The sequence below is a fragment of the Nesterenkonia halophila genome, from assembly GCF_009467795.1.
GTDB classification, from domain to species: domain Bacteria; phylum Actinomycetota; class Actinomycetes; order Actinomycetales; family Micrococcaceae; genus Nesterenkonia; species Nesterenkonia halobia.
This window is the reverse complement of the sequence record NZ_WIAX01000017.1, coordinates 1-56,737: the sequence shown is the minus strand read 5'-3', so window position 1 is coordinate 56,737 and position 56,737 is coordinate 1. Positions and strand designations below refer to the sequence as shown.

Here is a 56,737-nt window from a genome sequence, read left to right as displayed (position 1 = left end):
GGCGTCCCTAGAGATCCCGAGTTCTCGCAGGATCACCGCGCTGTATCACGGTGATCCTGCGAGAACTCGGGGATCTCGGCCCCTCACGAACGGCGTGGGGCGAGGGCGTCGTCGCGCAGGGCGGGGCACAGGCCGCGCCGCGTTGACCCGCGGGGCCGTCCGCGCGCACGATCAAGCATGAGCTGTGCCGCCGGATCGAGGAGGACGACGCCGTGGCGGAGCCCGGCCTGACCCGTCCCGCGGCCGCGCTGATCGGCTGCGCCGCCGCGCTGACCGCCCTCGGCACGGCGGAGCTGCTGGCCGGCCTGCTGATCCCGGACGGATCGCCGCTGCTGGCTCTGGGAGCCGTGGTCATCGACGCAAGCCCCGCCTGGTTGAAGGACGCGGCGATCACCCTCTTTGGCACCGCCGACAAGATCGCACTCTTCGTGGTCATGGGTGTCGTCGCCACGGCGCTCGCCGCCGCGCTCGGGCTGCTCGCCCGCACCCGTCGCGTGATCGCCCGGCTCCTCGTGCTCGGCGTCGGCCTGGGACTCGCCGCCGCCGTCGTCTCCCGGCCGGAGGTCGGGCTCGTCGGGATCGGCTGGCTTCCGGCGGTGCTGCCGACCGTCGGCGGGATCGTCCTCGGACTGCTCGTGCTGGAGGGCCTGGTGCGCCGCGGAGCCCGCGTTGCGGGGGCGCAGCCGGGTTCGCCGCCGTCATCGCCGTCGCCGCCCTCCCCGGCCGTGTCCTCGGCATCGGCTCCGCGCCGCCGCAGCGTGATCGGGCTGGCCGCGACCGCCGGAGTGCTCGGCGCGGCCGGGATCGTCGCCGGCCGACTCGGCGCCTCGGTCCTGCATGCCGGACGGCGGCTGCGCGAGACGATCACGCTGCCGCGGCCGGCGCGCCGCGCTCCGCGCCCGTCCGGAGTGGGCGCCGGCGTCGCGGGCATGCCGGGCTGGGCCACGCCGAACGAGACCTTCTACCGCATCGACACCGCACTCGCCCCGCCCGACGTCGACCCGCGGAGCTGGCGGCTGCGCATCCACGGACTCGTCGAGCGCGAGGTCACCCTCGACTTCGACGAGCTGCTCGAGCGCGACCTGGTCGAGGCCTGGGTGACGCTGGCCTGCGTCTCCAACGAGATCGGCGGCGATCTGGTGGGCAACGCGAAGTGGCTGGGGCTTCCGGTGCGGATGCTGCTGGCCGAGGCCGGGCCGCGGAACGAAGCGGACATGGTGCTCTCCCGCTCGACGGACGGCTTCACCGCCTCCACCCCGCTGGCCGCGCTGACCGATGAGCGCGACGCGCTGCTGGCCGTCGGGATGAACGACGAGCCGCTGCCGACGGAGCACGGCTTCCCGGCCCGGCTGGTGGTGCCGGGGCTCTACGGGTACGTCTCGGCCACCAAATGGGTCGTCGAGCTGGAGGTCACCCGCTTCGCCGACGCCACGGCCTATTGGACCGATCGGGGCTGGTCGGCGCGCGGTCCGATCAAGACCGCCTCACGGATCGACGTCCCGCGCGACGACGCTCGGGTCTCGCCAGGGCAGGTCACCGTCGGTGGCACCGCCTGGGCCCAGCATCGCGGCATCGCCGCCGTGGAGGTCCAGCTCGACGACGGCGAGTGGCGGACCGCCGAGCTCGCCGCCGCCGGCGGGATCGACACCTGGCGGCAGTTCTCCCTGGTGCTCGACGACGTCGCCGCCGGCCAGCACCGGCTGCGGGTCCGGGCCACCGACGGCGACGGCGTCACCCAGACCGAGGAGGTCAGCGGAACGGTCCCGGACGGCGCCACCGGGTGGCACGAGGTGGGGTTCACCGCCGGGGGCTGAACACAGTGTCGGCGCGACCGGTGTCAGCGCCCGGCATCGCCACCGCGATCCGCCCCTGGCCGGCGGCGTGGACGACCTTCTCGTCGGGAGTCAGATAGACGGCCTGGCCCGGTGCGAGGGACGTGGTCTCGTGCTGCCCGCTCAGCCGTGGTGCGCCGGACAAGCCGAGGGCGATCGCGGGGCCGGTCAACTCGACGCCGGCCCCCTGGCCCGTCGACGGAGCCAGCACGGCGAGCTGGAAGTCCGTCTCGCGCGGGCGGTAGACCGCGACTCCATGTGCAGGAACATCCGGATCGTGGACGGGCTGAGGCGACTCGTGGAATCGCGCGATGTGTCGGAGCGCCGGGACATCGACATGCTTGCTCGTCAGGCCGCCGCGCACCACGTTGTCCGAGGCCGCCATCACCTCGACGGCGAGGCCGTGGAGATACGCATGGACGTCCCCGGGCGCGACATAGACGGCCTGGTCCTGTTCCAGGGTGATCCGGTTCAGCAGCAGGACGACGAGCAGCCCCGGGTCGCCGGGTCGCCTTCGGGCGATCTCGGCGAGAGTGTTGATCTCCGGCCCCCAGTCGCCCGACCCTCCTGGCGTCGTGACGGCGTCGGTCACCGCGTCGAGGAGTGGAGGCGCCGCCCGCTCGTCGAAGAACCGATCCATGAGGCGTCGCAGCACGGGTTCCGGGGGGCCGGCCAGCTGAGCCTCCAGCTCGACGAGCTCGCGCCGGGCTTCGGGGCGACGGGTCGACCGGCGGATGAGCTCCTGCAGCAGCAGGCGGGTCCGGTCCAGAGGGCGGAATCCGGCGAGCGCGTCGAACGGCGCGTCGACGGCGAGCGCGATCTCGGGTTTATGCCGGGAGTCCTTGTAGGTGCGCTCAGGTCGGTCGAGGGGGATGCCCCGGGCGTTCTCAGCCTCGTAACCCTCGCGAGCCTGTTCCTCGTCCGGATGGACCTGGATCGACAGGGGTTCCTCGGCCGCCAGCAGCTTCATGAGGAAGGGCAGTTCGTCCGAGCTCCGTTCCACTCCGAGGGTGCGATCCGGATCGGCCGCGATCCAGGTGTCGAGGCGTTCGTGGCCGCCGGTCGACGAGGGATCGAGGATGCGACTCGGGCTTTGGGGATGCGCCCCGAGCCAGACCTCGGCCTCAGGGTGTCCGCTGGGTTCGCGTCCGAGGAACTCGGCGAGGCGGGTGCGGGACCCCCAAACGTAGGGTCGGGGAGCGTTCGTGATTCCGACGAACATCAGCAGCCCGTCCTCGCGGTGCCGCGGACGGAGGCCTTCACCGTGGCATGCTCGCCCTCGCCGAGAGGGCGGATCCGGTAAGCGCCGACGTCGGCCGGAACGATGAAGGTCTCCGCATAGTGCACGATGAAGGGGGCGAAAGCCCGGCCGGGGCTCTCGACGACCGCCTCGGTGCCCTGGACGAGGTTCAGCACGTTGACGGTGCCGCAGGTGTCATGGTCTACCGTCTCGGTGAACCAATGGCGCCGGACTTCGATGAACTCGAGCTCGTGCAGTCCGGTGCGCTCCTCGCGCCAGCCGGGCCCTTCGGCCAATGGCTCGACCGGATTGACCAGCTGGCTCCGCGTCCACTCCGTGGTCCGGTCCCACTGGACGTTGGCCAGCGCATGATCGAGATGGATCGGCCGGGGGGCGCCGTCCAGTCCCACGCGGCCCCAGTCCCACATCTTGAAGGTGAAGATGTACGGCGTCGCGGAGATCTCCAGCACCATGGAACCGGCTCCTGAGGCGTGCACCGTCCCCGCGGGGATCGCGAAGTGGTCGTGGGCCCGGGCGGCGAAGGCATTGACGAATCGCTCCGCAGGGAACGTCGTCTCTCCCGTCTCGGCGAGGCGCAGCTCCTCCTCCACCTCCTGCGGGTCGATGCCGTCCCTGAGCCCCAGATAGACCGTCGCATCATCCGTCGCGTCGAGCAGGTAGTAGCTCTCGTCCTGGGTGTAGCTCATGCCGAAGCGCTGCTTGATGTACTCCGTCAACGGATGAACCTGCAGCGACAGATTCCCGCCCTCGACGGTGTCGAGGAAATCGAATCGGATCGGGAACTCCGCGCCGAAACGGGCGAAGGTGCGCTGGCCGAGAAGCTCGCGCGGGCGGCTGATCACCGCGTTCAGAGCCGGGACCTCGAGCACTTCATCTCCGACGCCGAGTAGCAGGCTGTTCTCCTCCGGCACGCAGTCGAAGCACCATGCGTAGTTCGGGGCCTCGCGGTCCAGTCCGCAGACCTCCTTCATCCACTGTCCGCCCCAGACGCCGGGGTCGAAGAAGGGGACGACGCGGAACGGCCGCGAGACCACCGCGTCGAGCCCTGCGCGGAAGGCGTCCCCCGTGACCGCCTTGACCTCGTCGACTGAGCCGTTCGTGTCGAGGAGGAAGTCCAGTCGGTCGAAGAGCGTGAGCTTGTGCCGGTCGGCCGTGCGCCACTCGACAAAGTATCCGCGTTTGAACTTCCGCAGCGCATCCTCCTCGCCGTTGTCGGCGCGCCAGTTCCCGGCCCCTCGGCGGAACCGCTGTTGGATCTCCCACCGTGCGAGGTCGGCCAGGACCAGCGTCGCCGGTCCGACCGGGACCAGAGCTGCCCCCCAGCCGATGAGCACGTGCTGGCGGGGGGCGGCGGAGACCTGGGCGGCCAGTGCTCGGAGCCGCGCGGGATCGTAGAAATCCTCGAGCCGATGATGGGACATGACCCCGAAGACGCGGTCCTCGGTGAGGTCGCCGTCGACGAGGGCGGAGATCTCCTTCGGAGGAAGCGCGGCGTCCTCTTCGACGTCGATGACGACAGCCTCGGGAAGCGCCGTGCGAGCGGCGTCGAGGAGGGCAGGCATGTCGCTGCCGGGGTAGGAGTCGATGACGATCGTGCCGCCGTCGGCGTGCTCTGCGAGCGCCGACCAGGCCGCGGGGCCGCTCCAAGCGGCATGGTCCCCCGGGACATCGATCACGGGCTGCTTGTCGTAGTTCCGTGCGGCGGCGCTGGCTGGGATCCGCATGTCGCTCCTGATCGTGTTCTTGGTATCGTTACCACGAGGATGCCACAGCCGTCGCGGCCCAGTCCACCATGTCGATGGTCCGCCCGGCGCATGACTACGGAAGGATGGAATCATGCCCTTCGAACCGCGCGCATCGGGCCCTGTCGCCGCCGTCGACATCGGGGGGACTCATGTGTCGAGCGCCCTCGTCGATTCCGTCGGGATCCGCGGTGAGCGGCGCGAGTCGATCGACGCCGACGCCGACGCCGGGGACCTGCTGGACCGTATTGCCCGGTGCGGTCGCGAGCACATCCGGCGTGCCGGGCGCGTGGCGCTGGCCGTTCCGGGGCCGTTCGACTACCTCCGCGGCGTGGGCGACTTCCGAGGTGTCGCGAAGTTTGCTCGGCTGCGCGGAGTGGATGTGCGGGCTGGGCTCGCCGCGCGATGGGGGTGGGACCCGGCGAAGTTGCGATTCATCAACGATGCCGAAGCCTTCGGTCTCGGGGAATGGCGGTCAGGCGCGGGGGCGCGCGCCGGACGCTGTGTCGCGGTGACGCTCGGGACCGGGATTGGCAGCGCCTTCGTCGACAGGGGGCGCTGCGTCACCGAAGGAGCGGAAGTTCCTGATGGCGGAGAACTGCATCGCACCGACGTCGACGGCGCGCCCCTCGAGGAGCTGGTCTCGCGGCGGGCGCTGCGGCGCGCGTACCGCGAGCGCACGGGGCGGTCCGCCGACGTCGCCGAGATCGCCGACCGCGCGCGTGTCGGCGAGCCGGAGGCCGCCGAGTCTCTCGTCGGCGGCATGCAGGTGCTCGGTCGGGCTCTCGCGCCCTGGCTGTCGATGTTCGAGGCGGATCGTCTCGTCGTGGGCGGGGCCATGGCGGCCTCCGAAGACCTGCTGTTTCCCCCTCTGCGCCGCCAGCTCGCGGCCTCCATGGGGGCGACGGAGCAGGTGCCGGACGTGGTGCGCGGAGCCCTGCCCGCCGAGCAGGCAAGCATGATCGGAGCGGTCTTGGGGACGTCCTCGGAGGTTGGTTCGACGAATGAGTAGGTATCGATACCAAAACGTGGATGTCGGAGCTGGATTCTCCTGCCAGCGATCGAGGCGATCAATCGCGGTGATCTCGATGATCAGGCGGATGTGTCGCACAATTTTTCGTGAGCTATTGCACATTAGCTGATGGTAACGTTACCTTCGTGACACCGAATCGACGCGGAAGTCGTTCCCCGCCCCGTCGAGGGCCACGAGAGTTAGGAGCTCCGATGTCAGCCACGGCTCGGATCACCACGCCGGTCAGCAGGCGCACCCTGCTGGGCACCGCGGGAACGGCCGGTGCCGCGGTGTTGCTTGCCGGATGCGCCCGCGGCACGCTCACCAGGGCGGCTCCCGGACCCGACGTGACGCTGAGCAACGACAACCCGACGTGGGCGCCCGGGCTCACCGATGCTGGAGACTTGCTCCGCGAGCACACGGGTCACGGCATCTCCGTGCGTGCCACGCCGGACGTCAGCAGCTATCAGCAGATCGTGCGCACCTCGGCTCGCACCGACTCCACGACCGACCTGGTGAAGTGGTGGAACGGGTACCGGCTGCGCGACGTGGCCCGCAGCGGCATCTTCGCCGACCTATCGACCATCTGGGACGAGGCCGAGGCTCAGCAGTGGGTCGATCCCACGATGCGGGAGACCTTCAGCGCGGAGGGGACGCCCTACGCCATTCCGCTGCATCAGTCCTACTATGCGATGTTCTACTCTCGGCCGGTCTTCGAGAAGCTGGGGCTGGAGCCTCCTGCGACCTGGGATGACTTCCTTGCCGTCGCCGAGGAGCTCAAGGCCGACGGCGTCACCCCGATCGCGAGCGGCGGGACCAGCACCTGGGAGGCGATCATCTGGTTCCAGCAGCTTGTCAACGGCATCGATCCCGACTTCTACACCGATCTCACCGAAGGACGGGCCTCCTACCTGGACGACGTCGCCGTCGAAGCGATGGAGGTCTGGGGCCGACTGTACGAGCGCGGCTTCTTCTCCCCACCGGACTTCTCCGTCCCCGAAGCGCCGGGACGTTTCGACGAGGGAACGGTCGGGATGAACCTGTACGGCACATGGAACGCCAACACGTATGTCCAGGCCGGCTTGGGCGACATCTTCGGGCTGTACATGGTCCCGCCTGTGGAACCGTCGGCGCCGCCGACGATCGTCACCGAGAGCGGAGCGATCGCCGTGGCGGACAATGCCCACAAACGTGACGAGGCCCTGGAGGTCCTGGCCTCCTGGCTCCGCACCGACGTCCAGCAGATCTGGGTCGACTTCCTCAACGATCTCTCGGCGAACCCGGACGCCCTTCCGTCCGTCCCCGCCGTCCAGGACCTGGCCGCCGCCGTCGCCGAGACCGAGCCGCGCCTCGCCACCCGCTACTGGGAGGCCTCCCCTCCGGTGATGGTCGAGGGCAACGTCAAGGAGCTGGGCGCCTTCATGGCCTCGCCGTCGACGCGGACCGCGAGGGCAACGTTGCGGCGAATGCAGAAGCGCGCCGAGGACGAGTGGAAGAAGTGGAACCTGTGATGACGACCTCGACAGTCACCCCGCGCACCGACGCCTCTTCCCGGAATGCCGCACCTCGCGGCGCCGACGCCGGACGTCGCACCGGCAAGCGACGGAGAGCGGCCACGCGCGGCTGGCTCGCCCTGTTCCTCGCTCCGGCCGTCGCCCTGGTGAGCCTCGTGCTCTTCCTCCCGTTCATCGCCACGGTGTACCGCAGCTTCTTCAGCGACAACGGCCTCAGCCGTACCTGGGTCGGCCTGCAGAACTACATGACGCTGATGGACGACCCGAACTTCGACCGCTCGCTGCTGAACACCGCGATCTGGACCGTCGGGACGCTGCTGCTGCCGGTGCTGCTCGGTCTCCTCATCGCGGTCGGGACCAACAACGTCGGTTGGGGGCGTGTCGCCCGGTTCGCCGTCATCCTGCCCTACGCGCTCTCCGGAGCGACGACGGCGATCCTGTGGAACTTCATGCTCGCCACCGACGGCGCGATCAACGACATGTTCGGAACGTTCGGGCTCGACACGCTGCAGCAGGAATGGCTGCTCGAGTGGCCGATGAACACCATCGTGATGATCATCGCGACCACCTGGCAGGCGACCGGCGCGGCGATGATCCTCTTCCTCGTGGGACTCCAGTCGATCCCCTCCGAGACCATCGAGGCCGGCCGGCTGGACGGCGCCACCGGGCTGCGCATGCTCGTCAGCGTCATCCTCCCGCAGCTGCGACCGATCACCGTCGTGGTGGTCGGAATGTCCCTGGTGGCCAGTCTGAAGACTTTCGACATCGTGTGGCTGCTGACCAAGGGAGGCCCCGGGACGGAGTCCGAGACTCTGGCCCTGACGATGTACCGCGAGACTTTCACGCTCAGTCGCTACGGCTACGGCGCGGCAGTTGCCGTCATCCTCACGATCATCGTGCTCACCGCCTCCTGGATCTACCTGCGCCGCCAGCTGCGGACGACCACCTGAGGAAAGGACCCCGGAATGCTCCGACGTCTGCATGGCTCACTGCTGATCGCTGTCGCGGCGATCTGGCTGGTCCCCTCCTACCTGGTGGTGGTGAACTCCTTCACCGCACCGGACGACTATTCCGGCCCGAGCTGGTGGTTCGAGTCCTTCGAGTTCCTCAGCAACCTGCAGGTGGCCTTCGAGACGGCCGCCATCGGTCAGGCCATGTGGAACAGCTTCCTCTATTCCGCCGGAGCCGGCGCGCTTGCCGTGTTGATCGCCGCGATGGCGTCCTTCGCGGTGGTGATCATGCCGGTGAAGCATCCGGCCCTGTGGTTCTGGGCGATCTACGCCGGGACCCTGTTGCCGCTTCAGGTGTTCCTCTCGCCCTTGTTCAACGGCTACGCCGCGTCATCGCTGTACGACACCCAGTACGGGATGCTGCTGATCTACACGACCATCGCCATCCCCTTCGCCTTCTTCGTGATCCGCAACTATATGACCACGGCGCCGAAGGAGATGATGGAGGCCGCCCAGCTGGACGGAGCCGGCTGGATCATGATGTTCCTTCGGATCCATCTGCCGCTGGCCCGCGGCGCCCTGATCGCCGCGTTCCTCTTCCAGTTCCTGGCCACCTGGAACGACCTGCTCTTCGGGATCACGCTTTCCACCAGTCCCAACGTGCGGCCGCTGATGGCCGCGCTCGGGGAGCTGAACGGCCAGTACGCCGGCCTCGGTCCGCCGGTCATCCTGGCGGCCGGAATCGTCGCCTCGCTGCCGACGGTGATCCTCTTCCTGTCCTTCCAGCGGTTCTTCGTCGGCGCCCTGCGCCTGGCGCCCTGATCCGTCCTCCCGCCCCACCCCCACGACGATTGGTCCATTCGATGACAACTGCACTGATCGCAGATCAGCCCTGGTCCCTCGACCGTGCCCGCGCCGGACTCGTCGACCGTGCTGCGGCGGCCGTCGCCGACGTCGGCGGCCGCCGACTCCGCGTCGTCCCCGAGCCCCTGCTGCGTCGGGTCGATGACGGCATGCACCAGTCGGTCCGGTTGATGGGCGACGACGCCGGCGACATCGGTCGGGTCCACCTGGACGAGCAGCGCTCCGGGGGAGGATCCTCGGCCCCCGTGCGGACCATGACCGGACCGTCGGGCAGCATCCGCGTGCTCGTGCCCGCCGTCGAGGAGGCGACGCAGCTCACTCTGGAGTTCCCCGACCTCGGTCCGGACGCGAGCGTCACCTTCGTCCAGGAACCTGTGCGCGAATGGTCCATCCATCTCGTCCAGCATTCGCACTACGACATCGGGTACACGGACGCCCAGGGCATCGTGCGGCGGGAGCAGCTGAACTTCTTCGACTCCTGCGTGGAGTTCGCCCGGGCGTCCCGCGACCTTCCCGAAGAGGCTCGGTTCCGGTGGACTGTGGAGGCGCTCGAGCCGCTCGCCGCGTGGATCGAATCACGACCGAGGGCGCACGTCGAAGCGTTCATGGATCTGGTGCGTTCCGGTCAGATCGAGCTGACCGCCATGCCCTACAACCTGCATATGGACACCTGCTCCACCGACGAGCTGCACGAGCTGCTCCGCATCCGACGTGATCTGCGACGTGAGCACGACGTCGAGATCCGTGCGGCGATGCAGACCGATGTTCCCGGTCAGCCGGCGGGGCTTCCGGCGGCCTTGGCTCAGCAGGGCGTCTCCTACCTGTCGGTGGCGCACAACTGGGCCGGGCGTTCGGTGCCCCACCTGGTCGGCGGACAGCATCTGCCGCGACTGTTCCGGTGGCGCGCCCCGTCGGGGGAGAGCGTGCTGGTGTGGATGACGGACTCTCCGCACGGGCTGGCCTATATGGAAGGAGCGAACCTCGGATTCTCCAGCGACTACGAGACCGTCGAGGAGTATCTGCCGACGTATCTGACGTCGCTGTCCACTCACGGGTATCCCTACGGTCCAGGAGCGTTCGGCTGGCACGGACCGGCCGTGGAGGACCGTGAGCCGTATCCGCATGACATTCTGCACCTGCGCGTGCTGGGGAGGCACAGCGACAATGCTCCGCCGACCCTCCTGCAGTCCCGCATCGTCCAGCAGTGGAACGAGACCTGGGATTACCCGCAGCTCCGGATGTCGACCCACACCGACTTCTTCCGCGCCGCCGAGGAGCGTGTGGGGGAGGAGATACCGACAATCACCGGGGACTGGGGCGATTGGTGGGTCGAGGGCATCGGCAGCGGAGCGCGCCCGCAGGCCATGGTCCGACGTGCACAGTCGCTGCTGACCGATGCGCAGTTGGTCAGCGCAGTGGGCGAAGGGCTCGGCGGCGAGCCGATCCCCCGGGAGCCTGGACGGGCCCGGCGGCTGCACGAGGAGATCTCCCTGTTCAACGAGCACACCTGGGGCGCCTCTGACCCCTGGACCACTGCCGACGTCGGCCGCGACGCCGGCGAGGAGCAGTGGCACTGGAAGTTCGCCCGGGCGCTGGAAGCCCGCGACGATGCCGAGCTTCTGCTGGACACGGCCGTCGCCCATGCCGGCGTCGGGCTCCCCGAGGAGCTTGGTGCTGTGGCGACGTTCTCCGCGATCAACCCCACCGGTCTGGAACAGTCTGGGACCGCCTCTCTGTTCATCAGTGAGGCCCGTTCCCCGCTGGACGCGCCGCTGAGGGTGCGGGATGCACGCAGCGGCGAGATACTCCCCAGCGAAGCGGTGCCGCAGATCAACCCGGAGAACCGCGCTGCCGGGCATTTCGTGCGGGTGAGGGTGCCGGACGTGCCCGCGACTGGGGCCGTCCGACTGACCGTCGAGTCCGCGGGCCTCGCATCTTCCGCGGCGGCTTCCGACGTCTCCGTCTCGCCGCAGGCGTCCCGGTCGACCCGGGGAGTCGTGCTGGAGAACGAGCACCTGCGCGTCGAGGTCGACCTCGACCGTAGCTGCCTCGCCTCGATCGCCGACCACGCCTCGGGGCGGGAGCTCGTCGACCAGGAGGCGGTGGTGGGGATGAACGCTTACCTCTACGACACGTACACCTCCGCCCCCGGGTATAACCACCAGGCGAACAAGACCTCCTCCTCCGAGGAGCTCGAGCTGCTCGGCAGCCGCAGCCTCGCGAAGCCCGCCGTGCTGCAGGAATTCGTCAGCACTGCCGTCGAACAACGTGCGATCTACGAGTTCCCGGCCGACGGTGCGGACTGGGTGCGGGTGACAGTGCGTCTGCCGCATGACGCCGCCCACGTGGAGCTCGAGAACCGGCTGGCCAAGCCCGCCACGATGACGAAGGAGAGCGCCTACTTCGCCTTCCCCTTCGCCGTCGACGGCCCGCGGACGCGTTATGAGATCACCGGCGGCGTCACCGGCCCGGATCTGCCCGAGGTGCCTGGGGCCCCTCAGCACATGAAGGCGATCCGGGACTGGGCGACGTTCGAGGACGAGACGACGGCGATCGCCTGGGCCACGGCCGACGCCCCGTTGATCCACCCGGAGGTGGTCGCCCTGCCGTACGCGCCGTTTCCGGAGAGCATGGCACCCCGGCGGCCCGGAACCGTCTACTCATGGGTCCACAACAACCTCTGGGACACCAACTTCCCCGTGGAACAGGCCTTCGAGACGACCTTCCGCTATGCGATCGGCGTGCGCCGGGCGGGTGAGGACGTCTCCGTCCCCGCGCTGGCGCACCGGACGGCCGCGCAGCTGACCCATCCGTTGGTGGGCGTCCTCGCCACCGGCGGAGAGGGCGTCGCGACGGACGTTCCGGACCAGTGGTCGCTGCTGGAGCTGGACGACGACCGAGTGCGACTCGTCGGGGTGACTCCGGCCGACTCTCCTGGGGAACTGCTGGTGCGGCTCCAGTCCTACGCGGAGGAGCCCGTCGTCTTGCGTCTCCGGACCGCCGACCCGGTCGTCGGCGCGGCCCGGGCGACTTACCTGGGCGATCCCTTGGGCGAGCTGTCCGCGCACGAGGACGGGATCGTCGTGCACCTTGCACCGCTGGAGATGACCTCGGTGCTTCTGACGAGGAGGAACTCATGAGCACATTCCGTCGACCGTCTCGCCGTTCACTGATCCTCGGGGGCGGAGCCGCGGGGCTCGCGGCGACGCTGCCCTGGGCCGCGGCGACGCCCGCCTCCGCCACACCGGCACGTGGGCGTTGGCGTCATCGGGCCGAGGACACGTTCGCCGCCATGCAGCGCCACATGTATCTGCCCGAGGTGGGCCTCCACCTAGAGGAGCAGGGTGATGCCGGCGATCCCTACGCCTTCGTGTGGAGCGCCCGAGAGGCCACGGCGGCGACGGCCGACATCGGGGCGAGCCTCTCGGACGGTTTCGCCGCCCTGGAGAAGTACTGGGATGACCGCCGGGGCGCCTACGCCTCGTACCCCATGCCCCCGTTCGGCGAGGGCGGGGACGCCTACTTCGACGACAACGCGGTGATCGGCCTCGAGCAGGTCCGTCGCTTCCGGATGACCGGCGAGCCCGAGGCCCTCGCCGCCGCGGTGCGGATCTTCGAGTTCCTCCCGCGCGCCTGGGACACCGACGAGTCCCTGGAGCATCCCGGCGGGATGCACTGGGTCGACGCCGAGTGGAACCCGCACCGCGGCGCCACGAACGTCACGTCTCTGACGTCGGAGCTCGCCGCGCATCTGTATGAGCTGACCGGCGAGCAGCAGTACCTCGACTGGGCCCGCCGCACGTGGTCCTGGGTGTACCGGGCTCTGCGTCGAGGCCCAGGCCTGTACGCCAATTCCATCGACGTCGACGAGACGGTGAACGAGACGCTGTGGTCGTACAACTCCGGTGCGATGGTCGGGGCGGCGGTGCTGCTGCATCGGGTCACGGGCGAGGAATCGTATCTCGAGGTCGCCGCCGAGGATGTGCGAGGCGCCCTGGACCATTGGGGCCGGATGCAGAATCTCTATCCGCAGCCGGTCATCTTCAACGCGATCCTCTTCGCGAATCTGCTGCTGTGCAGTACCGCGAAGCCGGAGGTGCTCTCGGAGGTCCACGACGTCATGGAGCGTTATGCCCGGCGGGTCTGGGAGCGGAACCGTGATGACTCGACCGGACTGTTCTCCTTCCAGAGCGGCGGGGGCGGCGCGCCGGACCCCTCGGCGACGCCGCAGACGCTCCACCAGGCCGGCGCCGTCCAGGTGTTCTCACTGCTGACCTGGCACCCGAAGGACTTTCGGCACGTGACCTGATCGGGGTCGGGTGGTCGGCGCCGCCATGGGCGGCCTGGTCTCAGTCCGACGTCGTCGGCCCGCGGCGCCGGGTGCGGATGCTGGTGGGGAGTTCGATGGTCCGCGTCGGCCGATCCGTGCGCTTGCCCTGCAGTCGCATGAGGAGCAGCTCGGCCGCGGTGCGGCCGAGCTCGCGGGCATCGTGGGTGACGATCGAGATGTCGCCCGGCACGAGCTCCTCCAGATCGAAATCGTCGAAGCCGGCCAGGCGCACCTGGGCGAACAGATCGAGTCCCTGTTCGGCGCCACGGGCGTGGAGCGCCTTGACCACTCCCACCATGTTGCGGTTGTTCGCGCTGAAGATCGCCGTCGGCGGCTCGTCGAGATCGAGGAGCTCGCCCGCGGCGGTTTCCGCGTCCCGGACGTCCTGCTGCGCCCGTCGCACGAGCTCGGGCTGCACCGACACGCCGACGGCCCGGTGCGCCTGCTCGAACCCTTCGAACCGACGGCGTCCGGTGAACACGGAGAGCGCGTTCCCCATGAAGGCGATGCGACGGTGCCCCTCGGACAACAGCTGCGCGGTGACCTCCTCGGCTCCGCGTACGTCGTCGACCAGCACGGAGTCGACGTCCACGCCGTCCTGGCGTCGGGAGGCGAGCACCAGCGGCACCTCGAGGCGCTCCTCGGGCTCGAGGTGCTCCGTCGGACCGCCGGCAGGAACCACGATGAGCCCTTCGGCGCGTCGTCCCACGAAGTCGGCGACCAGCGTCGCCTCCTCTTCGACGTCCTCGTGGGAGGTGCCGACCAGCACCCGGCGATCCTCCTCCGCGAGGATCTCGCCGATCCCGTCGAGCACCTCCGCATAGTACGGGTTCGACAGGTTGGTGATCACCACGCCCACGAGCCCGCTGCGATGGCCGGGGCGCAGACTGCGGGCGTTCTCATTGCGGCGGTAGCCCAGGGCGCGCGCCGACTCCTCCACCTTCCGACGCATCGAGGCACTCACGTTTCCGCTGCCCGACAGCGCACGGGAGACGGTCATCGGGCTGACGCCGGCATGGCGTGCGACGTCGCGGATCCTGGGGTGCGGCCGCGGAGAAACCATGAGATCACCCTATGACACCGTCGCGCCCCCGGGCGGCGCGCGTCGTCCGGCGTCCGCGTCCCGCCCTCACGCCGCCGTCGGCGCTGCGGCCAGGACCTTCTCGATCGACGAGCGGCAGGTCCCGCAGCCGGTGCCCGCCCGGCAGGCCGCGCCGACCTCGTCCACTGTCGAGCAGGTCTCGGCGGCTTCGGAGACCATGCCGGCCGTCGCCCCGGAGCAGCGGCAGAGGACATCGTCGTCGCCCAAATCCTGCTCGGCGGTGGCGTGCTGGGCGGCGACCAGCGCGGTGCGGTCGGCCACCGGCAGAGTGCCGCGGGTCGCGTGCATCGCCAGCTCGGCGGCGGCGCGCGCCATGCCCACCGAGACGAAGCCCAGCAGCCGCTCGCCCTCGGTCACGATGCGCAGATACTGCCCGGCCTGCGGATCCGACCAGGTCGAGACCGTCGGCGCCTCCGGCGCCCAGGGGTCCACCTGGGTGGTGCCGGCGCAGGCGACCGACAGCGTCTTCGACTTCATCAGGATGACCTCCAGACGCGGGTCGTCGACCGCCCCCTTGGCCTCTTCGACGTCGTCCGGGCGGGTCAGGTCCACCGGACGCCCGGCGGCGTCGCGCTCGACGTCGGCGGCCATCCCCAGATCGCGGCGCAGCGCCCCGGCGGCGAGCTCGGCCTGCTCCCAGCCCGGGCCGATGAGACCCGACGGGTCGCGACCCTCGTGGGACGCGCAGTCGCCGATCGCGAAGACGTGCTCGTCGCCGAGGCTGCGGCAGTCGCGGTCGACGTGCACGCCCCACTTGGTGGGCAACCCGGCGTCGAAGGCCAGCTCGTGCCGCGGACGCACGCCGCAGCAGGCGACCAGCAGCCGGGCGGGCAGCTTCTCGTCGCGCGAGGTGCGCACGGCGGCCAGTCTCCCGTCGTCGGAGACGACAGTGTGGATGTCGGTGGAGGAGCGCACGTCGACGCCGGCGGCGACCAGCTCGCGGCGCAGCAGCTGGCCGGAGTCGGCGTCGACCTGCCGGCCCATCGGTGCGGTGCCGCGGTGGACCAGCGTCACCGGCGATCCCACTTCGGCGACGGCGAGCGCGGCCTCGACGCCGAGCACACCGCCGCCGAGAACCACCACCGGCTCGCCGGCGGCGACGGCGGCGCGGAGGGTGGTCGCATCCTCCATGGTGCGCAGCGCCATGACGCCGTCGGGGAAGCGGTCGCCCGGGTCGCCGCCGGCCTCGGCCGCGCGGCGGGCGCGCATGCTCAGCTCGGCGTCGATCGCGCCGTTGCGGCGCCTCTCCACCTGCATATGCGGCATGATCGCCTCCGCGCCGGTGGCCAGCACCAGCCGGTCGTAGTGCAGCGCCGAGCCGTCGCTGAGCGTGAGCACGCGGGTCGCGGCGTGGACCGCCGTCGCGGTGACCCCGCAGCGGACGTCGACGTCGAGGCCGACCAGCTCGGCGTCGTCGGCCAGCGCGAGGTCCTCCGGGGCGGTGCGGCCGACGGAGACGTCGCCGAGGCGGATGCGTTGGTAGGCCGGCTGCGGCTCGGCGCCGAGGATGGTCAGCCGCAGCGCGCCGTCGGCGACGGCGTCGTGCAGCTCGTCGAGCAGGCGGGCGGCCACCGGGCCGAAGCCGACGACGACCACATGCGGGACGGCCGCGCCGTCGATGCCGTCGGAGGCGGGCACCGGGCACTGCGGAGCGGGGGAGGAGGGCGGAGCGGTCATCGGGGCATCTCCTCAGTCGTCGCGACGGCCAGGGGATCGCGCGTCTCCGCGGGCCGGATGCTCACCGGGGTGTTCTTGAACTCCGGCATCTTCGACTGCGGATCGGTCAGTCCCCGGGTGATGCGATTGGCCGTGCCCGCGCCGGAGAAGTGGAAGGGGGCGAAGACGGTGTCAGTGCGCAGCCTGTAGTCGAGGACCACGAGCCCGGTCATCTCGCCCTGGTCGCTGGTGACGGTCGCCGGCTCGCCCTCGGCCAGCCCGAACTGCGCGGCGACGGCAGGGTGCAGCTGCAGCGTGGGCGCGGGATGCGCGGCGTGCAGCTCCTGGACCCGGCGGGTCTGCGCGCCGGACTGGTAATGCTCCATCAGCCGGCCGGTGGTGAAGACCAGCTGCCGGCCGGCCGGTGCGACGCCGCGGCCGGCGCGGATGTCGGTCAGCCTCGCCCGGCCGTCGGGATGGGCGAATCGCTCGCGGAACATCCGTGCGGTGCCGGCGATCGGCTCGTCGGTGGTGGTGCGTTCGCCGGCCTCCTCCGCACCGACCGACGCGGCGGTCCGTGCGGTCGACGACGCCGGCTCGGCCGGCAGCGGCCAGTAGGCGGCCTGGCCGTCGTCGAGGGCGGCGTAGTCCAGCCCCGAGTAGTCGGCCGTCGCCCCGCGCGTGGCCCGTCCGATCTCGGCGAAGACTGCGGCCGGCTCGGTGGGGACGTCCACCTGCGAGCCCAGTCGGCGGGCGAGCTCGGCGAGGATCTCCAGCTCCGAGCGTGGTCCGGCCGGCGGCTCGACGGCGCGCCGGCGGCGCAGCACCCGGCCCTCGAGGCTGGTCATGGTGCCCTCCTCCTCGGCCCACTGCAGCACCGGCAGCACGACGTCGGCCTCCGCGGCGGTCTCGGAGAGGAAGAAATCGGCGACCACCAGCAGATCCAGCTCGCGCAGGTTCTCCAGCACCCGGTCGGCGTCGGGTGCGGAGATCGCCACATTGGAGCCGTGGACCAGCAGTCCGCGCACGCCGTCTCCGGTGCCCATCGTGTGCAGCAGCTGGGCGGCCGACCGGCCGACGCCGGGGATCGCGGCCTCGTCGACGCCCCAGACCTCGGCCATATGGGCGCGGTCGGTCGGGTCGAGGATCGAGCGCGCCCCGGGCAGCTGGTCGTTCTTCTGGCCCATCTCGCGGCCGCCCTGGCCGTTGCCCTGGCCGGTCAGCGTGCCATAGCCGCCGGCGTCGGTGCCCGGCAGTCCCAGGAGCAGCGCCAGGCTGATCGCCGCCCGTGCGGTGTCGGTGCCGTCGCGGTGCTGCTCGACGCCGCGGCCGGTGAGGATGAACACCGGGTCGCCGCCGGCCCGGGCCCGGGCGGCGGCGTGGCCCAGCCGGCGGGCCAGCTGGCGGATCATGTCTGCCCCGACGCCGGTGACCGTCTGGGACTGCTCGGGCCACCAGCGCATCGCCGCGCGTCGGAAGGCGGCCAGCCCGTCGACCCGCTCAGCCAGGTAGTCCTCGGCGGCGAAGCCCTCGTCGAGGATCACCTGGGCGACGGCGAGCAGCAGCACCAGATCGCCGCCGGGGGAGGGAGCGATGTGGAAGCCGGCCTCGCCCTCGGTCAGCGCGGCGGTGTTCGAGCGCCGCGGGTCGACGACGATCAGCCCGCCCTTCTCCCGCGCGCCCTGAAGGTGCTGGACGAAGGGCGGCATGGTGTCGGCGACGTTCGAGCCGAGCAGCAGGATGGTCGCCGCGCCGTCGAGGTCGGTCAGCGGGAAGGGCATCCCGCGGTCCAGGCCGAAGGCCAGCGTGGAGGCCTTCGACGCCGAGGACATGCAGAACCGGCCGTTGTAGTCGATCTGCGCGGTGCCCAGCACGGTGCGGGCGAACGTGCCCAGCGCGTAGGCCTTCTCATTGGTGAGTGCGCCGGAGCCGAACACTCCGACGGCGTCGCGGCCGTGCGCGTCCTGCAGCGCGGCGACCCGCGAGGCGACGTGGGCCAGGGCGCTGTCCCAGTCGGTCTCGCGGAGCTCGCCGTCGGCGTCGCGCAGCAGCGGGGCGGTCAGCCGGTCACCGCGGGTGAGCAGATCCGCCGCCGTCGCCCCCTTGCGGCAGAGCCGTCCGCGATTGGTGGGGAACTCCGCGCCGGCGACGGCATAGTCGTCGCCGGCGTCGGGCCGCGAGGTGACCGTCAGCGTCATCGCGCACTGCAGCGCGCAGTACGGGCAGTGGGTCTGCACGCTGCGCGTCTGCGGCGCCTCGGAGCTGGGGCCGGGGTCCGGACCGGCCGGCGTCGTCGGGGTGGTCTCGGTCATCGGCGCCTCAGACGTTCGCCCGGGAGAAGACCGTGCCCGGCCGCATGTAGACCGCCCAGGTCAGCACGGCGAATCCGACGTAGGCGGCGGAAAAGCCCCAGAAGGCGACGTCGAAGGCGCCGGTGGAGCTGTGCGAGGCGTTGAGGATCTGCGGGATGGCGAAGCCGCCGCAGCCGCCCATCGCGCCGATCAGTCCCAGCGCGGCCGAGGCCTTGCGCTCATGGCCGACGCGGTCGTCCGCGCGGACCGAGAGCTTGAAGACGATCGGGATCATCCGGTAGCTGGAGCCGTTGGCGATGCCGGTCAGAGTGAACAGCCCCATGAACAGCGTCAGGTAGAGCCAGAAGTTCTCCAGCGGCAGGGTCAGCACCACCAGCGCGGTGATCGCGGCCATGATCAGGAAGGTCGCCACAGTGATCCGGGCGCCGCCGGAGCGGTCGGCCAGCCGGCCGCCCCAGGGGCGGGAGAGCGAGCCCACCAGCGGGCCCAGGAAGGCCAGCGAGAGCGCGGCGCCGAGCACCTGGAAGGAGGAGAACTCCGGGAAGGTCATGGTGATCAGCGTCGGGAAGACCGAGCCGAAGCCCATGAAGGATCCGAAGGTGCCGATGTAGATCAGCCCGATCACCCAGAGGTGCTTCTCCCGCAGCGTCGACAGCGAACCGGCGATGTCGTTCCTCGCGTGCGAGAGGTTGTGCATGTACCGCCTCGCGCCCCAGATCGCGACCAGGATGAACGGGATCCAGAACAGCCCGGCCATCGGCAGGTTCGGCTGCAGTGCGTCGAAGGCGGCGGCGCTGACGACGATCGGCACCAGCAGCTGCGAGACGGCGACGCCGAGGTTGCCGCCGGCGGCGTTGATCCCCAGCGCCGCGCCCTTCTCGCGGGCGGGGTAGAAGAAGGTGATGTGGGACATCGAGGAGGCGAAGTTGCCGCCGCCGAAGCCCGCCGCCGCGGCGATGAGGAAGAGCACCCAGATCGGGGTGTCCGGGCTGCCCAGGGTCAGCGTGATCGCCAGCGTCGGGATCAGGAGCAGCGCCGCGGAGATGATCGTCCAGTTCCGCCCGCCGAAGAGGGCGACGGTGAAGCTGTAGGGGATGCGCAGCGTCGCGCCGACGAGCGGCGGCAGCGAGACCAGCCAGAACTGCTGGCCGGTGGTCAGCGAGAAGCCGACCTCGGGCAGGAAGATGACCGTCACCGACCAGAGCTGCCAGACCGCGAAGCCGAGGAACTCGCAGAAGACCGACCAGATCAGGTTCTGCCGCGCCGTCGGGCGTCCCGGCCCCTCCCAGAAGTCCCGGTCCTCGGCCTGCCAGTTGGTGATCCAGCGGCCGCGCTCGACGACGAGCCGATCGGTCGGGCCGGCCGGGGCCTCAGTGCGCGCGCCGCCGCCGACTGTGCCGCCGTCGATCGTGCCGTCGTCGACGCTCGAGGGCGCGGGGCTCACCTGCTGCTCGGCCAGCGGTCCGGAGGGGTGGGGAGTGGGGCTCATCGTGCAGTCCTGCCTTCCGCCGTCGGGTGTCCTCCTCCTCGGGCCGGCCGGACGGGCCGGTCCCGGTGGAGGTGATGACGATGGCGCCCACCCTTCCAAGAGGGTGTTTCACCCGTGGCATCGGGCTGTTTCCGGCAGGAAAAACGAGACTCATCAGGGACGCGGCGGCGGGTGAGTCCTGCGGCGAGGCGGCCCGGCGCGCGGGCATGATCGCCCTCCGGCCCCTCCAGCGGGCGGTGCGGGGCCGGCGGCTCAGCCGGTCGGGGCGAAGGCCCGACGCCGGGCCAGCAGCAGGACGCCCAGCAGCACCCCGGGGATGATCCAGCCGGACCAGCCCTGCAGCGTCGCCGCCCGGTAGTCGAACTGCGGGTCGGCGCCGGCGAACCAGAAGTGCAGGATCGTCGCGGCGGTGATCATCGACTGGGCGAATGCCGCCGGCCAGATCGAGCCCGAGCGCATCCGCATCCAGGCCAGCAGGCCGCCGATCACCACGCAGTAGCCGCACATCAGCAGCACTGCCAGTGGAAGCGGGGTGGCCGTGTAGTGGAAGCCGACGGCGAGCAGCGGCGTGTGCCAGACTCCGGTGAGCACGCCGGTGGCCAGCACCGCCGCCGTCGGGCCCATGCGGCGCTGCAACCGCGGGAAGAACCAGCCGCGCCAGCCCATCTCGGCCGTGGCATGCAGCGGCATCGTCGCGATCGCCGAGACGACGATGACGCCGATTTCGACCAGCAGGCCGCTGGCCAGGAACTGGCCGCCGTCCTGCTCGCCCAGCCTGCGGGCCAGGTCCTGGGTGAACAGCGGCATCGAGAGGTCCAGCGGGTAGACGCCGAACAGCGCGCCGACGCCGAGCGCGGCCAGCGTCAGGGCGAGGAAGAGCAGCAGCGCCAGCACGCACCAGCTGATCAGCCGTGAGACCGGGCGCAGCGGAGTCAGGCCCAGCGCATCGGCCAGGTGCTGGCGGCGCAGCGGGGAGGTGACGCCGTTCTGCGAGATCTCCTCGCCGGCGGCATCCGCGGCATCAGCGTCGCTCGCCTCGCTCGCGCCGCGGGATCCCGCCGTCACGCCGTGGAGCACGGCCAGGGGCTGGCGGCGCTCGACGAACCAGGCGACGATCGCGCCGACCAGCGGGCTCAGCAGGAAGAGGTTCTGGTGCAGCTCCAGCGGAGCATCGGCGCGCTCGGCCGGGGACTGCACCACCAGCGGCAGGGTGACTGCCCAGGCCAGGACCAGCGTCACCAGCACATAGGTGCTCATCACGATCCACGGAGTGCGCGGCGTCGGGGCGGGGTGGAGCGGCATGGGACCTCGCTGATCGGGACGTGCGGGGCGTGCCGGGCCGGGCGGGCCGGCCCGGAGGGGTCGGCCCGGCGCAGGCGTCCGGGCGCCGTCGATCATACGCGTCCGACCTCGACGCCGCCGTCGGCCGCGTCGGGCCGGCTGGGCGCCGGGCCCGCCCGGGTCACTCCTGCGGGCGGCGGGCGATGAGGAACAGCCGGCGGAACGGCAGGATCGTGCCCAGCGCCGTCCTCGGGTAGGCCTCGCGCAGCGCGGCCTTGTACTCGGCGACGAACGCGGAGAGCTCCGGCTCCGGCAGCGCCTGCAGCACCGGCCGCGCCGCGGCCGAGGAGATCCACTCGAAGACCGGGTCCTCGCCGGTCAGCACGTGGTGGTACCGGGTCTCCCAGCCCTCGATCTGCCAGCCGGGCCGGGCGACGTCGAGCATGTAGTCGGCCACCTCTGCAGTCGGCTGCAGCAGCGATCCGGCGTCGACGTGGGCCGCGTAGGGCTCGCGCCCGGCGAGCTCGGCGAGCAGCCGGTGGCTGGGGGCGCCGAAGTTGCCCGGCACCTGCACTGCGAGCGTGCCGCCGGGGGCGACGAGGTCCATCAGGCGCGGCAGCAGGTCGCGATGGTCGGGCAGCCACTGCAGGGCGGCATTGGAGACCACGAGGTCGGCCGGCTCGTCGAGGGTGACCTCGCGGATGTCGGAGCGCCGGTAGCTGATCCGGGCGTCGTCGGTGGCCTCGCGGGCGCGGTCGAGCATCTCGGCGCTGGAGTCGACGCCGGTGATCCGCGCATGCGGCCACATGCCGCGCAGCACCGGCATCCCGTTGCCGGGGCCGCATCCGAGGTCGAGGATCGAGGTCGCCTGCGGCGCGCGCACGCGCTGCAGCAGATCGATGAACGGCTGGGTCCGCTCCGAGGCGTAGGTCAGATAGGCCCCGGGGTTCCACTGGGTGCTGGGCATGTCCGCCAGTCTATGGAGCCGCCAGGGCTCAGCGGCGGCCCGCGGACACAAAGCGACACCTGGGCGGCCCAGCTCTCCGGCGAAGGGAGAATGAGAATGATTTGCAACACGTCCCCGGATTGGTGAGAATGGTTCGCATGAAACGACATCACTCCGCCTCCCTGTCCCTGCTGCTCGTCTCCGCCGTCGCCCTGGCCGGCTGTGCTGACGGGGCCGCGGGTGCGTCCGACGACGAGCCGGAGGGCTCGTCCTCCGCCTCCGAGTCCGTCGACCCCGCCGAGCGCGAGGCGCAGGAGGCCGCCGGCCCGACGACGCGCCTGGCGGTGACCCACGACGGCGGCGTCGCCGTGCTCGACGGCGCCACGCTGGAGACGCTCGGCGACTTCGACGCCGAGGGCTTCCTGCGGGTGAATCCGGCCGGCGACGGACGCCATGTCTTCCTCAGCGAGGGCGGCGGCTTCCGTCTGCTGGACGTCGGCACCTGGGGCGAGCCGCATGGCGCGCACAATCACTACTACACGACCGACCCGGTGCTCACCGATGTCACCGTCGACGGGGACCACCCCGGCCACGTGGTGCCCCATCACGGCACCGGCGCGCTCTTCTTCGACGGCACCGGGGAGATCCGCACCCACGACCTCGCCGACCTGTCGACGCTGGCCGAGGAGGGCTACGCCGAGGAGCTGCCCACTGAGGCCGCCGAGACCGCCGAGGCCCACCACGGCGTCGCCGTCGTGCTCGAGGACGGCTCGCGGCTGGAGACTCTCGGCGACGAGGAGCAGCGCAGCGGCGCCCACGTCGTCGACGCCGACGGCGAAGAGATCGCCCGCAGCGAGGACTGTCCGGAGGTGCACGGCGAGGCCGCGCTCTCCGACGGCACCATCGCACTGGGCTGCGAGGACGGCGCCCTGCTCTACGACGGCGAGAGCTTCACCAAGATCGACGCCGAGCCGGACTACGCGCGCAGCGGCAACCTCTTCCCGGCCGAGGGCTCGCCGGTGCTGCTGGGCGACTACAACACCGACGAGGACGCCGAGGAGCCGATGACCGAGATCGCGCTGATCGACTCCGAGTCCGAGGAGATCACCCGCGCCGACGTCGGGGCCGCCTACAACTTCCGGTCGCTGGCGCGCGGTCCCGAGGGGGAGGCGCTGGTGCTCGCCGAGGACGGGGTGCTGCACACCTTCGACGAGGAGACCGGCGAGGAGCTCGAGACGCTGGAGATTATGGATTCCTGGACCGAGCCGGAGGAGTGGCAGGAGCCGCGGCCGGCGATCCGCGTCGTCGACGACATCGCCTACATCACCGAGCCCGACGCCGAGCAGATCCACATGGTCGACCTGGCCGCCGGCGAGGTCCTCAACACTGTCGACGTCGGCTTCACCCCGAACGAGATCACCGCCGCCGACGGCGAGGTGGTCGAGGGTGTCTCCGCGGGGAGCGACGCCGAGCACGGCGAGGGCGGCGACGAGGGCGGCGAGGAGAAGGGTGCCGAGCACGGCGAGGAGAGCGGTGCCGAGGAGGGCGGCGACTCCCACGATCACTGAGCCGACGGCTCAGCACTGGCCCGGGCGGTCCTGGCCGGCCGGGCCGCGGTGCTCGCCGCGAGTCCGCGGGGAATCAGGCGGGGTGCGACAGGTGTGACACGGCGGCGGTCCGGGTCCGGGGCGAGACCTCGGGGCCGGGCCGCCGTCGTGTCACGTCCTCACCGGGATGTCACGTCTCTGTTCGGGCGTGACGACCGGGTGCGGACGTGGCATCAGGATCGGCGCCGGCCGCTCGGCGGCGGGCGTGCCGGTGCGAGGCCTGGGCGGCCCACCAGGCCCCGCCGATGATCGCCGCGCAGCCGAGCAGCTGGGCCGGCGTCGGCGTCTCCCGCAGCAGCACGGCGCTGAGCGCCAGCGCGAAGACGCCGGGCAGGAGCAGCAGCGTGCTCGTCGTCGTCTCCGAGACCCCGGTCATGCCGACGTTGAGGCACCAGAAGACCACCACCTGGCCGAGGAGCGCGAGGGCGAGCAGCTGCCCCCAGGCCAGCGGCTCGGCGGGGATCTCGAAGCCGCCGGTGACCAGGCTCGCCATCGCCGCCGCCAGCCCGGCGGCCAGGCAGACCAGCCCCAGCACGGTGAACGAGGCCGGTCGCGTCGTCGCCGGGGCGGTGCGGCGGATCACGGCCAGATAGATCGCATAGGCGGTGCCGGCTGCCAGCCCGGCGAGCACTCCGCCGAGGCGCAGCTGCGCGAGGTCGACGTCGAGCACGCCGGCGGTCAGCGCGACGCCGACCAGCATCAGCGGGATGATCAGCGCCAGCTGGCGCATCGGCCGGGTGCCCTCGGAGAGCCAGGCGATCAGCGGCAGCATCACCAGCTGGATGTTCAGCAGCACAGTGGCGATGCCCGGGCCGACGGCGCCGATCGAGGTGTTCCAGAAGCTGTAGTCCACCCCCAGCGCCAGCCCGGCCAGCAGCGCGCCGAGGACGGTGCGGCGAGGCAGCGAGGCGCGTCGGTCGACGCGGCGCAGCTCCCAGAGGATCATCGGCAGCAGCATCGGCACCGCCAGCAGGCAGCGCAGGGCGGCGATCACGATCGGGTCGGCGGCGATCGAGGAGATCAGCAGCGAGGTGCCTCCGAGGGCGGCGGTGCCGCCGACGAGCAGCAGCGTGCCGCGCAGGGGTGTGACCATGGCGCCAGTCTAGGAGCTGCCAGACCCGTCGCAGGGGCGGGAGGGTGTCGACGTCGGCCGCGCGCCCGGCAGGCCGGATCCCGCGGCCCGTCTCAGAACTCCATGGGGGCGGGGCTTCGCGCGTCAGGACTTCACGAGTCGGCGGATCGCGGCCTGGGCCTCCTGCAGCTTCTCCTCGGCCTCGTCGCCGCCGTTCTGCACGGCATGGGCCACGCAGTGCTTCAGGTGGTCGTCCAGCAGCGCGAGCCCCACGTTCTCCAGTGCGGAGGTCATCGCGCTGATCTGGGTGAGGATGTCGATGCAGTAGGTGTCGTCCTCGATCATCCGGTGGATGCCGCGCGCCTGACCCTCGATGCGGCGCACGCGCGAGAGGTACTTCTCCTTCTCGGACATGTATCCGTGCCCGGCGGGCTTCTCGGGGGAGTGCTCGTCGTGCGGCAGGCCAGGGTGCTCGGCCTGGGCGATGACCTGGTCTGCAGAGTGCACCAGGTCGGTCTCCGGGGTCGTCATGGGGTCTCCTCGTCTCGGATCGACTATGCTCCACGATACCCGACAGGGGTATACATGTGTACCCCTCAGGGGTATATTGGTGGCGAGACGAGGCGGCGGTCCGGTGAACCCGGCCGCCGCCGACGCCCCGAGTCCAGGAGGTTCCCATGCCCGCCGTCCAGAATTACACCGTCACCGGCATGTCCTGCGGTCACTGCGAGTCCGCGGTGCGCGAGGAGGTCGGCGCGCTCGAGGGCGTGACCGTCGAATCGGTCAGCGCCTCCGAGGGTGCGCTGCGGATCAGCGTCGACGACGGCGCCGCAGTCTCCGAGGAGGCCGTCGTCGCCGCCGTGGACGAGGCCGGCTACCAGGCGGCCCGCGCGGCATGACGACGCATCCGGAGCAGACCCGGTCCGCGGAGCGCGACCCCGCCGATCCCGCCGCGCTCGAGTCCGTCGAGCTCAAGATCGGCGGGATGACCTGCGCCTCCTGCGCGAGCCGGATCGAGAAGAAGCTCAATCGCCTCGACGGCGTCACCGCCTGGGTCAACTATGCCACCGAGAAGGCCCGCGTCGAGGCGGCGTCCCCGGGCGACCGGGAGGCGCTCGTCGAGCGCCTCGTCGACACGGTGGAGAAGACCGGCTACCAGGCCGAGCCGTCGGCCCCGCCGGCGCAGGCCGAGGCCGGCGACGGCGCCGAGGCCCGCACCGACCGCGAGCTGCGCGGGCTGCGTCGCCGGCTCGTCGTCGCGGCCGTGCTCACCGTGCCGATCGTCGCCTGGGCCATGGTGCCGGCGCTGCAGTTCGACCACTGGGGCTGGGCCTCGCTGGTGCTCAGCCTGCCCGTGGTCGGCTGGGCCGGCTGGCCGTTCCACCGTGCGGCGGCGGTCAACGCCCGGCACGGCGCGGCCACGATGGACACGCTCATCTCGCTGGGCACGCTGGCGGCCTTCGGCTGGTCGCTCTACGCGCTGGTCCTCGGCTCCGCCGGCGAGGCCTCCATGCGGCACGCCTTCACCTTCTTCCCCGCCGAGTCGGAGGCCACCTCGGCGGTCTACTTCGAGGTCGCCTCCGCGGTGACCACCTTCCTGCTGCTCGGACGCTGGTTCGAGAAGCGCTCCAAGCGTCGCGCGGGTTCGGCGCTGCGCGACCTGCTGCAGATGGGGGCGAAGGACGTCGCCGTGCTGCGCGGCGACGAGGAGGTTCGTCTCACCGTCGAGCAGCTGGCCGTCGGCGACCGCTTCGTCGTCCGCCCGGGGGAGAAGATCGCCGTCGACGGCGTCGTCGTCGCCGGAGTCTCCGGAGTGGACATGTCCATGCTCACCGGCGAATCGCTGCCGGTGGACGTCGCGCCCGGCAGCCTGGTCTCCGGAGCGACGGTCAACACCTCCGGACGGCTGGTCGTCCGGGCCACGCGCGTCGGCGCCGACACGCAGCTGGCGCAGATGGCCCGGCTCGTCGAGCAGGCCCAGTCCGGCAAAGCCGAGGTGCAGCGGCTCGCCGACCGCATCGCCGGAGTCTTCGTGCCGGTGGTGCTGGCCGTCGCCGTGCTGACCCTGGGCGCCTGGCTGCTCATCGGCGCGGCGCCGGAGGAGGCCTTCACCGCCGCGGTGGCGGTGCTGATCATCGCCTGCCCCTGCGCGCTGGGTCTGGCCACTCCCACTGCGCTGCTGGTGGGCACCGGTCGCGGCGCCCAGCTGGGCATCCTCATCCGCGGGCCCGAGGTGCTCGAGGCCTCCCGCGGCATCGATGCCGTCGTGCTGGACAAGACCGGCACCGTCACCGCCGGCACTATGGGCCTGACCGCGGTCCACTCCGCCCATGACGAGCTCGGCGAGCGGGAGCTGCTGCGGCTGGCCGGCGCCTTGGAGTCCGGCTCCGAGCACCCCATCGCCCGGGCGGTGACCTCGGCCGCGGCCGACGCGCTCGGCACTCGTATCGGCGCGCTGCCGGCGGTCGAGGACTTCGCCAACCACGAAGGCCGCGGCGTGACCGGCGTCGTGGAGTCCCGGGAGGTCGCCGTCGGACGCCGGGCCTTCCTGACCGACCGGCAGGTCGGGGTCCCGGAGGACGTCGAAGCGATGCTGACCGACGTCGAGTCCCGCGGCCGGACGGCGGTGCTGGTCGCCGTCGACGGCGCCTTCGCCGGGGTGCTGATCCTGGCCGATGCGGTGAAGGACAGCTCGGCGGCCGCCGTCGCCGAGCTGCGCGCGCTCGGGCTCGCCCCGACGCTGCTCACCGGCGACAATGCCGGCACCGCCCGGCGGGTCGCGGCGGAGATCGGCGTCGACGACGTCGTCGCCGAGGCGCTGCCCGAGGACAAGGTGGCCGCCGTGGCCGAGCTGCAGCGGCAGGGTCGGACGGTGGCGATGGTCGGCGATGGGGTCAACGACGCCGCCGCCCTGGCCCAGGCCGATCTGGGTCTGGCGATGGGCACCGGCACCGACGTCGCCATCGACGCCGCCGACATCACCCTGATGCGTGGGGACCTGCGCAGCGTCGGCGATGCGGTGCGGCTGTCGCGGCGGACGCTGAGCACCATCCGGTCCAACCTCTTCTGGGCCTTCCTCTACAACACGGTCGCGATCCCGCTGGCCGCCCTCGGGCTGCTCAACCCGATGCTCGCCGGGGCGGCGATGGTGCTCTCCTCGCTCTCGGTGGTGGCCAACAGTCTGCGGCTGCGTCGCTTCCGGGCCCGCTCGGAGTGATCCGGCCCGGGGAGGCGAGGTCATCGCTCAGATTTAGATGATTGCGCCATGCCCTAAATGGAGCTAGTTTGGTGAGGCGTCCCTGACCCGACCGGGTGAGACCGGTGTTGCGGTTCGGGGCGCCTCGCCGCGGCGGATCCGCCGTCGCGGCCTCCGGCGAGCACGCCGCACAGATCGGATCGGCCGCACTGTGCGGGGGAAGGGGCCCGATGAGCGCACAGCCTGTCGAGGAGACGACCCGCGAGGAGTCCGCACGGCCCGACGCCGAGCGGCGGCTGCAGGCGGTGCCCGAGGCCCGCACCGGCCGTCGCACCCGCGCCGACGCCGCCCGCCCCGCCGCGCGTCCGGCCTGCACCGCCTTCGACACCACGGTCTCGGCAGTGCAGGTGCTCAGCCCGCACTTCGTGCGCGTCACGCTGGCCGACGAGTCGCTGGTGCACTTCGGCACCGGCGGGCTCGATCAGCGCATCAAGCTCTTCCTGCCGCGGGCCGACGGCAGCTTCCCCGACGTCGGGCTCTTCGCCGAGCCGGCGCCGTCGATGATGGAGTGGTACACCCGCTGGCGCGAGCTCGACGAGGACGAGCGCAATCCCATCCGCACCTACACCGTCCGCGCGATCCGCCCCGAGGCCCGCGAGATCGACGTGGACTTCGTCTGCCACGGCACCGAAGGGCCGGCCTCGGCCTGGGCGAGCGGGGTCGCGGTCGGCGACCGGCTGATCGTCATCGGCCCCGACGGCCGCTCCGAGGAGCCCGGCGGCGGCATCGAGTGGAACCCCGGCACCGCGCAGGACGTGCTGCTCGCCGGCGACGAGACGGCAGTGCCGGCGATCTGCGCGATCCTCGAACAGCTGCCCGCCGGCATCCACGGCGAGGCCCACCTGGAGGTGCCCAGCAGCGACGACGCGCTGGAGGTCGCCGCCCGCTGCGGCGTGCAGGTGCACTGGCACGGCCGCGACGGCGCCGAGCCCGGCGAGCTGCTCGCCGCCGCCGTGCAGGACTGGGGCCGCCGCCGGACCGAGATCTTCGCCGAGCGCGCCGCGGCCTGCCGCCCGGCCCGCGACGCTGTCGGCGCGCCGGAGACCGGCGAGCTGCCGACCGTCGACGACGACGCGGTGCTCTGGGAGGTCGCCGAGCCGGAGGGCTTCCGCGAGTACGCCTGGCTGGCCGGCGAAGCCGGGACCATCACCGCGATGCGGCGTCATCTGGTCAAGGACATCGGGATGAGCCGCAAGCAGGTCTCCTTCATGGGCTACTGGAAGCGCGGCCGCGCCAGCGCCTGAGTCGACGTCCGCGCCGGTGCCCGGTTCCGCGGCGGATGCCCGATCCGCGGGGACATGGGAGACTGGTGGCGATGTCTGCACCGAAGAACCCCCGCCAGAGCACCGACGCGTCGCGTCCCCAGGTCCGCCCGAAGGCGGAGGGCTGGGAGCAGCCCGTCGACGCCGAGGGGCGGCCGAAGCTGCAGTTCGCCCAGTCCAAGCAGGCCAAGCAGCCGCCGCAGCACCTGGCCGACCTCACCATGGAGGAGCGGGTGGCCAAGGCCCAGGAGATGGGCCTGCCGGGCTTCCGCGCCAAGCAGCTCTCGGTGCACTACTTCCGGCACTACACCGCCGACCCGGAGCAGATGACCGATCTGCCCGCCGAGACCCGCGAGCAGCTGGTGAGCGAGTTCCTGCCGCCGCTGCTCACCGAGGTCCGCCGGCTGACCACCGACGACGGCGCGACGATCAAGTTCCTCTGGCGGCTCTTCGACGGCGCGATGGTCGAGTCGGTGCTGATGCGCTATAAGAACCGCATCACGCTGTGCGTCTCCTCGCAGTGCGGCTGCGGGATGAACTGCCCCTTCTGCGCCACCGGGCAGAACGGGCTGACGCGCAACATGTCCGCCGCCGAGATCGTCGATCAGATCGTGCAGGCGAACCGGGCGATCGCCGCCGGCGAGCTGGACGCGCCGACGGCGGCCGAGGTCGCCGAGGAAGCCGACCACGCCGGGCTCGGCGAGGAGACCGCCTTCGCCGACGAGACGGCGTCCGAGGCCGACGGCTACTCCGAGATCAGCGCCGTCAAGCAGGGTCAGGCGGGCGCATCCTCCGACGGGTCGACGTCGGCGACCGGCCCGCAGCGGGTCTCGAACATCGTCTTCATGGGCATGGGCGAGCCGCTGGCCAACTACAAGCGCGTGATGAACGCCGTGCACCGCATGGTCGGCCCGGCGCCCGAGGGGCTGGGGATGAGCGCCCGGGGCATCACGATCTCCACCGTCGGGCTGGTCCCGGCGATCCGCAAGCTCGCCGACGAGAACCTGCCGATCACCTTCGCGCTGAGTCTGCACGCCCCCGACGACGAGCTGCGCGACGACATGATCCCGGTGAACTCGCGGTGGAAGGCCGACGAGGCCATCGACGCCGCCCGCTACTACTACGAGACCACCGGTCGCCGGGTGTCCATCGAGTACGCGCTCATCAAGGACATGAACGACCACCTCTGGCGCGCCGAGCTGCTGGCCGAGAAGCTCAACGCCCGCGGCCGCGGCTGGGTCCACGTGAACCCGATCCCGCTGAACCCCACTCCGGGATCCATCTGGACGTCGTCGGAGCCGGAGGTCATGCAGGCGTTCGTGAACCGGCTCGAGGAGCTGGGCGTGCCCACCACGCTGCGCGACACCCGCGGCAAGGAGATCGACGGCGCCTGCGGACAGCTGGCCGCCGCCGAGGACTGAGGTTCGGGTTCCCCGCGGCGCCTGCGGCCGAGCTCGACGGAGGAGGAGACTATGGGACTGCTGGACACCGCCGCCTGGTCATCGTCGATCCACCGCGGGAGCTGGACGCCCGGCGGCGGAGGTACGCATGACGTCGTCGCCCCCGCCGGCGGCGAGCAGCTGGGCACTGTGGGGATGGCCTCCGCCGAGGACGCGGCCGCCGCAGCCGCCGACGCCCGCGCCGCACAGGGCGAGTGGGCCGCTCGGACCCCGGGGGAGCGGGCCGCCGTGCTGCGCACCGCAGGGCTGCTCCTCGAGGAGCACGCCGCCGAGATCCAGGACTGGATCATCCGGGAGAGCGGTGCGATCCGTCCGAAGGCCGAGCTGGAGACCCGGGTGGGCGCCGACGAATGCTTCGACGCCGCGGCCCTGCCGCATCTGCCGCAGGGGGAGGTGCTGGCCACCGAGGATCAGCGCTGGTCCTTCGCCCGACGCCGCCCCGCCGGAGTGGTCTCCGTGATCGCCCCGTTCAACTTCCCACTGATCCTCTCGATCCGTGCGGTCGCCCCCGCACTGGCCCTGGGCAACACTGTGCTGCTCAAGCCGGATCCGCGGACTGCGGTCAGCGGCGGCGTGGTGCTCATGCGGCTCTTCGAGGAGGCCGGGGTCCCGCCGGGAGTGCTGCAGCTGCTGCCCGGCGGCGCCGACGTCGGGGCCGCCGTCGTCGAGGCTCCGGAGGTCGACGTCGTCGCCTTCACCGGCTCCACCGCCGCCGGCCGTCGCATCGGCGAGACGTGCGGACGGCTGCTCAAGCGCGCCCACCTGGAGCTCGGCGGCAACAACGCGATGATCGTGCTGCCCGGCGCCGATGTGCAGGCGGCGGCCTCTGCCGCGGCCTTCGGCTCCTACCTGCATCAGGGGCAGATCTGCATGACCACCGGCCGGCACCTGGTCCATGAGTCGCTGCACGACGAGTATGTCGCCGCGCTGGCCGAGCGGGCGCGGAACCTGCCCGTCGGCGACCCGGCCACCCAGGACGTCGCGCTCGGGCCGATCATCGACGCCGGCCAGCGCGAGCACGTCGTCTCCGTGATCGACGACGCCGTGGCCGGCGGCGCCGAGCTCGTGGCCGGCGGCGACGTCGAAGGTCCCTGCATCCGACCGGCCGTGCTCACCGGGGTCGGCCGGGAGAACCGCGCCTGGCGCGAGGAGATCTTCGGACCGGTCGCTCCGGTGGCGAGCTTCTCCACGATCGACGAGGCCGTCGAGCTCGCCGCCGACACCGAGTACGGGCTCTCGCTGAGCGTGCTCGGCGACGTCGGCGCCGCGATGCAGATCGCCGACCGCGTGCCCTCAGGGAAGGTCCACATCAACGAGCAGACCGTCGTCGACGAGTCCAACGCACCCTTCGGCGGCGTGGGAGATTCCGGCAACGGCTCGCGGATCGGCGGAGCCACGGCGAACCTCGAGGCCTTCACCGAGGTGCAGTGGCTGACGATGCGCTCGGAGATCGCGCCCTACCCGTTCTGAGGGCAGCTCTGAGGGCGCTCTCCCGAGGCGGCGCGACCGGGCGGCCGATAGGCTGGCGGGCATGGAACCCTCCCAGCGTTCGCAGGTGCCCGGCTTCGAAGTGATGTCCGTGCTGGCGCGCATCGACGCGATGCGCGCCGCCGGCCGCGACGTCGTCTCGCTGACCGCCGGCGAGCCCGGATCCGGCGCCCCGCCGGCCGTCCACCGCGCCGCCGAGACCGTCCACGCCGAGCAGACGGTGCTGAACTACTCCGCCGCGCTGGGCGTGCGGCCGCTGCGCGAGGCGATCGCCGCCCACTGCGCCGACTGGTACGGCGCCGCCGTCGATCCCGGACGCGTCGCGGTGACCACCGGCTCCTCGGGCGCCTTCCTGCTGAGCTTCCTGGCCGCCTTCGACGTCGGCGACCGCGTCGCGCTGGCCCGTCCGGGCTATCCGGCCTACCGCAACATCCTCACCAGCCTCGGCGTCGAGGTCGTGGACCTGGACTGCGGGCCGGCGGAACGTTTCCAGCCGACGGTCGCCCAGCTCGAGGCCGCCCATGCCGAGGCGCCGCTGGCCGGGCTGATCCTCGCCTCGCCGGCGAACCCCACGGGCACGATGATCCCGCGCGAGGAGCTCGCCGCCCTCGCGGGATGGTGCCGGGAGCATGCAGTGCAGCTGGTCAGCGACGAGATCTACCACGGCATCAGCTTCGGCGAGCAGGCGGTCAGCGCGCTGGAGGTCACCGACGAGGCCGTCGTGGTCTCCTCGTTCTCCAAGTACTGGGGCATGCCCGGCTGGCGGCTGGGCTGGTCGGTGCTGCCCGAGCATCTGGTCGATCCCGTCTCGCGGCTGGCCGGCAATGTCACGCTGTGCCCGCCGCACGGCTCGCAGCTGGCCGCCGTCGAAGCCTTCGGCGCGGAGTCGATGGCCTTCGCCGCCGCCCAGGTCGACCACTACGCCGCCGCCCGGCAGCAGGTCCTCGACCGGCTGGACGAGATGGGATGGAGCGAGGTCGCCCCGGCGGACGGCGCCTTCTACGTCTACGCGCATCTCGGCGAGCAGCTCGAGGTCTTCGGCGACTCGCCCACGTACTGCCGGGAGCTGCTGGAGCAGGCCGGCGTCGCCGTCGTGCCCGGCACCGACTTCGACCCGGTCGACGGCCACGAATGGGTGCGGCTCTCGCTGGCGCCGGGTCCCCAGACGGTGGCGCAGGGTCTGGACCGCATCGCCGCCTTCGGGCAGGGCTGAGCCGCCGGCGAGGGCCCCGACCAGCACACCGATCGGGGGATTCCTCGGGGTGTGCGGCGGGATGTCGGCGCAGCACCCCGAGGAATCCCCCGATCGACGGGTGATGGCGCGTTCGGCGCGCGATTCTCAGCGCATCGCGCGCCACAGCCCGGCCCACTGCTGCGGCGTCAGGCGCGTCGGCAGCGCGTCCCGCCGCACGCCGGCTGCTCCCAGCAGCGGGCCGACGGCATGCCGTGACTGCCCCAGCCGACGCTGCAGGATCTGGCCGAGGCCGCGGCCGGACCCGGTGAACACCGCATGTGCGAAGGACTGGTAGGGCTTCCGCTCATGCCAGTCCACCAGCGGCGTGCTGCGCCGCCGGACGGTGAGGATCCCGCCGTCGACGCTCGGCCGGGGACGATACGCCGCGGCGGGGACGCGCCCGGCGAGGTCGAAGGCGTAGAACGGGGCCCACTGGGCGGTCATCAGCGAGGACCCGCCGACGCCGGCGCGACGGCGCGCGACCTCCCACTGGGTGATCAGCACCGCCTCGCTCCAGACGGCATCGTGGAGCAGACGACGCAGGATCGCCGTGGTCAGGTGGAAGGGGAGATTGCCGACGACGACGTGCGGGTCGGCCGGCAGGGGCCGGCGCAGCGCATCGTCCTCGACCACCCGGGTCCCGCGCCCCGCCCGGGCGCGGAGCCTGCGGGCGGTCGGTGCGTGGATCTCGACGGCGGTCAGCGGGCGGCCGAGTCGCTGCATCGGCAGAGTCAGCGCGCCGTCGCCGGCGCCGATCTCCAGGATCGGACCCTGAGTGCGGGCGACCAGGTCGACCACTGAACGGATCGTCCGCGGGTCGGTGAGGAAGTTCTGGCCGTGCTCGTGCCGGCCATGGGCATAGGTGTGCAAGGGAAGACCTCCGGGAGGATGGAACCACCCGGGCAGCACGAAGTGCCGCCCAGCTCGACAGTCAGCTGGATGCGGCGGGGGCAGCAGGCGCGACGCGACGCGGAGCGGTCACGTCGGCAGACCGGAGGCGGTCAGCTGCGCATCGCCGCACGGCCCGTGCGGGGACGGGCCACGGCGATGGTCTGGATGGCGTGCTGGATACCCATGGCGTCGAGTCTACGGCAGTCGCTCGTGGGTGCGCACGGCACCGAGCGGGGGATCCACTACCGCTGACGCGCCGCACCAGCCGAACAGCGGTAGTGGATCCCCCGATCGATGCGTCGATGCGCGAGACTCGGAGCATGGAGCAGCGACAGAAGCCACCCCGGCACGGTCACGGCGGAGCAGGCACCCGCACCGGCACCAGCCCTCGCACCGGCGACGTCGACGACGTCGGCTGGCAGCACAGCCGGCCCGCGCGGGCGGCGCATGTCGCGATCGCGCTGCTGGCCGCCGTCGGGCTGGCGACCTCGATCCAGCTGGGCTGGACCACAGACAGCACCCTGCCTCCGGACGTGGGCTTCGCCGGGGGATTCGACGCCGGCGTCGAGCACACGCTGAACCAGCCGGCGTACTTCACCGTGCTCTCCGGGTTCCTGGTGTGCCTGACCTCGGGGCTGCTGGCCGCGCGCCCGCATCGGACCGGCGTCGTCTTCCACGCGCTGCGGCTGGGCGGGGTGGTCTGCATGGTGATCACCGGGGCGGTGTTCAACCTGCTGCTGCGCTCCGACGACCCGCTCGTCGGCGTGCGGCTGGTCAACGACACCGTCCTGCACGTCATCCTGCCGATCGCCGCGCCGCTGGTGTGGCTCGTGGTCGGCCCGCACGGGCTACTGAGCCTGCGGGCGGTGCTGGCGTCGATGGTCGTGCCGCTGAGCTGGCTGGCCGTGACACTGGTCCGCGGGCCGCTGCTGGACTGGTACCCCTACGAGATCCTCGACGTGCCGGGCATGGGCTATGCGGGCGTCGGAGTCTACGCGGGGTCCATCCTGGCCGCGTATCTGGCGCTGGCGCTGCTGCTCACCGGCCTCGACCGGCTGCTGGCGACGACGGCGCGGCGGGTCGTCGCGCGGCGGCTCAGTCCTCGCTCGCCGCGCTGATGTTCACCATCCAGGTCACCCCGAACCGGTCGGTGAGCATCCCGAACCGGTCGCCCCACGGTGCGGTCGCCAGCGGCTCGCGGATCTCCGCGCCCTCGGTCAGCGCGTCCCAGCACCGCTCCAGCCGCGCGTCCTCCTCGGGGTCGCCGTCGCTGGAGCTCAGCGCCAGCGTGGGACTGCCGCCGGACTGCTGTCCCGGGGCGTGGTCGGAGGCCATGAGATGCAGCCCGCGGTCGACGTAGAGCGAGCTGTGCATGATCAGATCCTGCGTCTCGTCCTCGGCGCCCATGCCCTCGGCGAAGGTCATCGTCGACAGCTCGCCGCCGAGGACGGCGTGGTAGAACTCCAGCGCTTCGCGGGCGGTGCCGGGGAACTGCAGGTACGGGGTGAGGCCGATGGCCATGGAGGTGCCTTCCGCAGACGGGGCGTATCCGCCGCGTCGCAGGACGCCGACGGCGACGACGGCGATTGCGTCGTCCGGGTCCCATCGTTCTGCCGGCCGGGCGGAGGGGCAAGATCTGCCGGCCGTCAGCGGCGACCGACCACCGTCGCCAGCTGCGCCAACGAGGAGCGCAGTCCCTCGGCGTGGGCCTCCGGGGAGATCGCCGCGGGGACGTCGACGGCGGCCACGCTCACCAGGGTGCCGACGTCGGCGGGGCTGAGCGTCCAGGTCATCGTCATCAGGCCGGCGGCCGCCGGATCCTCGGAGGGGAACTCCACCTCCCAGACGATGCGTCCGGCCGGGTCCAGTTCGGCGATATGCGCCTCGGCGACGTCGGAGGAGGCATCGGCCTTGCCGCCGCCCGGCGGGGGCTCGTCATAGCTGAGCACCATGCGATAGCTGCCGCCGACCTGCGGCTCGAAGCGTTCCAGCCGTCCCGACATCCCCTCCGGGGGAAGCCACGCGAGGAAGAGCTCGGCGTCGGTGAAGGCCGCGAACACCACCGGCAGGTCGGCGTCGACGCGGCGGGCGGCACGATCGACTCGCATGCGGGCAGGATAGCCCGGTCCCCTCGCCGGCGGGACCGTCGCCGGCCCGTCGAACGGGGGATTCCTCGGGGCGTGCGGGCGCCGCAGCGCCCAGCACCCCGAGGCCCCCCGTTCGACGGAGGACCGCGGAGCTCAGCGCCCGGAGAACTCCCGGGCCAGCTCGGCGGCCAGGCCGGTGTAGTCGGCCGGGGTGAGGTTCTTCAGCCGCTCGGCGGCCTCGGCGGAGAGCCCCAGCGAGGCGACGAACTCCTGCAGCTTCTCCGCGTCCACCCGCCGGCCGCGGGTGAGCTCCTTGAGCTGCTCGTAGGGGTTGTCCAGGCCCTCGGTGCCGGCGATCGCTTCGGCGCGCATCACCGTCTGGATCGCTTCGCCCAGGACTTCCCAGTTCGCGTCGAGGTCGGCGGCGATGGACTCCTCGGCGACGTCGAGCTGCTTCAGCCCTTTGGTGACGTTGGTCAGCGCCAGCACCGAGTGGCCGAGTCCGGTGCCGATGTTGCGCTGGCCCGAGGAGTCGGTCAGGTCGCGCTGCCACCGGGACTCGACCAGCGTCGAGCCCAGTGCGTCGAGCAGCGCGTTCGAGACCTCCAGATTGGCCTCGGCGTTCTCGAAGCGGATCGGATTGACCTTATGCGGCATCGTCGACGAGCCCGTCGCCCCGGCCACCGGGATCTGCCGGAAGAAGCCGATGGAGATGTAGCTCCAGATGTCCACGCAGAGGCCGTGCAGGATCCGGTTGAACCGCGCGACGTCGGCGTAGAGCTCGGCCTGGAAGTCGTGCGACTCGATCTGGGTGGTCAGCGGGTTGAAGGTCAGCCCGAGCGTCTCGACGAAGCGCCGCGAGACCTCCGGCCAGTCGACCCCCGGCGCGGCGGTGCGGTGCGCGGCGTAGGTGCCGGTGGCGCCGTTGATCTTGCCCAGGTACTCCTGCGCCTCGATGCGCCGGATCTGCCGGGACAGACGGTGGACGAAGACCGCGATCTCCTTGCCCAGCGTCGTCGGTGTCGCCGGCTGGCCGTGGGTGCGCGAGAGCATCGGCACCTCGGCGGCGCGCTCGGCCAGCGCCGCGAGCTGCTCGAGCGTGGTGCGCGCGGCGGGCAGCCAGACCTGTTCGACGGCGTCGCGGATGCCGACGGCGTAGCTGAGGTTGTTGATGTCCTCGCTGGTGCAGGCGAAGTGCACCAGCGGGGTCAGCTCGCCCAGGCCCAGCGGCTCCAGCCGGCGGGCGATGAAGTACTCCACAGCCTTCACATCATGCACGGTCTCGGCCTCGATGGTGCCCAGCTCGGCGACCTCCTCGGCGCCGAAACCGGTGACGATCGCGCGCAGCCCGGCGATCTGCTCGTCGGTCAGCTCCGGCAGCCCCTCCAGCGCGCGCTCGCGGCAGAGATGGATGAACCATTCGACCTCGACGTGGACGCGGTTGCGGTTCAGCGCGGCCTCGGAGAGGTGGTCGATCAGCGGCGCGACGGCGGAGCGGTACCGGCCGTCCAGCGGGCCCAGGGCGATCGCCGGCTCGGCCTCGGCGAGGTGCACCCGGGGCTGGTCGGAGGACAGGGGAGTGGACGCGGAGGAGGAGTCGGTCATGGTGTCATTCTGCCACGGGGTCCGACGGCGGGCGGGCCCGTCCCGGGCCCCGGCGCCCGTCCCGGCGCTCCTCCGAGCGCCCGTTCCGGCGCTCGCCTCAGCGCTCGCGCCCGGCGGTGGCCGGGGAGACGACGAACCAGTTCAGCACCGCCGAGACCACCGAGACGATGATCGCGCCGAGCACCGCGTCCCAGAAGAAGCTGTCGACGACGAAGTGCACCGGGGTGAAGGAGGTCAGCCAGCCGGTGACCAGCAGCATCGCGGCGTTGATGACCACGGTGAACAGCCCCAGCGTCAGGCAGGTGATCGGCAGCGCGAGCAGCGAGAGCACCGGTTTGATGATCGCGTTGACGACGCCGAAGACCGCGCCGACGAAGAGATAGGCCAGCAGCAGCTCGCCGGCGCCCCGGCCGGCGCCGTCGACGCCGATCCCCGGGAGCAGGAAGGCCGCCGCGCCCAGGGCGCAGGCATTGAGCAGGATCGCCAGTAGGATTCTCACGAGACCATCGTCGCACGCGGCGCTCGCCGCCGCCTGAGAGGAGCCCCGACATGAGCTCAGATCCCCGCGCCCGCGAGGAGCAGCTCTCCGCCGTGCGGCTGGACCGGCCGATCGCCGAGACGGTGACGCCGCGTCCGGCGCTGTCCCGGCTTCCGGCCTACTCGGCGGGCCGTCCGCCGACGCCGGCCGAGGGGCTGACGCCGTATAAGCTCTCCTCCAACGAGAACCCGCTCGGCCCCGTCCCGGCCGCGGTCCGCGCCGTCGCCGCCGTCGACACGCTGCATCGGTACCCGAACCCGACCGCCGAGTCGCTGCGCGCCGCGCTCGCCGAGCATCTCGAGGTGCCGGCCGAGGACCTGGTCGCCGGCACCGGCAGCCTCGGCGCCCTGACCCAGATCCTCGACGCCTTCGTCGGCACCGGCGAGGACGGCGAGCCCGACGAGGTCGTCTACGCCTGGCGGTCCTTCGAGGCCTACCCGATCGTGGTGCGCACCGCCGGCGCGCGGGATGTGATGGTGCCGGTCACCGCCGACGGCCGCCACGACCTGCCGGCGATGCTGGCGGCGATCACCGAGCGCACGCGCGTGGTGATGCTCTGCACGCCCAACAACCCCACCGGACCGGCCCTGACCCACCGCGAGGTCGCGGACTTCGTCGCCGCGGTGCCGCGCGACGTCGTCGTGGTCATCGACGAGGCCTACCAGGAGTACGTGCGCGGCGAGGACCGGCTGGATGCGTCCGCGCTCTACCGGCGGCACCCCAACGTCGCCGTGCTGCGGACCTTCTCCAAGGCCCACGGGCTGGCGGCGCTGCGCGTCGGGTACTCGCTGGCCCAGCCGGAGCTCACCCGGCATCTGCGCGCCGTCGCCCCGCCCTTCGCGGTCTCCACCGTCGCCGAGGCGGCGGCGGTGGCCTCGCTGGGCAGCCTGGACGAGGTGCACTCGCGGGTGGAGAATCTCATCGAGGAGCGCGATCGGGTCCGCGCGGCGCTGCTCGACGACGGCTGGACCGTCCCCGAGGCGCAGGGCAACTTCCTGTGGCTTCCGCTGGGGGACCGCGCCGGAGACTTCGCCCACGCCGCCGGCGTCCAGGCGCTGGCGGTGCGCGCCTTCGACGGCGACGGCGTCCGCGTCAGCATCGGCGAGCCGGAGGCGAACGACCGGCTGATCGCGCTGTGTCGGAATCTGCCGGAGCTGCGGCGCGCGAGCTGATGGCAGGTGAGACAATGGGCGGTGGTCGGAACCAGTCTGCCACCGGAGAGGAGCACGCCGTGCAGCCCATCCAGCTGCTCGCGCCCGACGGGACGCTCACCGAGGACGAGACGTACAGCCCGTACGTCGACGCCCTGGACGAGTCGACGCTGCGCGATCTCTACCGCTCCATGGTCGTGGAGCGCCGCGTCGACGCCGAGGCGACGTCGCTGCAGCGCCAGGGCCAGCTCTCCCTCTGGGTCCAGGCCCTGGGGCAGGAGGGCGCTCAGGCCGGCACGGTGACCGCGCTGCGCGCGACCGACATGATCTTCCCGACCTACCGGGAGCATGTCATGGCGCTGCACCGCGGCATCACGCCGCAGCAGCTGGTCGCCCAGTTCCGGGCGACGGCACACAGCGGCTGGCGCCCCCAGGATCACCGCTTCAACACCTACGGCGTCGTGCTGGCCAGCCAGACGCTGCACGCGACCGGGTGGGCGATGGGCATCCAGCGCGACGCCGCCGCCGGCGTCGAGGCCGCCCGCGACGAGCTGGTGCTGGCCTGCTTCGGCGACGGCGCCTCCAGCCAGGGCGACGTCCACGAGTCGATGGTCTTCGCCAGCTCCTACGAGCTGCCGGTGCTGTTCTTCGTGCAGAACAACCAGTGGGCCATCTCGGTGCCGGCGACCACCCAGGCGCGCGGGCCGCTGGCCGACCGCGCGGTCGGCTACGGCTTCGAGGGCGTGCGCGTCGACGGCAACGACGTGCTGGCCAGCTACGCCGTCGCCGCTCGGATGGCCGAGCAGGTCCGCGGCGGCGGGCCCAAGCTCATCGAGTCGGTCACCTACCGCATGGGCGCGCACACCACAGCCGACGACCCCACCAAGTACCGCACGGCCGACGAGGTCGAGGAGTGGGGCGCGAAGGACCCGGTGGCGCGCTACAGCACCTGGCTGCGCGGCCGCGGGCTGATCGACGACGCCTTCATCGACGCCGTCGAGGCCGAGGCGCAGGACCTCGCCTCCGACCTGCGGCGCACGATCCACGAGCTCACCCCGGTGACCCTGGAGGAGAACTTCGACACCGTGTACGCCGAGCCGCACCGCCAGATCGAGGTGGAGAAGGCCTGGCTGCGCGACTACGAGGCCGGCTTCGCGGAGGACTCCGCCGCCGGCGGGAAGGGCGGTGCGTGATGGCCGAGGCCAGTTCCGAGATCCGCGAGATGGTCGTCGCCAAGGCGATCAACGCCGCCCTGCGCGACGCGCTGGCCGAGGACCCGACGACGCTGCTGATCGGCGAGGACATCGGCCCGCTGGGCGGGGTCTTCCGCGTCACCGAAGGGCTGCAGGCCGAATTCGGCGAGACCCGCGTGGTCGACTCCCCGCTGGCGGAGTCGGGCATCGTCGGCACCTCCATCGGCATGGCGATGCGCGGCTACCGTCCGGTGGCCGAGATCCAATTCGACGGCTTCGTCTTCCCGGGCTTCAACCAGATCACCACCCAGCTGGCCAAGATCCACAACCGCACCGACGGCGCGGTCAGCGTCCCGGTGACGATCCGGCTGCCCTACGGCGGCTCCATCGGCTCGATCGAGCACCACTCGGAGTCTCCGGAGGCGCTCTTCGCCCATACCGCCGGGCTGCGGATCCTCGCGCCGTCGAACCCGCAGGACGCCTACTGGATGACGCGCGCGGCGATCGCCTCCGAGGACCCGGTGATCGTCATGGAGCCCAAACGGCGCTACTGGCTCAAGGGCCCGGTGGACACCGCCGCGGCGCCGCAGGACGTGCACTCCGCCGAGGTCATCCGCGAGGGCTCGGATGCGACGATCGCGACCTACGGGCCGCTGGTGCCGGTGGCGCTGGCCGCCGCAGAGGCCGCCGCGGAGGACGGCCGCAGCCTGGAGGTCGTCGACGTGCGCTCGATCAGCCCGCTCGACGACGAGACCATCGCCCGCTCGGCGGCGAAGACCGGTCGCCTGGTCGTCGCCCACGAGGCGCCGACCTTCGGCGGCTTCGGCGCCGAGATCGCCGCCCGGGTCGCCGAGCGCGCCCATCACCGGCTGCTGGCGCCGGTGCTGCGCGTCGGCGGATTCCACATGCCGTATCCGCCGTCCCACCAGGAGGGCCGCTACCTGCCGGACATCGACCGGATGCTGGAGGCCGTCGAGCGCAGCGTCGCGCACTCGTCCCGGGCCTCGTCGCCGGTCTGACCGTCGTCGTCCCGCCGCGGGACCCGCCTCCGGGGCATCTGCAGACAGCAGCCACTGATCAGCTGAGGAGACACTGACCATGGTCGACACCTTCAACCTCCCCGACGTCGGCGAGGGCCTCACCGAGGCCGAGGTCGTGTCGTGGCGCGTGGCGGTCGGCGACACCGTCGCGGTCAATGACATCGTCGTCGAGATCGAGACGGCGAAGTCGCTGGTCGAGCTGCCGGTGCCCTTCGCCGGCGAGGTCCGCGAGCTGGTCGTCGCCGAGGGCGAGACCATCGAGGTCGGCAGCCCGCTGATCCGCATCCGGGCCGAAGGCGCGGACGACGAGGACGACGCCGACGATGCCGAGGATGCCGAGGAAGCCGAGCACGACGCCGGGAGCACGACGAGCACGGCGACGGCGGCCTCCGGCGACGGCGCCGGCGAGTCGAGGCGCGACGCGGCGGCCGGTTCCTCCGGCACTTCCGGCTCCTCCTCCGGGGCGTCGTCGGACTCCGGCGCGCTGACCGGCTCGGGCCCGAAGGCCGACGCGCCGCGGCGTCGCCCGCGGACTCGGCACGCCGACCTCGGGCTCGTCGACGACTCCGACCTGCCGCCGATGCCCGCTCCGGCCGGCGGGGTCGCCGGCGTCGCAGCGGACCAGCCGCGCCACGGCCGCGATCTCGCCGAGATGGTCGCCAAGGCCAGTCCGCCGGTGCGTGCGCTGGCCAAGCGGCTCGGCGTCGCCGTCTGGGAGCTGGTCGGCTCCGGCCGCGAGGGGCAGGTGACCCGCGACGACGTCGAGCGCCGGGCTCAGCAGAAGAAGGCCGCCCCCGGCGAGGCGCCCGCCGAGCCGACGACTCCTCCGGAGCCGGCGTTCAACGGCAAGCTGCGGCCCGACGCCGAGCGCGAGGAGCGCATCGCCGTCCGCGGGGTGCGGAAGGCGACGGCGGCCAACGTCACCGACATGGCGCAGAACGTCCCGCACGTCTCGGTCTTCAAGGAGATCGACGTGTCCCGGACGATGGAGGTCCGGGCGGCGCTGCGGCAGGACCCCTCCTACGAGGGGCTGAGCGTCTCGCCGATGCTCTTCGCGGCGAAGGCCATCATCTGGGCGGCTCGGCGGAATCCGCAGATCAACTCCAGCTGGCACGAGTCGCACTACGTGCTGAAGAACTACGTGAACCTGGGCATCGCCGCCGCGACCCCGCGCGGGCTGGTCGTCCCGGTGATCCACGAGGCCCAGACGTTCAGCACCCGCGGGCTTGCCGCGGCGATCACCCAGCTCACCGTAGACGCCCGCGAGGGACGGACCACGCCGGCGGAGATGCAGGGTGGGACCCTCTCGATCACCAACATCGGTCCGCTGGGCCTCGACGGCGGCACCCCGATCCTGCCGCCGGGCCAGTCGGCCATCGTCGCCCTCGGCCAGGTGCGGAAGAAGCCCTGGGTCGTCGACGGGCATGTCGTGCCGCGCGATGTGATGACCATCGGCGGCTCCTTCGACCACCGGCTCATCGACGGCGAGCACGCCGGCCGGTTCATCACCGACGTCGGCTCGGTGCTGGAGGAGCCCGGCCTGCTGATCGACTGAGGAGTCGGACGGAGCGATGCGGCCCGGCTCAGCCGGAGATCGGGCGCAGCGCCGCGTCGGCGACGTCCTCGCCCAGGCCCAGCCGCCGGGAGAGCGGCTCGCCGTCGATCAGCACCTCGGCCTCGTCCGCGCCGGCGGCCGCGCGCGCGGTGGCGTCGAGCTGCTGGAGCAGCTGCCAGGACTCGCAGACGCTGCGCGTGGTGATCTCCCCGCCCAGCTCGACGGTGACGGTGTCGCCGTCGACGCTCGCCGACTCCAGGCTCAGCTCCTCGGAGTCCGCCAGCGGGTTGGCGAAGGCGGGGTCGCCGTGCTCAGTGCGGGTGTCCTCGACGATGAAGCGCAGCGACTCGCCCAGCGGGTCGTCGGTCAGCTTCGGCACCGTGCGCACGATGCTGACGGTGTCCTGGCAGCCGAAGCTCTCCGTCCGGGCGATCTCGCGCTCCTGGACCGTCGGGCCGTCCTCTGCGTCGAGCAGCTCGCCGTCCTCGGAGATCGGCGCGTAGGACTGCTGGTTCTCCGGGCTGACCAGCCCGATCGTGAGCCGGACGGTGTCGTCCTCGGCATGCGCCGGGGCCGGCAGGTCGCTGTCGGCGTCGGTGTCCGCATCCGGGCCGACGCCCTGCTCCTGAGCGTCGTCCCCGCATCCGGTCATCGCCAGCGCCGCGGCCAGACCGACGGCGACGAGGGCGCGTCGCGGACGCGCGGGGAGAGGGAGCGGGAGCGGCATGGTGTCAGAATACGACGCCGGCGCGACCGGGGCGAAACCCGCTGGAGGAGGGCGGACGGGAGGCCTGAATCGGGGGAGAACGGCCTCCCGCCCGCCGGGCGAGAAGGAGCCGGATGCGGCTGAAGGGGGATGACGCGGCACCCGACCAGCAGAGCCTTCTCGACGGCAGATGCGACGGTCGGACGGAACGGAGATCCGACCTGTGTGCAACCTGCGGGGTGGGCGGCGGAGGGGAGGGGGATCGCCTCCGTGACACAGTTCAAATATGAACCATGGCCCGAGGATCATGATGGAACGCCGCGGGGGGAGGTGTCAACCGAGTAGGAGGGGTGGGATGGCTCGGGAGTCGCGTGCAGTGCTTGACTCCAGGTCAGCGACGAGGCGGCGCGATAGTGTGGCGTGCATGTCGGCTTCCCCCTCGCTCGGTCCCGGCACACTGGCGCTCGGGCTGGCCCTGCTGCTCTCGGGGTGCTCCAGCCTCCCCGCCGAAGGAGGTGGCGTCGGCGCGTCGGCCGAGTCGACGTCCCCCGCTGAGGCTCCCTCGCCGTCGGGCCCCGTCGACGCCGTCGACCAGCTGGAGCAGGAATACGACGCCCGAGTCGGGGTCTCCATGATCGATCTCGACGACGGGAGCACGCTGAGCCATCGGGGCGGGGAGCGTTTCGGCTTCGCCTCGACGATGAAGGCCTTCGCGGCCGCGGCCCTCCTCCACTCCACCGGGGCGGAGGAACGTGGTCAGCTCGTGCGGTGGACGTCGGCGGACATCGAGGCCGCAGGATACTCTCCGGTGACCGAGCAGGCTGTCGACACCGGCCTGACGCTCGGCGAGCTGGCTGAGGCCGCCGTCAGACAGAGCGACAACACGGCGATGAACCTCATCGTGGAGCACCTCGGCGGCCCTGAGGGCCTCCAGCGCGCGCTGGAGGGCATCGGTGATTCCGTCACCCGCCCCGTCGACCGGGAGCCGGAGCTCAACGACGTCGTCGCAGGGGAGACGGCCAACACCAGCACGGCCGAAGCGCTCGCCGGGAACTTGGAGCGCCTCGTCGCCGGCGAGTGGCTCGATGAGGACGACCGTCGCATGGTCATGGACTGGATGGGCGGCAACGCGACCGGCGACACGCTCATCCGGGCGGGTGCGCCCGAGGGGTGGTCCGTCGCCGAGAAGTCCGGCGGGGCGGGAGCGATGCGCCATGATGTCGCCGTCCTCCAACCTCCGGAGGGCGAACCGATCGTCCTGGTGGTGCTCACTGAACGGAACGACGCCGACGCGGAGTACGAGGATGCTCTGGTGGCGGATGTCGCCGAGGCCGTGCTGCCGGACGACTGACCGGCCTGAGCGGCCTCGAGGTGACTCCGCGTCATCGATTCGTGTCACGCCGGTGGAGTATCGTCCCGAGCATCGTTGCGGGCGCTAGGCTGGGGCCATGCCGATCCGCAACCGTCGTGCCGCCACGCTGCCCGCCAAGCTCTCCCGTTCCTGGCTGCTCATCAACGCCGCCCGGCAGGTGGACTTCGCCCCGGGGCTGGCCAGCGAGGCAGACTCGGTGATCTTCGACCTCGAGGCCTCGGTGCCCGACGAGTCCAAGGTGCAGGCCCGGCAGAGCGTGCTCTCCGCGCTCAACGGCGGCATGACCGCCTGGGTGCGGATCAGCCCGACGACCAGCGACCACTGGGAGGACGACGTCGCCGCACTGTCCCGCGCCGACGGGCTGCGCGGGGTGATGCTGGCCGAGACCGAGCGGCCCGAGCAGGTCACCTACACCGCCATGCGGCTGCGGGCCGGCACGCCGGTGATCGCGCTGGTCGAGTCGGCTCTCGGCGTGGAGAACGCCACGGAGATCGCCTCGGCGCCGGGGACCTTCCGGCTGGCCTTCGGCACCAACGACTTCCGCAAGGACGTCGGCGTCTCCGCCGACCCGATGGCGCTGGCCTACGCGCGCTCCCGGCTGGTCATCGCCTCGCGCGTCGGCGGACTGCCCGGCGCCATCGACGGTCCCACCCCGGCCGACGCCGACGGCGACGCCGTCGCCGCGGCCTGCGAGGTCACCGCCTCGATGGGCATGACCGGCAAGCTCTCGCTGAATCGCGGGCAGGTGGAGCAGGTCAACGCCGGGCTCTCGCCCTCGCCCGACGAGCTCGAGTGGGCCCGCGAGCTGATCATCCAGCACGAGGAGGGCGGATCCATCGGCGACGGCTCCTACCTGCCGCGACTGGCCCGTGCGCAGAAGATCGCCGCCCTGGCCGACTCCTACGGCCTCTGGAACGCCTGACCGACATCGCGACGTCGAGGAGGAAGCCTGTGCGCTCTGCGAGCTCGTCGACGTCCTCGCATTCCCCGGCGGATGACGGACTGACCCCGGGGGAGCGGATGACCACCGGTCAGCGGCTGCGCCTGGTGCTGGTCCTCGGGGTGCTCATCGCCATCGGTCCGCTGACAGTGGACATGTACCTTCCCGCGCTGCCGACCATCGGCGAGCAGCTCGAGGTGCCGGCAGCCTCGGTCCAGCTGACGCTGACCGGCACGCTCGCCGGCCTCGCCCTCGGGCAGCTGCTGATCGGCCCGCTCTCCGACGCCGTCGGCCGGCGGCGTCCGCTGCTGGTCGGCGTCGCGCTGCACATCCTGGCGTCAGTCGGCTGCGTGTTCGCCCCGGATCTGCTCACCCTCGGCGCGCTGCGCGTGCTGCAGGGTCTCGGGGCCGCGGCGGCCACCGTCGTCGCCATGGCCGTCGTGCGGGATCTGTTCACCGGCATGGCCGCGGCGAAGACGCTCTCCCGGCTGATGCTCGTCATGGGCGCGGCTCCTGTGCTGGCGCCCACGCTGGGCGGGCTGGTGCTGACGATGACCACCTGGCGCGGCGTCTTCGTGGTGCTGGCCGGCTTCGGCGTCGCCATCCTCTGCGCCAGCGCGCTGATGCTGCCCGAGACCCTGCCGCCCGAGCGGCGTCGACACGGCGGACCGCTGGGCACGCTGCGCGACTGCGGCCGGCTGCTGCGCGACCGCACCTACGTAGGGCTGATCCTGGTGGCCGGGCTGGCCATGGCGGCGATGTTCGCCTACGTCTCCGGCTCCTCCTTCGTCTTTCAGCAGCAGTACGGGCTGGACGAGCAGCAGTACGGGGTCGTCTTCGGCGCCGGGGCGGTCGGGCTGATCGCCGCCACGCAGTGCAACGTGCGGCTGCTGCGCCGGTTCAGCCCCGCGCAGGTGCTCGCCGGGGCGCTGGCCGGCGGAGCGCTGGCCGGGCTGGTGCTGCTGCTCTGCGCGGTCACCGGCTTCGGCGGGCTGCTCGGGATCCTGCTGCCGCTGTGGCTGGTGCTCGCCTCCGCGGGGCTGGCGCTGCCCAACGCGCCGGCGCTGGCGCTCTCCCGGCACGGGGAGACCGCCGGGACGGCCGCGGCGCTGCTGGGCGCGGTGCAGTTCGGCGTCGGCGCCGTGGCCGCCCCGGTGGTCGGCATGCTGGGCACCGGCGCGACGGCGATGGCCGCGGTGATCGCGTCAGGGATGGTGATCGCCAACGTCGTCGTCGTGGTGCTGGTGCGTCCGTGGCGGCTGGCCCTCGAGCCGCGGAGCCACGGAGTGCGCGCCGATTGAGGGGACAGCGTCTCATCTGTTGAACGCTCCTGTGCGTGCCGATACCGTGGAGAAATCCAGGTCACCGGAATGAGGAGGCGCGATGGGCAGGGAGACGTTCACTGGGGACGTGGCGTTCGAGACGCGCGGCCACCTCGGCATCATCACGCTGAATCGTCCGAAGTCGCTGAACGCCCTCACCCAGCTGATGTGCGAGGCGATCCTCGTCCAGCTCGAGGACTGGGCCGTCGACGACGCCGTCGCCCAGGTGCTGGTCCGCGGCGCGGGGGAGAAAGGGCTGTCGGCCGGCGGCGACGTCGTCGGCGTCCATCGCGACATGGTCGAGCACCAGGAGGTCGACGGCGGGCCGGTGCTGCCCGACGGCACCCCGGCCTACCAGGCGCACTTCGCCACGGAGGACTTCTGGGCGGCCGAGTACCGGATGAATCTGACCATCGCTCGCTTCCCCAAGCCCTACGTCGCCGTGATGGACGGACTGACCCTCGGCGGCGGGCTGGGACTGTCGGCCCACGGCAGCCACCGGCTGGTCACCGAGCACACCCGGGCGGGCATGCCGGAGACGACGATCGGCTTCTCGCCCGACGTCGGCGGCACCCATCTGCTCTCCCGCGCCCCGCGCAAGACAGGTCTGCACGCCGGGATGCTCGGGCTGCACCTCGACGCCGCCGACGCGATCCACCTGGGGCTGGCCGATGCGCGCATCGACTCCGCCGACATCGCCGCGCTCATCGATGCGCTGGCCGCGCGCGGCGCCGACGAAGTCGTCGCCGAGTTCACCCGTGACGTCGAGGAATCCGCGCTCGCGTCCGCCGACTGGATCAACCATGCCTACTCCGGCGGCGACGTCGACATCATCCTCGCCCGGCTCGACGCGCTGACCGAGGACGTGCCGGAGGCCGGAGAGGCCGCGGGGGTCATCCGTGCCCGCTCGCCGCTGTCGGTGCGGGTGGCCCACCGGGCGATCACCACCGCCGGGGACCTGTCGCTGGCCGGGGCGCTGCTGCAGGAATACACCGTCGGGGTCCATATGCTGCGCTCCCACGACTTCCGCGAGGGCATCCGCGCCCAGCTGGTGGACAAGGACCGCAGCCCGCAGTGGCGCCCGCCCACGCTGGCCGACGTCGACGACGACCTCCTCGACCATTTCTTCACCCCTGTGCCGCACAAGATCCTGGAGCTGCCGCATGACTGAGCCGACGTACGCGACCATCAAGGTGTCCTCCGCCAAGCGGGTCGGGCGGATCCAGCTCAACCGGCCCGCGGCGCTGAACGCGCTCGACGAGCGGACCATGGACGAGGTCGTCGCCGCGGCGACGGCCTTCGACGCCGACGACTCGGTCGGAGCGATCCTGCTGGCCGGCTCGCAGAAGGCCTTCGCCGCCGGGGCGGACATCAAGGAGATGGCCGACAAATCCGCCGCCGAGATGCGTGCGGCCGACTGGTTCCGCCGCTGGGAGGACTTCGCCGCGCTGCGCACTCCCGTGGTGGCGGCCGTCTCCGGATACGCGCTCGGCGGCGGCTGCGAGCTGGCGCTGATGGCCGACGTCGTCATCGCCGGCAGCGGCGCGACCTTCGGCCAGCCGGAGATCAACCTCGGCGTCATCCCCGGCATGGGCGGCTCGCAGCGGCTGGCGCGCTCGGCGGGCAAGGCCAAGGCGATGGACATGGTCCTCACCGGACGCCACGTCGACGCCGCCGAGGCCGAGCGCATGGGGATGGTCTCCCGCGTGGTCGAGGACGGCGAGCTGGAGGCCGAGGCGAAGACCGTCGCCGAACTCATCGCCTCGAAGTCCAAGCCGGCGACGCAGGCGGCCAAGGAGACCATCGCCGCCGCCTTCGAGACGCCGCTGCAGCAGGGGCTGCTGCTCGAGCGTCGGCAGTTCCACGCACTGTTCAGCACTGAGGACCAGGCCGAGGGTATGGCCGCCTTCCAGGAGAAGCGCAAGCCGCGCTGGCAGCACCGCTGAGCGTCCGGACCGTCGAGGGGCCCGATGACCGCGCGCGACGGCGTCGAGGAGCGTCGCACGCTGGCCGAGCGGCCGGCGCCGGACGTCACTCTGGGCGGTCGTCTGGGCGGTCCGCGCGAGCCTGCGGGCCTGAGCGCCGCGGCTCAGCGGCTCAGCGGCGCAGCCCCGGCAGGTCCTGCTCGCGGAACTCTGCCGCCGCCTGCTCCTCGCCGCGGGCCGCCTCGACGTCGCGCAGTTCCACGCGGCGGATCTTGCCGGAGATGGTCTTGGGCAGCTCAGTGTGCTCGATGCGCCGGACGCGCTTGAACGGCGGCAGCTGCTCGCGACAGTGGGCCAGGATCGAGGTCGCGGTCTCGGCGTCCCAGTCCCAGTCGGCGGCCAGCACCACGCAGGCTTTGGGCACCGCCAGGCGCACCGGGTCCGGGGCCGGGACGACGGCGGCCTCGGCGACGGCGGGGTGCTCGACGAGCACCGACTCCAGCTCGAAGGGCGAGATGCGGTAGTCGCTGGCCTTGAAGACGTCGTCGTTGCGGCCCACGTAGGTCAGCACGTCGTCGGCCTCGCGCCGGACGACGTCGCCGGTGTGGTACAGCCCGTCGGCGAAGACCTCGGCCGTGCGCTCGGCGTCGCCGTGGTATCCGCGCATCAGTCCCACCGGCCGGTCCTCGCCGGTCTGCGCCGCGCGCAGGCAGAGCTCGCCCTCCTCGGCCTCCGCGCCGGTGGTCGGGTCGATGAGCACCACGTCGAAGCCCGGCAGCGGCCGGCCCATCGAGCCGCGCACCAGCGGCTGGCCCGGCGTGTTGGCCACCTGCAGGGTGGTCTCGGTCTGGCCGTAGCCGTCGCGGACCGTGCGTCCCCAGGTGCGCTCGACCTGGTCGATCACCTCGGCGTTGAGCGGCTCGCCGGCCGAGACCGTCACCCGCGGCGGATTCCGCAGCGCGCTCAGATCCGCCTGGATGAGCATCCGCCAGACCGTCGGCGGGGCGCAGAAGCTGGTGACTCCGTGGGCATCCATCTGCTCCATCAGCGTCGCGGCGTCGAAGCGGGTGTAGTTGTGCACGAAGATCGTCGCCTCGGCCAGCCACGGGGTGAAGAAGTTCGACCAGGCGTGCTTGGCCCACCCCGGACCGGCGACGTTGAGGTGGACGTCGCCGGGCTGCAGGCCGATCCAGTACAGCGTCGACAGATGCCCGACCGGGTACGAGGCATGGGTGTGCTCGACCAGCTTCGGCAGCGTGGTGGTGCCGGAGGTGAAGTAGAGCAGCTGGGTCTCGTCGGCGTCGGTGACCTGCGTGGGCGTGAACTCGTCCGGCGCGGCGGAGGCGGCGTCGATCCGATGCACCGCCCGCGGAGTCCCGTCGGGGGAGGAGACCTCCGGCGACGGGACCTCGGGGGTGTGCACGCCAGGGACGTGGATCATGGTCAGGAAATCCTCGGCCGGTCGCACCGCGGAGAACTTCACCAGGTCGTCGGCGCCGGCCACGGCCCATCGGGCCCGGCCGCGGGTGACCCGGTCCTGCAGATCGTTCGCCCCCATCTGCGTGGTGGTCGGGATGAGCACCGCGCCGATCTTGATGCCGGCGAGCATGACCTCCCAGAGCTCGATCTGGTTGCCCAGCATCAGGATCATCCGGTCGCCGCGGGCGACGCCGATCGACGTCAGCCAGTTCGCCAGCCGGTCGGAGGAGCGGGCGAGCTCGGCGTAGCTGCGGCGCAGCACCGTGCCGTCGGCCTCGGAGATCACCAGCGCATCCTGGTCGGCGCGCTCGCCGGCGGCGACGACGTCGAACCAGTCGAGAGCGAAGTTGAAGTGCTCGAAGCGCGGCCAGCGGAACGTCTCGCGGGCACGCCGCCAGTCCTGCTGATGGTCGACGAGGAGGTCGCGGGCCGCGCGGAGCTCGGCGGCGGGGTCGGTGCTGGTCATCGGGCGGGCCTTCCTTCGACGGGCGGGCCGGGTCACGTCGGCTCCAGCCTACTCCAGCCATCCCGCCGTCGGTCCGCGGCTCTGCGGCGGGTCAGCCCAGCACGTCGGCGACGGCGACAGCCTCCTCGCCCAGCGCGGCGGCCACCGGCGCGTAGGTCAGCCGGCCGTCGTGGACGTTGAGCCCGGCGGCGAGGTGCTCGTCGTCGCGCATCGCCTGCCGCCAGCCCTTGTCGGCCAGCCGCAGGACATGCGGCAGCGTGGCGTTGACCAGCGCCGCCGTCGAGGTGTGCGGCACCGCCCCGGGCATGTTCGCCACGCAGTAGTAGATCTGCTCGCCCAGCATGAAGGTGGGGTCGGCGTGGGTCGTCGCCCGCGAGCCCTCGAAGCATCCGCCCTGGTCGATGGCGATGTCCACCAGCACCGAGCCCGGGCGCATCTGCGCGGCCATCTCGCGGGTGACCAGCTTCGGCGCCGTCGCTCCCGGGATGAGCACCGAGCCGATGACCATGTCTGCGGAGGCGACCTCCTCGGTGATGGTCAGCGTGTTCGAGGCCAGCGTGGTCAGCCCGCGGGCGGAGAGCGCCGAGAGCTCGCGCAGCCGGTCGATGCTCAGATCGACCACGGTGACGTCGGCGCCCATGCCCATCGCGGTGATGGCGGACTGTTCGCCGGCCTTGCCGCCGCCGATGACCACGACCTTCGCCGGCCGGGCCCCGGGAACGCCGCCGACGAGCAGCCCCGAGCCGCCCTGCGAGTGCATCAGGTGGTAGGCGCCGACCTGCGGAGCCAGCCGGCCGGCGACCTCGCTCATCGGGGCCAGCAGCGGCAGGCCGTGGGCGCCGGTGACGGTCTCGTAGGCGATCGCGGTGACGCCGCGCTCCTGCAGCGCGGCGGCGCACTCCGGCTCGGCGGCCAGATGCAGGTAGGTGAAGAGCACCTGGCCCGAGCGCAGGGAGCCGAACTCCTCGGGCTGCGGCTCCTTGACCTTCAGCACCAGGTCGGCGGACCCCCAGACGTCCTCGGCGGAGTCGACGACGCGGGCGCCGGCGCGGGCGAAGTCCTCGTCGGTGAAGCCGGAGGCGGTCCCGGCCCCGTGCTGGATCCGCACCTCGTGGCCGTGCCCGATGAGGTCGACGGCGCCCGCCGGGGTCAGCGCGACGCGGAATTCGTTGTTCTTCACTTCCGTCGGGACTCCGATGATCATCTGATCTCCTCACTGCTCCGCGCGCCGACGTCCGTCGGCGGGCACCGGGCCGGACTTCGTCGTCCGGCGGCTGACGCTCACGAGTGTCGCATGCGCCTGTGACGGGGCGGTGACGGGTCGGCCACAGGAGCGAGACGCGGCCTGCCGCCTGACCGGCGATCCACGCCGCGCCCGGGAGTCGTGCGACACCTGCAGAGTATGGCCGCCGGAGCCGTTCTGCCAACAGCCCCGCTGTGGCAGGCTGGGGGCCATGCTCGATTCGACCTTGGGCGAGGGGATCGCCACCGGCACGGCGCTGGTGCTGCTGCTGGTCGGCATGGCCGGCATCGTGTTGCCGGTGCTGCCCGGAAGCCTGCTGATCATCGTCACGCTGCTCGGTTGGGCGGTGCTGATCGGCGGGCCGGCGGCCTGGACTGCCGGGCTCCTCGGCGCCGTGCTGGCCGTGGCGGGATGGAGCGCGTCCACAGTGCTGACCGGTCGGATGCTGCATCGGGAACGGGTCCCGCGCGGGCCGGTGCTGACAGGGCTCGTCGCCGCCGTCGTCGGCATGATCCTGCTGCCGCCGCTGGGGCTCTTCCTGGGCTTCGCCCTGGGACTGTTCGCCGCGGAGTACCTCCGGCGCGACCGCGACTGGCGGGCCGCCGGCGCCTCGAGCCTGAAGGCGCTGCGCGCGATGGGCGTGGGGATCCTGGTGGAGTTCGGCTTCGCCGGACTGGCGGTCTCGTCCTTCCTGCTCGGCTCGCTGGTGCACCTGCTCAACTGAACCGCCGGTTCGGCCCGGATCGGGGTGGAGACGAGCGGCGGTCCACGGCGCCCGACGCCGGCGTCCAGCCGACGATCAGCTCCCGTCGGGCGAAGGTGGTGGTCGTCTCTCCGCGGAGTCGATATGTTGGCAGTTCGGACGGGATGCGAGTCACGGCCGGAGGGCGTCAGGACGGAGGGTGAATGTGACCGATGAGCCGGTCGACGGCGCCGACGCCGCGGCTCTGCACGTCTCCTCGCCCGTGCTGCTGCTCGGCGGGCCCTCTCCTGCGCAGTCGGAGCTGACTCAGCGGCTGCGCGCCCTGGATGTGAAGGTGCTCCACGCCCCGAGCGCGGAGGTCGCGCACAGCCTGACCGCCCAGGAGCGGCCGCGGCTGCTCGTCGTCGACGCCCGCTCGAGTCGGCGGGTGCCGGAGACGGAGACGCTGCTGGCCGAGCTGCGGCGCGCGGAGGAGCACCTGGTCGCGCTGATCTGGTTCGACGCCGAGGCCACGACCGCCGAGGTCCTCGCCGGCTGTGCGCCGCTGGACGACCACATCCTCGGCAATCCCGGCGGCGAGGAGGCGGTGCGCCGACTGCATCTGCTCAGTCGGCGGCTGCCGGCCCGCCGCGAGGGGGAGCGGCTCGTCGTCGGGGATCTGGAGATGGACACCTCGGCGCGGACGGTCCGTCGCGGCGACCACGACATCGACCTCTCCGAGACCGAGTTCCGACTGCTGCGACTGCTGATGCGCCATGCCCGCACGGTGCTGTCCAAGACCGAGATCCTCCAGCAGGTCTGGGAGTACGAGTTCGCCGGGCAGGCCAACATCGTCGAGCTCTACATCTCCTACGTCCGCAAGAAGGTCGAGGCGGGCCGGCCGCGGATGATCCACACCGTCCGCGGGGCCGGGTATGTGCTGCGACCCGCCGAGCCGGAGGCTGACCCGGCGGTCGAGTCGGCCGAGGAGCATGCTACCGACGAGTAGCCTCTGTGGCAGACTGGCCGCATGCATGTGATCCTGCGCACTCTGCTGACCCTGCTGCGCGCCCGACGGCGCCCGGCGCTCTCGCCGTGGGAGCCGGGCTCGCTGACGCTGCGCGCGCTGCCCACCGACGTCGACCTGGCGCTGCACATCAACAACGGCCAGTACTTCTCGCTCTTCGACCTGGGGCGCTACGACCTCATGGCCCGCGCCGGAGTCTGGTCGCGCATGCGGGCGCTCGGCTGGACCCCGGTGGTGCAGTCCGAGCAGATCACCTTCCGCCGGGCGGTGACGCTGATGCGTCGATTCACCGTCCACACGCGGATGCTCGGCTTCGACGAGCGCTGCCTGTTCTTCGAGCAGCGGGTGGTCGTCGACGGCGAGATCTGCGTCCGCGCGCAGATCGCCGCCCGGCTCCTCGGCCCGGACGGGCCGGTCTCGCGCGAGGAGATCCTGGCCGAGCTGGCCGCGCTGGGCCACGAGCAGCCCGAGGACGTCGACGTCTCCGAAGAGCTGCGGAGCTGGCGGGCCGCGGCCGCGCTGCCGTCGACGCGCCGTCCGGCCCCGCACCGGTGGTGACCCGGCGGCGACGTCGGCGGTCGCGGCCCGACCGCCTGGCGAGGCGCGGCCGGAGCCGGCCCGCGGCGCACCGTGTGGTGAACCACGTCGGTGCGGGCGACGGGTGTCACAGTAGGAGCATGCGGAACCACTTCAGCACCGACCTCGGCCTCCTCCTGCTCCGGCTCGCCGCCGGCATCCTGTTCATCATGTCGGGCCTGCGCCGCGTCACCTGGCTGGGGGTCAACGGCTCCCGGGACTACGCCGTGGATCTCGGACTGCCCTTCGCCCAGCAGGTGGGGGCGGCGCTGCCCTTCGTCGAGATCATCGGCGGCGCGCTGCTGATCATCGGGCTGCTGACGCGATTCTCCGCGGCGGTGCTCACCGTGGTCTGCGGCGCGGCCGCGGTGGTCCTGGGACGGGAGGCGACGTCGACGTCGGCGCTGCTGGACCAGGGCGAGCCGATGCTTCTGCTGGTCGGCGGGACGCTGGAGTTCTCGGTGCTGCTCGCCGTGATCGCGCTGGTGCTGGCCTGCACCGGCGGCGGAGCGATGAGTGTGGACGCGCCGGCCTGGCGCTCGATCCGGCGGCGCTGATCCGGGTCGCGGACCGAGGTGGCAGGGTGCTCGGCCTCAGTCGGCGCGGCGGCGACCCAGCATGCTCAGCAGGGCTGCGCCGACGGCGATGGCTGTCAGCGCCACGGCGACGACCGGGCCGACTGCGGAGCCGGTGAAGGCCAGGCCGGCGTCGGAGTCGTGGTCCACGGCGACGGGCCCGTCGGTGGGCTCGCGGTACGTGTCTCCCGCCGCGGAGGACGGCGGCGCTGACGACGAGGCGGCGTCCGAGGACTTCGCAGTCGGTGCGGATGCTCGGCCGGAGTCCTGCTGCGCGACGCCTCCGGGCTGGGAGTCCGGGGCCGCTGCGTCGTCGCGGCCCTGCGGGGGATCGGACTGCAGGGAATCCGGCTGGGCCGACGCAGGGTGCCCGGTGTCGTCCTGCCCAGCGTCGTCCTGTCCGGCGTCGGGGTCGGGCGCCGGGCTCTGGCCGGAGCCTCGGCTCGCGTCGGGCTCCGCGGCGCCGGCGTCCTCGTCCGTCCCCGGCTCCGAGCTCCCGTCGCTCGTGGGCCGCGGGCCGCCGGGCACGGGTAGCGAGTCGTCCAGAGCATCCTCGGAGGCCGCGCTGCTCGGCGCAGTGCCCGAGGTGGAGTCCTCGGGGGAGGTCGTCTCCTGCCCTGTGCCGGGGAGGAAGTCCTCGGCGCCGTCGGTCGTCTCCGGAGCGGAGGGGGTGGCTGAGGCGTCCGGCGACTCG

The 56,737-nt window shown here is 71.9% G+C and carries 47 protein-coding genes; 28 read left to right on the top strand and 19 right to left on the bottom strand.

What is annotated here, in order from left to right:
• Nucleotides 1-212: 212 nt before the first annotated feature.
• Nucleotides 213-1,814 carry a molybdopterin-dependent oxidoreductase gene (locus tag GCL72_RS08720; protein ID WP_153144329.1) on the top strand — a complete coding sequence of 534 codons (1,602 nt, stop codon included), beginning with the start codon at nt 213-215 and terminating at the stop codon, nt 1,812-1,814.
• Here the strand turns inward: GCL72_RS08720 and manA are convergent.
• Nucleotides 1,798-3,054, bottom strand: coding sequence for a mannose-6-phosphate isomerase, class I (gene manA / locus GCL72_RS08715; protein ID WP_153144328.1), 1,257 nt, complete (start codon nt 3,052-3,054; stop codon nt 1,798-1,800). The genes GCL72_RS08720 and manA overlap by 17 nt on opposite strands.
• A complete protein-coding gene (locus tag GCL72_RS08710) occupies nt 3,054-4,817 on the bottom strand; it encodes a class I mannose-6-phosphate isomerase (RefSeq protein ID WP_153144327.1) in 1,764 nt (587 codons plus the stop codon). Before GCL72_RS08710 ends, manA begins: the two co-directional genes overlap by 1 nt.
• 112 nt (nt 4,818-4,929) lie before the next feature.
• Between GCL72_RS08710 and GCL72_RS08705 the strand changes: the two genes are divergently transcribed.
• From GCL72_RS08705 to GCL72_RS08680, 6 genes are all read left to right on the top strand, one after another.
• Nucleotides 4,930-5,847 (top strand): ROK family protein, encoded by a 918-nt coding sequence (locus tag GCL72_RS08705; RefSeq protein ID WP_153144326.1) that lies wholly within the window; start codon nt 4,930-4,932, stop codon nt 5,845-5,847.
• 212 nt (nt 5,848-6,059) lie between these two features.
• On the top strand, nt 6,060-7,358 hold the full coding sequence (locus GCL72_RS08700) for an ABC transporter substrate-binding protein (RefSeq protein ID WP_153144325.1): 1,299 nt from the start codon (nt 6,060-6,062) through the stop codon (nt 7,356-7,358).
• Nucleotides 7,358-8,311 carry a carbohydrate ABC transporter permease gene (locus tag GCL72_RS08695; protein WP_153144324.1) on the top strand — a complete coding sequence of 318 codons (954 nt, stop codon included), beginning with the start codon at nt 7,358-7,360 and terminating at the stop codon, nt 8,309-8,311. Before GCL72_RS08700 ends, GCL72_RS08695 begins: the two co-directional genes overlap by 1 nt.
• A 15-nt stretch (nt 8,312-8,326) precedes the next feature.
• Nucleotides 8,327-9,133, top strand: coding sequence for a carbohydrate ABC transporter permease (locus tag GCL72_RS08690; protein ID WP_153144323.1), 807 nt, complete (start codon nt 8,327-8,329; stop codon nt 9,131-9,133).
• Nucleotides 9,134-9,174: 41 nt separating this feature from the next.
• The gene (locus GCL72_RS08685; protein WP_153144322.1) at nt 9,175-12,315 is read left to right on the top strand and encodes a glycoside hydrolase family 38 N-terminal domain-containing protein; all 3,141 of its coding nucleotides are present in this window, start codon (nt 9,175-9,177) and stop codon (nt 12,313-12,315) included.
• A gap of 152 nt (nt 12,316-12,467) precedes the next feature.
• Nucleotides 12,468-13,484 carry a glycoside hydrolase family 76 protein gene (locus GCL72_RS08680; RefSeq protein ID WP_170289604.1) on the top strand — a complete coding sequence of 339 codons (1,017 nt, stop codon included), beginning with the start codon at nt 12,468-12,470 and terminating at the stop codon, nt 13,482-13,484.
• Nucleotides 13,485-13,524: 40 nt separating this feature from the next.
• Here the strand turns inward: GCL72_RS08680 and GCL72_RS08675 are convergent, their stop codons facing one another.
• The 6 genes from GCL72_RS08675 to GCL72_RS08650 all read right to left on the bottom strand — a co-directional run bounded on the left by GCL72_RS08675 (nt 13,525) and on the right by GCL72_RS08650 (nt 22,312).
• On the bottom strand, nt 13,525-14,568 hold the full coding sequence (locus GCL72_RS08675; RefSeq protein ID WP_153144320.1) for a LacI family DNA-binding transcriptional regulator: 1,044 nt from the start codon (nt 14,566-14,568) through the stop codon (nt 13,525-13,527).
• A 66-nt stretch (nt 14,569-14,634) separates the two neighbouring features.
• Nucleotides 14,635-16,284, bottom strand: a complete 1,650-nt coding sequence (locus GCL72_RS08670; protein ID WP_153144319.1) for an FAD-dependent oxidoreductase — start codon at nt 16,282-16,284, stop codon at nt 14,635-14,637.
• The gene (locus tag GCL72_RS08665) at nt 16,281-18,575 is read right to left on the bottom strand and encodes a molybdopterin oxidoreductase family protein (protein ID WP_153144318.1); all 2,295 of its coding nucleotides are present in this window, start codon (nt 18,573-18,575) and stop codon (nt 16,281-16,283) included. Before GCL72_RS08665 ends, GCL72_RS08670 begins: the two co-directional genes overlap by 4 nt.
• A gap of 7 nt (nt 18,576-18,582) precedes the next feature.
• On the bottom strand, nt 18,583-20,064 hold the full coding sequence (locus GCL72_RS08660; RefSeq protein ID WP_153144317.1) for an MFS transporter: 1,482 nt from the start codon (nt 20,062-20,064) through the stop codon (nt 18,583-18,585).
• A 252-nt stretch (nt 20,065-20,316) separates the two neighbouring features.
• A complete protein-coding gene (locus GCL72_RS08655) occupies nt 20,317-21,366 on the bottom strand; it encodes a CPBP family intramembrane glutamic endopeptidase (protein WP_170289603.1) in 1,050 nt (349 codons plus the stop codon).
• A 160-nt stretch (nt 21,367-21,526) separates the two neighbouring features.
• Nucleotides 21,527-22,312 carry a methyltransferase domain-containing protein gene (locus GCL72_RS08650; RefSeq protein WP_153144315.1) on the bottom strand — a complete coding sequence of 262 codons (786 nt, stop codon included), beginning with the start codon at nt 22,310-22,312 and terminating at the stop codon, nt 21,527-21,529.
• A 137-nt stretch (nt 22,313-22,449) separates the two neighbouring features.
• Here GCL72_RS08650 and GCL72_RS08645 point away from each other — a divergent pair, with 137 nt between their 5' ends.
• On the top strand, nt 22,450-23,859 hold the full coding sequence (locus GCL72_RS08645) for a hypothetical protein (RefSeq protein WP_211365011.1): 1,410 nt from the start codon (nt 22,450-22,452) through the stop codon (nt 23,857-23,859).
• A 169-nt stretch (nt 23,860-24,028) separates the two neighbouring features.
• Here the strand turns inward: GCL72_RS08645 and GCL72_RS08640 are convergent, their stop codons facing one another.
• Together GCL72_RS08640 and GCL72_RS08635 are read right to left on the bottom strand one after the other, a co-directional pair.
• On the bottom strand, nt 24,029-24,991 hold the full coding sequence (locus tag GCL72_RS08640) for a DMT family transporter (protein ID WP_153144314.1): 963 nt from the start codon (nt 24,989-24,991) through the stop codon (nt 24,029-24,031).
• A 123-nt stretch (nt 24,992-25,114) separates the two neighbouring features.
• A complete protein-coding gene (locus GCL72_RS08635; RefSeq protein WP_153144313.1) occupies nt 25,115-25,501 on the bottom strand; it encodes a metal-sensitive transcriptional regulator in 387 nt (128 codons plus the stop codon).
• Between the two features lie 146 nt (nt 25,502-25,647).
• Here GCL72_RS08635 and GCL72_RS08630 point away from each other — a divergent pair, with 146 nt between their 5' ends.
• From GCL72_RS08630 to GCL72_RS08605, 6 genes are all read left to right on the top strand, one after another.
• Nucleotides 25,648-25,869 (top strand): heavy-metal-associated domain-containing protein, encoded by a 222-nt coding sequence (locus GCL72_RS08630; protein WP_153144312.1) that lies wholly within the window; start codon nt 25,648-25,650, stop codon nt 25,867-25,869.
• Nucleotides 25,866-28,187 (top strand): heavy metal translocating P-type ATPase, encoded by a 2,322-nt coding sequence (locus GCL72_RS08625; protein WP_281347428.1) that lies wholly within the window; start codon nt 25,866-25,868, stop codon nt 28,185-28,187. The genes GCL72_RS08630 and GCL72_RS08625 overlap by 4 nt, the downstream gene beginning before the upstream one ends.
• 209 nt (nt 28,188-28,396) lie before the next feature.
• Nucleotides 28,397-29,470 (top strand): siderophore-interacting protein, encoded by a 1,074-nt coding sequence (locus GCL72_RS08620; RefSeq protein ID WP_153144311.1) that lies wholly within the window; start codon nt 28,397-28,399, stop codon nt 29,468-29,470.
• Between the two features lie 71 nt (nt 29,471-29,541).
• Nucleotides 29,542-30,909 carry a 23S rRNA (adenine(2503)-C(2))-methyltransferase RlmN gene (rlmN, locus tag GCL72_RS08615; protein WP_153144310.1) on the top strand — a complete coding sequence of 456 codons (1,368 nt, stop codon included), beginning with the start codon at nt 29,542-29,544 and terminating at the stop codon, nt 30,907-30,909.
• Between the two features lie 51 nt (nt 30,910-30,960).
• On the top strand, nt 30,961-32,418 hold the full coding sequence (locus GCL72_RS08610) for a benzaldehyde dehydrogenase (RefSeq protein ID WP_153144309.1): 1,458 nt from the start codon (nt 30,961-30,963) through the stop codon (nt 32,416-32,418).
• Nucleotides 32,419-32,479: 61 nt separating this feature from the next.
• Complete coding sequence (locus tag GCL72_RS08605; RefSeq protein WP_153144308.1) at nt 32,480-33,649, top strand: pyridoxal phosphate-dependent aminotransferase; 1,170 nt, start codon at nt 32,480-32,482, stop codon at nt 33,647-33,649.
• Nucleotides 33,650-33,775: 126 nt separating this feature from the next.
• On the opposite strand, the gene erm is transcribed toward GCL72_RS08605, so the two are convergent.
• On the bottom strand, nt 33,776-34,540 hold the full coding sequence (erm, locus tag GCL72_RS08600) for a 23S ribosomal RNA methyltransferase Erm (protein ID WP_153144307.1): 765 nt from the start codon (nt 34,538-34,540) through the stop codon (nt 33,776-33,778).
• 341 nt (nt 34,541-34,881) lie between these two features.
• Here erm and GCL72_RS08595 point away from each other — a divergent pair, with 341 nt between their 5' ends.
• Nucleotides 34,882-35,679 carry a Pr6Pr family membrane protein gene (locus GCL72_RS08595; RefSeq protein ID WP_153144306.1) on the top strand — a complete coding sequence of 266 codons (798 nt, stop codon included), beginning with the start codon at nt 34,882-34,884 and terminating at the stop codon, nt 35,677-35,679.
• Here GCL72_RS08595 and GCL72_RS08590 read toward each other — a convergent pair.
• From GCL72_RS08590 to GCL72_RS08575, 4 genes are all read right to left on the bottom strand, one after another.
• Nucleotides 35,657-36,082: a VOC family protein gene (locus GCL72_RS08590; RefSeq protein ID WP_153144305.1), complete on the bottom strand. Its 426-nt coding sequence runs from the start codon at nt 36,080-36,082 to the stop codon at nt 35,657-35,659. The genes GCL72_RS08595 and GCL72_RS08590 overlap by 23 nt on opposite strands.
• 125 nt (nt 36,083-36,207) lie before the next feature.
• Nucleotides 36,208-36,669, bottom strand: a complete 462-nt coding sequence (locus GCL72_RS08585; protein WP_153144304.1) for an SRPBCC domain-containing protein — start codon at nt 36,667-36,669, stop codon at nt 36,208-36,210.
• A gap of 132 nt (nt 36,670-36,801) precedes the next feature.
• Nucleotides 36,802-38,253, bottom strand: coding sequence for an adenylosuccinate lyase (purB, locus tag GCL72_RS08580; protein WP_153144303.1), 1,452 nt, complete (start codon nt 38,251-38,253; stop codon nt 36,802-36,804).
• Nucleotides 38,254-38,350: 97 nt separating this feature from the next.
• Nucleotides 38,351-38,752 carry a phage holin family protein gene (locus GCL72_RS08575; protein WP_153144302.1) on the bottom strand — a complete coding sequence of 134 codons (402 nt, stop codon included), beginning with the start codon at nt 38,750-38,752 and terminating at the stop codon, nt 38,351-38,353.
• A 50-nt stretch (nt 38,753-38,802) separates the two neighbouring features.
• On the opposite strand from GCL72_RS08575, the gene GCL72_RS08570 reads away from it, so the two are divergent.
• From GCL72_RS08570 to GCL72_RS08555, 4 genes are all read left to right on the top strand, one after another.
• Nucleotides 38,803-39,963: a histidinol-phosphate transaminase gene (locus GCL72_RS08570; protein ID WP_246161103.1), complete on the top strand. Its 1,161-nt coding sequence runs from the start codon at nt 38,803-38,805 to the stop codon at nt 39,961-39,963.
• A 59-nt stretch (nt 39,964-40,022) separates the two neighbouring features.
• Nucleotides 40,023-41,135 (top strand): thiamine pyrophosphate-dependent enzyme, encoded by a 1,113-nt coding sequence (locus GCL72_RS08565; RefSeq protein WP_153144301.1) that lies wholly within the window; start codon nt 40,023-40,025, stop codon nt 41,133-41,135.
• The gene (locus GCL72_RS08560) at nt 41,135-42,154 is read left to right on the top strand and encodes an alpha-ketoacid dehydrogenase subunit beta (RefSeq protein WP_153144300.1); all 1,020 of its coding nucleotides are present in this window, start codon (nt 41,135-41,137) and stop codon (nt 42,152-42,154) included. The genes GCL72_RS08565 and GCL72_RS08560 overlap by 1 nt, the downstream gene beginning before the upstream one ends.
• A gap of 79 nt (nt 42,155-42,233) precedes the next feature.
• Nucleotides 42,234-43,730 (top strand): dihydrolipoamide acetyltransferase family protein, encoded by a 1,497-nt coding sequence (locus GCL72_RS08555; RefSeq protein WP_153144299.1) that lies wholly within the window; start codon nt 42,234-42,236, stop codon nt 43,728-43,730.
• A gap of 28 nt (nt 43,731-43,758) precedes the next feature.
• Here GCL72_RS08555 and GCL72_RS08550 read toward each other — a convergent pair whose 3' ends face one another.
• Complete coding sequence (locus GCL72_RS08550; RefSeq protein ID WP_153144298.1) at nt 43,759-44,457, bottom strand: GerMN domain-containing protein; 699 nt, start codon at nt 44,455-44,457, stop codon at nt 43,759-43,761.
• A gap of 403 nt (nt 44,458-44,860) precedes the next feature.
• Here GCL72_RS08550 and bla point away from each other — a divergent pair, with 403 nt between their 5' ends.
• The 5 genes from bla to GCL72_RS08525 all read left to right on the top strand — a co-directional run bounded on the left by bla (nt 44,861) and on the right by GCL72_RS08525 (nt 50,016).
• Nucleotides 44,861-45,787 carry a class A beta-lactamase gene (gene bla, locus GCL72_RS08545; protein WP_153144297.1) on the top strand — a complete coding sequence of 309 codons (927 nt, stop codon included), beginning with the start codon at nt 44,861-44,863 and terminating at the stop codon, nt 45,785-45,787.
• Nucleotides 45,788-45,884: 97 nt separating this feature from the next.
• A complete protein-coding gene (locus tag GCL72_RS08540; RefSeq protein ID WP_153144296.1) occupies nt 45,885-46,730 on the top strand; it encodes an HpcH/HpaI aldolase/citrate lyase family protein in 846 nt (281 codons plus the stop codon).
• Nucleotides 46,731-46,759: 29 nt separating this feature from the next.
• Nucleotides 46,760-48,049 (top strand): multidrug effflux MFS transporter, encoded by a 1,290-nt coding sequence (locus GCL72_RS08535; RefSeq protein WP_246161101.1) that lies wholly within the window; start codon nt 46,760-46,762, stop codon nt 48,047-48,049.
• A 109-nt stretch (nt 48,050-48,158) separates the two neighbouring features.
• On the top strand, nt 48,159-49,241 hold the full coding sequence (locus tag GCL72_RS08530) for a 3-hydroxyisobutyryl-CoA hydrolase (RefSeq protein WP_246161100.1): 1,083 nt from the start codon (nt 48,159-48,161) through the stop codon (nt 49,239-49,241).
• Nucleotides 49,234-50,016 carry an enoyl-CoA hydratase-related protein gene (locus GCL72_RS08525; protein ID WP_153144294.1) on the top strand — a complete coding sequence of 261 codons (783 nt, stop codon included), beginning with the start codon at nt 49,234-49,236 and terminating at the stop codon, nt 50,014-50,016. Before GCL72_RS08530 ends, GCL72_RS08525 begins: the two co-directional genes overlap by 8 nt.
• 151 nt (nt 50,017-50,167) lie before the next feature.
• On the opposite strand, the gene GCL72_RS08520 is transcribed toward GCL72_RS08525, so the two are convergent.
• A complete protein-coding gene (locus tag GCL72_RS08520) occupies nt 50,168-51,940 on the bottom strand; it encodes an AMP-binding protein (protein WP_153144293.1) in 1,773 nt (590 codons plus the stop codon).
• Between the two features lie 91 nt (nt 51,941-52,031).
• Nucleotides 52,032-53,144: an alanine dehydrogenase gene (gene ald, locus GCL72_RS08515; protein WP_153144292.1), complete on the bottom strand. Its 1,113-nt coding sequence runs from the start codon at nt 53,142-53,144 to the stop codon at nt 52,032-52,034.
• A gap of 250 nt (nt 53,145-53,394) precedes the next feature.
• Here ald and GCL72_RS08510 point away from each other — a divergent pair, with 250 nt between their 5' ends.
• The 4 genes from GCL72_RS08510 to GCL72_RS08495 all read left to right on the top strand — a co-directional run bounded on the left by GCL72_RS08510 (nt 53,395) and on the right by GCL72_RS08495 (nt 56,025).
• Nucleotides 53,395-53,907 carry a DUF456 domain-containing protein gene (locus GCL72_RS08510; RefSeq protein WP_153144291.1) on the top strand — a complete coding sequence of 171 codons (513 nt, stop codon included), beginning with the start codon at nt 53,395-53,397 and terminating at the stop codon, nt 53,905-53,907.
• A gap of 184 nt (nt 53,908-54,091) precedes the next feature.
• Nucleotides 54,092-54,874, top strand: coding sequence for a winged helix-turn-helix domain-containing protein (locus GCL72_RS09900; protein ID WP_246161099.1), 783 nt, complete (start codon nt 54,092-54,094; stop codon nt 54,872-54,874).
• 21 nt (nt 54,875-54,895) lie between these two features.
• Nucleotides 54,896-55,450, top strand: coding sequence for an acyl-CoA thioesterase (locus tag GCL72_RS08500; protein WP_153144290.1), 555 nt, complete (start codon nt 54,896-54,898; stop codon nt 55,448-55,450).
• A gap of 119 nt (nt 55,451-55,569) precedes the next feature.
• The gene (locus tag GCL72_RS08495) at nt 55,570-56,025 is read left to right on the top strand and encodes a DoxX family protein (protein WP_153144289.1); all 456 of its coding nucleotides are present in this window, start codon (nt 55,570-55,572) and stop codon (nt 56,023-56,025) included.
• A gap of 36 nt (nt 56,026-56,061) precedes the next feature.
• On the opposite strand, the gene GCL72_RS09710 is transcribed toward GCL72_RS08495, so the two are convergent.
• Nucleotides 56,062-56,737, bottom strand: a 676-nt coding sequence (locus tag GCL72_RS09710; RefSeq protein ID WP_211365010.1) for a hypothetical protein, incomplete at its 5' end; no start/stop codon positions are given.

Excerpts from the sequence above, each read along its gene's own strand:
- GCL72_RS08555 (WP_153144299.1), top strand. The coding sequence starts at position 42,234 with ATGGTCGACACCTTCAACCTCCCCGACGTCGGCGAGGGCCTCACCGAG.
- GCL72_RS08645 (WP_211365011.1), top strand. The coding sequence starts at position 22,450 with ATGAAACGACATCACTCCGCCTCCCTGTCCCTGCTGCTCGTCTCCGCC.
- GCL72_RS08605 (WP_153144308.1), top strand. The coding sequence starts at position 32,480 with ATGGAACCCTCCCAGCGTTCGCAGGTGCCCGGCTTCGAAGTGATGTCC.
- GCL72_RS08640 (WP_153144314.1), bottom strand. The coding sequence starts at position 24,991 with ATGGTCACACCCCTGCGCGGCACGCTGCTGCTCGTCGGCGGCACCGCC.
- GCL72_RS08710 (WP_153144327.1), bottom strand. The coding sequence starts at position 4,817 with ATGCGGATCCCAGCCAGCGCCGCCGCACGGAACTACGACAAGCAGCCC.
- GCL72_RS08510 (WP_153144291.1), top strand. The coding sequence starts at position 53,395 with ATGCTCGATTCGACCTTGGGCGAGGGGATCGCCACCGGCACGGCGCTG.
- manA (WP_153144328.1), bottom strand. The coding sequence starts at position 3,054 with ATGTTCGTCGGAATCACGAACGCTCCCCGACCCTACGTTTGGGGGTCC.
- GCL72_RS08525 (WP_153144294.1), top strand. The coding sequence starts at position 49,234 with ATGACTGAGCCGACGTACGCGACCATCAAGGTGTCCTCCGCCAAGCGG.
- GCL72_RS08610 (WP_153144309.1), top strand. The coding sequence starts at position 30,961 with ATGGGACTGCTGGACACCGCCGCCTGGTCATCGTCGATCCACCGCGGG.
- GCL72_RS08660 (WP_153144317.1), bottom strand. The coding sequence starts at position 20,064 with ATGAGCCCCACTCCCCACCCCTCCGGACCGCTGGCCGAGCAGCAGGTG.
- GCL72_RS08590 (WP_153144305.1), bottom strand. The coding sequence starts at position 36,082 with ATGGCCATCGGCCTCACCCCGTACCTGCAGTTCCCCGGCACCGCCCGC.
- GCL72_RS08695 (WP_153144324.1), top strand. The coding sequence starts at position 7,358 with ATGACGACCTCGACAGTCACCCCGCGCACCGACGCCTCTTCCCGGAAT.
- purB (WP_153144303.1), bottom strand. The coding sequence starts at position 38,253 with ATGACCGACTCCTCCTCCGCGTCCACTCCCCTGTCCTCCGACCAGCCC.
- GCL72_RS08495 (WP_153144289.1), top strand. The coding sequence starts at position 55,570 with ATGCGGAACCACTTCAGCACCGACCTCGGCCTCCTCCTGCTCCGGCTC.
- GCL72_RS08585 (WP_153144304.1), bottom strand. The coding sequence starts at position 36,669 with ATGCGAGTCGATCGTGCCGCCCGCCGCGTCGACGCCGACCTGCCGGTG.
- GCL72_RS08670 (WP_153144319.1), bottom strand. The coding sequence starts at position 16,284 with ATGACCGCTCCGCCCTCCTCCCCCGCTCCGCAGTGCCCGGTGCCCGCC.
- GCL72_RS08635 (WP_153144313.1), bottom strand. The coding sequence starts at position 25,501 with ATGACGACCCCGGAGACCGACCTGGTGCACTCTGCAGACCAGGTCATC.
- GCL72_RS08520 (WP_153144293.1), bottom strand. The coding sequence starts at position 51,940 with ATGACCAGCACCGACCCCGCCGCCGAGCTCCGCGCGGCCCGCGACCTC.
- GCL72_RS08500 (WP_153144290.1), top strand. The coding sequence starts at position 54,896 with ATGCATGTGATCCTGCGCACTCTGCTGACCCTGCTGCGCGCCCGACGG.
- GCL72_RS08625 (WP_281347428.1), top strand. The coding sequence starts at position 25,866 with ATGACGACGCATCCGGAGCAGACCCGGTCCGCGGAGCGCGACCCCGCC.
- GCL72_RS08690 (WP_153144323.1), top strand. The coding sequence starts at position 8,327 with ATGCTCCGACGTCTGCATGGCTCACTGCTGATCGCTGTCGCGGCGATC.
- GCL72_RS08685 (WP_153144322.1), top strand. The coding sequence starts at position 9,175 with ATGACAACTGCACTGATCGCAGATCAGCCCTGGTCCCTCGACCGTGCC.
- GCL72_RS08595 (WP_153144306.1), top strand. The coding sequence starts at position 34,882 with ATGGAGCAGCGACAGAAGCCACCCCGGCACGGTCACGGCGGAGCAGGC.
- GCL72_RS08630 (WP_153144312.1), top strand. The coding sequence starts at position 25,648 with ATGCCCGCCGTCCAGAATTACACCGTCACCGGCATGTCCTGCGGTCAC.
- GCL72_RS08540 (WP_153144296.1), top strand. The coding sequence starts at position 45,885 with ATGCCGATCCGCAACCGTCGTGCCGCCACGCTGCCCGCCAAGCTCTCC.
- GCL72_RS08620 (WP_153144311.1), top strand. The coding sequence starts at position 28,397 with ATGAGCGCACAGCCTGTCGAGGAGACGACCCGCGAGGAGTCCGCACGG.
- GCL72_RS08560 (WP_153144300.1), top strand. The coding sequence starts at position 41,135 with ATGGCCGAGGCCAGTTCCGAGATCCGCGAGATGGTCGTCGCCAAGGCG.
- GCL72_RS08680 (WP_170289604.1), top strand. The coding sequence starts at position 12,468 with ATGCAGCGCCACATGTATCTGCCCGAGGTGGGCCTCCACCTAGAGGAG.
- GCL72_RS08665 (WP_153144318.1), bottom strand. The coding sequence starts at position 18,575 with ATGACCGAGACCACCCCGACGACGCCGGCCGGTCCGGACCCCGGCCCC.
- GCL72_RS08655 (WP_170289603.1), bottom strand. The coding sequence starts at position 21,366 with ATGCCGCTCCACCCCGCCCCGACGCCGCGCACTCCGTGGATCGTGATG.
- GCL72_RS08675 (WP_153144320.1), bottom strand. The coding sequence starts at position 14,568 with ATGGTTTCTCCGCGGCCGCACCCCAGGATCCGCGACGTCGCACGCCAT.
- GCL72_RS08700 (WP_153144325.1), top strand. The coding sequence starts at position 6,060 with ATGTCAGCCACGGCTCGGATCACCACGCCGGTCAGCAGGCGCACCCTG.
- GCL72_RS08570 (WP_246161103.1), top strand. The coding sequence starts at position 38,803 with ATGAGCTCAGATCCCCGCGCCCGCGAGGAGCAGCTCTCCGCCGTGCGG.
- GCL72_RS08705 (WP_153144326.1), top strand. The coding sequence starts at position 4,930 with ATGCCCTTCGAACCGCGCGCATCGGGCCCTGTCGCCGCCGTCGACATC.
- GCL72_RS08550 (WP_153144298.1), bottom strand. The coding sequence starts at position 44,457 with ATGCCGCTCCCGCTCCCTCTCCCCGCGCGTCCGCGACGCGCCCTCGTC.
- GCL72_RS08650 (WP_153144315.1), bottom strand. The coding sequence starts at position 22,312 with ATGCCCAGCACCCAGTGGAACCCCGGGGCCTATCTGACCTACGCCTCG.
- ald (WP_153144292.1), bottom strand. The coding sequence starts at position 53,144 with ATGATCATCGGAGTCCCGACGGAAGTGAAGAACAACGAATTCCGCGTC.
- bla (WP_153144297.1), top strand. The coding sequence starts at position 44,861 with ATGTCGGCTTCCCCCTCGCTCGGTCCCGGCACACTGGCGCTCGGGCTG.
- rlmN (WP_153144310.1), top strand. The coding sequence starts at position 29,542 with ATGTCTGCACCGAAGAACCCCCGCCAGAGCACCGACGCGTCGCGTCCC.